At 63.9% G+C, this 56291-nt stretch carries 52 protein-coding genes (2 of these 52 only partly in view); 31 read left to right on the forward strand and 21 right to left on the reverse strand.

Going from position 1 to position 56291, the window contains the following annotated elements; genetic code table 11:
• The 5 genes from AC1DX6_RS26780 to mgrA all read left to right on the forward strand — a co-directional run.
• Window positions 1-67: the 3' portion of a carbohydrate ABC transporter permease gene (locus AC1DX6_RS26780; protein ID WP_477318929.1), read on the forward strand. 869 nt of this gene lie to the left of the window's left edge; only the last 67 of its 936 coding nucleotides appear in the window; its start codon lies beyond the left edge, outside the window; the stop codon is at window positions 65-67.
• 5 nt (window positions 68-72) lie between these two features.
• Window positions 73-1170 (forward strand): ABC transporter ATP-binding protein, encoded by a 1098-nt coding sequence (locus AC1DX6_RS26785; RefSeq protein ID WP_477318931.1) that lies wholly within the window; start codon window positions 73-75, stop codon window positions 1168-1170.
• 38 nt (window positions 1171-1208) lie between these two features.
• A complete protein-coding gene (locus AC1DX6_RS26790) occupies window positions 1209-1955 on the forward strand; it encodes a sugar phosphate isomerase/epimerase family protein (protein WP_477318933.1) in 747 nt (248 codons plus the stop codon).
• A gap of 11 nt (window positions 1956-1966) precedes the next feature.
• Window positions 1967-3103 (forward strand): Gfo/Idh/MocA family protein, encoded by a 1137-nt coding sequence (locus AC1DX6_RS26795; protein WP_477318935.1) that lies wholly within the window; start codon window positions 1967-1969, stop codon window positions 3101-3103.
• Window positions 3104-3240: 137 nt separating this feature from the next.
• Window positions 3241-4287 (forward strand): L-glyceraldehyde 3-phosphate reductase, encoded by a 1047-nt coding sequence (gene mgrA / locus AC1DX6_RS26800; protein WP_477318937.1) that lies wholly within the window; start codon window positions 3241-3243, stop codon window positions 4285-4287.
• A 77-nt stretch (window positions 4288-4364) separates the two neighbouring features.
• Here mgrA and AC1DX6_RS26805 read toward each other — a convergent pair whose 3' ends face one another.
• Window positions 4365-5453: a S1 family serine peptidase gene (locus AC1DX6_RS26805; RefSeq protein WP_477318939.1), complete on the reverse strand. Its 1089-nt coding sequence runs from the start codon at window positions 5451-5453 to the stop codon at window positions 4365-4367.
• A gap of 393 nt (window positions 5454-5846) precedes the next feature.
• Between AC1DX6_RS26805 and AC1DX6_RS26810 the strand changes: the two genes are divergently transcribed.
• Entirely contained in the window at window positions 5847-6929 is a 1083-nt protein-coding gene (locus AC1DX6_RS26810; RefSeq protein ID WP_477318941.1) for a trypsin-like serine peptidase, read from the forward strand.
• 189 nt (window positions 6930-7118) lie between these two features.
• A complete protein-coding gene (locus AC1DX6_RS26815; RefSeq protein WP_477318943.1) occupies window positions 7119-8924 on the forward strand; it encodes an MORN repeat-containing protein in 1806 nt (601 codons plus the stop codon).
• 64 nt (window positions 8925-8988) lie between these two features.
• Here AC1DX6_RS26815 and amrB read toward each other — a convergent pair whose 3' ends face one another.
• The 5 genes from amrB to AC1DX6_RS26840 form a co-directional block, all read right to left on the reverse strand.
• A complete protein-coding gene (amrB, locus tag AC1DX6_RS26820) occupies window positions 8989-10707 on the reverse strand; it encodes an AmmeMemoRadiSam system protein B (RefSeq protein ID WP_477318945.1) in 1719 nt (572 codons plus the stop codon).
• A gap of 155 nt (window positions 10708-10862) precedes the next feature.
• Complete coding sequence (locus AC1DX6_RS26825) at window positions 10863-13829, reverse strand: caspase family protein (RefSeq protein WP_477318947.1); 2967 nt, start codon at window positions 13827-13829, stop codon at window positions 10863-10865.
• Window positions 13830-13901: 72 nt separating this feature from the next.
• Window positions 13902-14612, reverse strand: a complete 711-nt coding sequence (locus tag AC1DX6_RS26830) for a DUF4760 domain-containing protein (RefSeq protein ID WP_477318949.1) — start codon at window positions 14610-14612, stop codon at window positions 13902-13904.
• Window positions 14609-14986 (reverse strand): hypothetical protein, encoded by a 378-nt coding sequence (locus AC1DX6_RS26835; RefSeq protein WP_477318951.1) that lies wholly within the window; start codon window positions 14984-14986, stop codon window positions 14609-14611. The genes AC1DX6_RS26830 and AC1DX6_RS26835 overlap by 4 nt, the downstream gene beginning before the upstream one ends.
• Window positions 14987-15100: 114 nt before the next feature.
• The gene (locus tag AC1DX6_RS26840; protein WP_477318953.1) at window positions 15101-17317 is read right to left on the reverse strand and encodes a caspase family protein; all 2217 of its coding nucleotides are present in this window, start codon (window positions 17315-17317) and stop codon (window positions 15101-15103) included.
• Between the two features lie 247 nt (window positions 17318-17564).
• Between AC1DX6_RS26840 and AC1DX6_RS26845 the strand changes: the two genes are divergently transcribed.
• The gene (locus AC1DX6_RS26845; RefSeq protein ID WP_023675234.1) at window positions 17565-17969 is read left to right on the forward strand and encodes a Fur family transcriptional regulator; all 405 of its coding nucleotides are present in this window, start codon (window positions 17565-17567) and stop codon (window positions 17967-17969) included.
• 7 nt (window positions 17970-17976) lie between these two features.
• Here AC1DX6_RS26845 and polA read toward each other — a convergent pair whose 3' ends face one another.
• A complete protein-coding gene (gene polA, locus AC1DX6_RS26850) occupies window positions 17977-20931 on the reverse strand; it encodes a DNA polymerase I (RefSeq protein WP_477318955.1) in 2955 nt (984 codons plus the stop codon).
• 411 nt (window positions 20932-21342) lie between these two features.
• Here polA and AC1DX6_RS26855 point away from each other — a divergent pair, with 411 nt between their 5' ends.
• From AC1DX6_RS26855 to AC1DX6_RS26890, 8 genes are all read left to right on the forward strand, one after another.
• On the forward strand, window positions 21343-22728 hold the full coding sequence (locus AC1DX6_RS26855; RefSeq protein WP_477318956.1) for a M20/M25/M40 family metallo-hydrolase: 1386 nt from the start codon (window positions 21343-21345) through the stop codon (window positions 22726-22728).
• A gap of 79 nt (window positions 22729-22807) precedes the next feature.
• Window positions 22808-23428, forward strand: a complete 621-nt coding sequence (locus AC1DX6_RS26860) for a ribonuclease D (protein WP_477318958.1) — start codon at window positions 22808-22810, stop codon at window positions 23426-23428.
• A 60-nt stretch (window positions 23429-23488) separates the two neighbouring features.
• On the forward strand, window positions 23489-23692 hold the full coding sequence (locus AC1DX6_RS26865) for a hypothetical protein (RefSeq protein WP_477318960.1): 204 nt from the start codon (window positions 23489-23491) through the stop codon (window positions 23690-23692).
• 107 nt (window positions 23693-23799) lie between these two features.
• Window positions 23800-24054, forward strand: coding sequence for a GlsB/YeaQ/YmgE family stress response membrane protein (locus AC1DX6_RS26870; RefSeq protein ID WP_477318962.1), 255 nt, complete (start codon window positions 23800-23802; stop codon window positions 24052-24054).
• A gap of 81 nt (window positions 24055-24135) precedes the next feature.
• Window positions 24136-24282 (forward strand): hypothetical protein, encoded by a 147-nt coding sequence (locus AC1DX6_RS26875; protein WP_473582237.1) that lies wholly within the window; start codon window positions 24136-24138, stop codon window positions 24280-24282.
• Window positions 24283-24348: 66 nt separating this feature from the next.
• Window positions 24349-25221, forward strand: a complete 873-nt coding sequence (locus AC1DX6_RS26880) for a hypothetical protein (RefSeq protein ID WP_477318964.1) — start codon at window positions 24349-24351, stop codon at window positions 25219-25221.
• A 99-nt stretch (window positions 25222-25320) separates the two neighbouring features.
• A complete protein-coding gene (locus tag AC1DX6_RS26885; protein ID WP_477318966.1) occupies window positions 25321-27600 on the forward strand; it encodes a transglycosylase domain-containing protein in 2280 nt (759 codons plus the stop codon).
• Window positions 27601-27656: 56 nt separating this feature from the next.
• Entirely contained in the window at window positions 27657-28409 is a 753-nt protein-coding gene (locus AC1DX6_RS26890; protein WP_477305150.1) for an SDR family NAD(P)-dependent oxidoreductase, read from the forward strand.
• Window positions 28410-28435: 26 nt separating this feature from the next.
• Here AC1DX6_RS26890 and AC1DX6_RS26895 read toward each other — a convergent pair whose 3' ends face one another.
• Entirely contained in the window at window positions 28436-29356 is a 921-nt protein-coding gene (locus AC1DX6_RS26895; RefSeq protein ID WP_477318968.1) for a zinc-binding dehydrogenase, read from the reverse strand.
• Window positions 29357-29460: 104 nt separating this feature from the next.
• Here AC1DX6_RS26895 and AC1DX6_RS26900 point away from each other — a divergent pair, with 104 nt between their 5' ends.
• Window positions 29461-30270 carry an AraC family transcriptional regulator gene (locus AC1DX6_RS26900; RefSeq protein ID WP_477318970.1) on the forward strand — a complete coding sequence of 270 codons (810 nt, stop codon included), beginning with the start codon at window positions 29461-29463 and terminating at the stop codon, window positions 30268-30270.
• Window positions 30271-30301: 31 nt separating this feature from the next.
• Here the strand turns inward: AC1DX6_RS26900 and ybaL are convergent, their stop codons facing one another.
• Together ybaL and AC1DX6_RS26910 are read right to left on the reverse strand one after the other, a co-directional pair.
• Window positions 30302-32077, reverse strand: coding sequence for a YbaL family putative K(+) efflux transporter (gene ybaL / locus AC1DX6_RS26905; protein ID WP_477318972.1), 1776 nt, complete (start codon window positions 32075-32077; stop codon window positions 30302-30304).
• Between the two features lie 182 nt (window positions 32078-32259).
• Window positions 32260-32709: a baeRF12 domain-containing protein gene (locus tag AC1DX6_RS26910; protein ID WP_477318974.1), complete on the reverse strand. Its 450-nt coding sequence runs from the start codon at window positions 32707-32709 to the stop codon at window positions 32260-32262.
• A gap of 416 nt (window positions 32710-33125) precedes the next feature.
• Between AC1DX6_RS26910 and cysG the strand changes: the two genes are divergently transcribed.
• From cysG to AC1DX6_RS26945, 7 genes are all read left to right on the forward strand, one after another.
• Complete coding sequence (cysG, locus tag AC1DX6_RS26915) at window positions 33126-34577, forward strand: siroheme synthase CysG (RefSeq protein ID WP_477318976.1); 1452 nt, start codon at window positions 33126-33128, stop codon at window positions 34575-34577.
• Window positions 34574-34879 carry a DUF2849 domain-containing protein gene (locus tag AC1DX6_RS26920; RefSeq protein ID WP_477318978.1) on the forward strand — a complete coding sequence of 102 codons (306 nt, stop codon included), beginning with the start codon at window positions 34574-34576 and terminating at the stop codon, window positions 34877-34879. The genes cysG and AC1DX6_RS26920 overlap by 4 nt, the downstream gene beginning before the upstream one ends.
• Before the next feature lie 44 nt (window positions 34880-34923).
• A complete protein-coding gene (locus AC1DX6_RS26925) occupies window positions 34924-36594 on the forward strand; it encodes a nitrite/sulfite reductase (RefSeq protein ID WP_477318980.1) in 1671 nt (556 codons plus the stop codon).
• A complete protein-coding gene (locus AC1DX6_RS26930; protein ID WP_477318982.1) occupies window positions 36569-37333 on the forward strand; it encodes a phosphoadenylyl-sulfate reductase in 765 nt (254 codons plus the stop codon). Before AC1DX6_RS26925 ends, AC1DX6_RS26930 begins: the two co-directional genes overlap by 26 nt.
• Window positions 37334-37343: 10 nt before the next feature.
• Complete coding sequence (locus AC1DX6_RS26935; protein WP_477318984.1) at window positions 37344-37880, forward strand: DUF934 domain-containing protein; 537 nt, start codon at window positions 37344-37346, stop codon at window positions 37878-37880.
• Between the two features lie 94 nt (window positions 37881-37974).
• A complete protein-coding gene (locus AC1DX6_RS26940) occupies window positions 37975-39579 on the forward strand; it encodes a GMC family oxidoreductase (RefSeq protein WP_477318986.1) in 1605 nt (534 codons plus the stop codon).
• Window positions 39580-39767: 188 nt separating this feature from the next.
• Window positions 39768-40385, forward strand: a complete 618-nt coding sequence (locus AC1DX6_RS26945; protein WP_477318988.1) for a DJ-1/PfpI family protein — start codon at window positions 39768-39770, stop codon at window positions 40383-40385.
• Between the two features lie 63 nt (window positions 40386-40448).
• Here the strand turns inward: AC1DX6_RS26945 and AC1DX6_RS26950 are convergent, their stop codons facing one another.
• From AC1DX6_RS26950 to AC1DX6_RS26960, 3 genes are all read right to left on the reverse strand, one after another.
• Window positions 40449-41399 (reverse strand): phosphoribosylaminoimidazolesuccinocarboxamide synthase, encoded by a 951-nt coding sequence (locus tag AC1DX6_RS26950; protein WP_477318990.1) that lies wholly within the window; start codon window positions 41397-41399, stop codon window positions 40449-40451.
• A 73-nt stretch (window positions 41400-41472) separates the two neighbouring features.
• Window positions 41473-42495: a fatty acid desaturase gene (locus AC1DX6_RS26955; RefSeq protein ID WP_477318992.1), complete on the reverse strand. Its 1023-nt coding sequence runs from the start codon at window positions 42493-42495 to the stop codon at window positions 41473-41475.
• 90 nt (window positions 42496-42585) lie between these two features.
• Window positions 42586-42789 (reverse strand): hypothetical protein, encoded by a 204-nt coding sequence (locus AC1DX6_RS26960; protein ID WP_477318994.1) that lies wholly within the window; start codon window positions 42787-42789, stop codon window positions 42586-42588.
• Between the two features lie 237 nt (window positions 42790-43026).
• Between AC1DX6_RS26960 and grpE the strand changes: the two genes are divergently transcribed.
• A complete protein-coding gene (gene grpE / locus AC1DX6_RS26965; protein WP_477318996.1) occupies window positions 43027-43662 on the forward strand; it encodes a nucleotide exchange factor GrpE in 636 nt (211 codons plus the stop codon).
• A gap of 101 nt (window positions 43663-43763) precedes the next feature.
• Window positions 43764-44396 (forward strand): trimeric intracellular cation channel family protein, encoded by a 633-nt coding sequence (locus AC1DX6_RS26970; RefSeq protein WP_477318998.1) that lies wholly within the window; start codon window positions 43764-43766, stop codon window positions 44394-44396.
• Window positions 44397-44399: 3 nt separating this feature from the next.
• Here the strand turns inward: AC1DX6_RS26970 and AC1DX6_RS26975 are convergent, their stop codons facing one another.
• From AC1DX6_RS26975 to AC1DX6_RS27005, 7 genes are all read right to left on the reverse strand, one after another.
• Window positions 44400-44762: an MmcQ/YjbR family DNA-binding protein gene (locus AC1DX6_RS26975; protein WP_477319000.1), complete on the reverse strand. Its 363-nt coding sequence runs from the start codon at window positions 44760-44762 to the stop codon at window positions 44400-44402.
• Window positions 44763-44766: 4 nt separating this feature from the next.
• Complete coding sequence (gene olsB, locus AC1DX6_RS26980; RefSeq protein ID WP_477319146.1) at window positions 44767-45642, reverse strand: l-ornithine N(alpha)-acyltransferase; 876 nt, start codon at window positions 45640-45642, stop codon at window positions 44767-44769.
• Between the two features lie 298 nt (window positions 45643-45940).
• Window positions 45941-48232, reverse strand: coding sequence for a hybrid sensor histidine kinase/response regulator (locus tag AC1DX6_RS26985; RefSeq protein WP_477319002.1), 2292 nt, complete (start codon window positions 48230-48232; stop codon window positions 45941-45943).
• 153 nt (window positions 48233-48385) lie between these two features.
• Complete coding sequence (gene acuI / locus AC1DX6_RS26990; RefSeq protein WP_477319004.1) at window positions 48386-49375, reverse strand: acrylyl-CoA reductase (NADPH); 990 nt, start codon at window positions 49373-49375, stop codon at window positions 48386-48388.
• 96 nt (window positions 49376-49471) lie between these two features.
• Window positions 49472-49960 carry a signal peptidase II gene (gene lspA / locus AC1DX6_RS26995; protein WP_477319006.1) on the reverse strand — a complete coding sequence of 163 codons (489 nt, stop codon included), beginning with the start codon at window positions 49958-49960 and terminating at the stop codon, window positions 49472-49474.
• A complete protein-coding gene (locus AC1DX6_RS27000) occupies window positions 49957-50814 on the reverse strand; it encodes a TrmH family RNA methyltransferase (RefSeq protein ID WP_477319008.1) in 858 nt (285 codons plus the stop codon). Before AC1DX6_RS27000 ends, lspA begins: the two co-directional genes overlap by 4 nt.
• The gene (locus AC1DX6_RS27005) at window positions 50814-51893 is read right to left on the reverse strand and encodes an RsmD family RNA methyltransferase (protein WP_477319010.1); all 1080 of its coding nucleotides are present in this window, start codon (window positions 51891-51893) and stop codon (window positions 50814-50816) included. Before AC1DX6_RS27005 ends, AC1DX6_RS27000 begins: the two co-directional genes overlap by 1 nt.
• A 281-nt stretch (window positions 51894-52174) precedes the next feature.
• On the opposite strand from AC1DX6_RS27005, the gene AC1DX6_RS27010 reads away from it, so the two are divergent.
• From AC1DX6_RS27010 to AC1DX6_RS27030, 5 genes are all read left to right on the forward strand, one after another.
• On the forward strand, window positions 52175-53398 hold the full coding sequence (locus AC1DX6_RS27010; protein ID WP_477319012.1) for an RNA ligase RtcB family protein: 1224 nt from the start codon (window positions 52175-52177) through the stop codon (window positions 53396-53398).
• Window positions 53385-54002, forward strand: coding sequence for a peptide chain release factor H (prfH, locus tag AC1DX6_RS27015; RefSeq protein ID WP_477319014.1), 618 nt, complete (start codon window positions 53385-53387; stop codon window positions 54000-54002). The genes AC1DX6_RS27010 and prfH overlap by 14 nt, the downstream gene beginning before the upstream one ends.
• A 97-nt stretch (window positions 54003-54099) precedes the next feature.
• On the forward strand, window positions 54100-54798 hold the full coding sequence (locus AC1DX6_RS27020; RefSeq protein WP_477319016.1) for a helix-turn-helix transcriptional regulator: 699 nt from the start codon (window positions 54100-54102) through the stop codon (window positions 54796-54798).
• A 92-nt stretch (window positions 54799-54890) separates the two neighbouring features.
• The gene (locus AC1DX6_RS27025; RefSeq protein ID WP_477319018.1) at window positions 54891-55271 is read left to right on the forward strand and encodes a VOC family protein; all 381 of its coding nucleotides are present in this window, start codon (window positions 54891-54893) and stop codon (window positions 55269-55271) included.
• The gene (locus tag AC1DX6_RS27030) at window positions 55268-55702 is read left to right on the forward strand and encodes an EVE domain-containing protein (RefSeq protein ID WP_477319020.1); all 435 of its coding nucleotides are present in this window, start codon (window positions 55268-55270) and stop codon (window positions 55700-55702) included. The genes AC1DX6_RS27025 and AC1DX6_RS27030 overlap by 4 nt, the downstream gene beginning before the upstream one ends.
• On the opposite strand, the gene lhpI is transcribed toward AC1DX6_RS27030, so the two are convergent.
• Window positions 55686-56291, reverse strand: the 3' portion of a protein-coding gene (gene lhpI, locus AC1DX6_RS27035; protein ID WP_477319022.1) for a bifunctional Delta(1)-pyrroline-2-carboxylate/Delta(1)-piperideine-2-carboxylate reductase. The gene runs 366 nt beyond the window's last position; only the last 606 of its 972 coding nucleotides appear in the window; its start codon lies beyond the right edge, outside the window — the gene reads right to left on this strand; it ends in the stop codon at window positions 55686-55688. The two genes, AC1DX6_RS27030 and lhpI, sit on opposite strands and share 17 nt — an antisense overlap.

Genomic DNA, 56291 nt, shown 5'->3' on the forward strand with positions numbered 1-56291 from the left:
GATTATCTACTTCGTCTCCGGACGATGGTTCGTGCGCGGCATCGCCGCTGGCGCGGTGAAAGGCTAGTGGATATGGCGCAGAACGGTACCAGCGTTTCGATTGAGGATCTGTCGCTGAATTTCGGCGCGGTGACGGTGCTGCAGGCGCTCAATCTCGACGTCGCCGAAGGCGAATTCATCGTGCTGCTCGGCCCGTCCGGCTGCGGCAAGTCAACCTTGCTCAACTGCATTGCCGGTCTGCTCGACATTTCGGAAGGCCGCATCTTCATCAAGGGCAAGAACGTCACCTGGGAAGAGCCCAAGGACCGTGGCATCGGCATGGTGTTCCAGTCCTACGCGCTCTATCCGCAGATGACGGTGGAGAAGAACCTGTCCTTCGGGTTGCGGGTCGCCGGCATCCCCAAGGACGAGATTGCCAAGCGCATCGCGCGGGCCGCCGAAATCCTGCAGATCGAGCCGCTGCTGCAGCGCAAGCCGGCCGCGCTTTCGGGCGGCCAGCGGCAGCGCGTGGCGATCGGGCGGGCGCTGGTGCGCGATGTCGACGTCTTCCTGTTCGACGAGCCGCTGTCCAACCTGGACGCCAAACTGCGCGCCGAACTGCGCGTCGAAATAAAGCTGCTGCACCGCAAGCTGCAGAACACCATGATCTACGTCACCCACGACCAGATCGAGGCGATGACGCTGGCCGACCGTATCGCGGTCATGCGCGGCGGCGTCATCCAGCAGCTCGACGCGCCGCAGACGATCTACAACCGTCCGGTCAACCGTTTTGTCGCCGGCTTTCTCGGCTCGCCGGCGATGAATTTTCTCGAGGGCGAGCTGGAGGCAGGCGCCGGCGCAGTGTTCAAGACCGATGGTGTCTCGGTGCCGCTCGACCGCTATGTCTTCGACAGCACGGACCGTCCCGCAGGTGCGTGCGTGCTTGGGATCCGGCCCGAACACATCGCCTTTGGCGAGGCTGCACGGTCGATGCCTTTCAGCGCCGACGGCGCCGTCGAGATCGTCGAGCCGATGGGTTCGGACACCCTGGTATGGACCAAGCTCGGCGGCCATAATTTGTCTTTCCGCGTCGATGCGGAAAGGACGCTCAGCAGCGGCGACCCGATCCGGATCGGTTTCGATCCGGCCCGCGCCTCGCTGTTCGACGCCGCGACCGGCAACCGCATTTAACACCCAAGACCCCATCCCCCAAGAAACGGACAGAGACGATGAACTGGTCATTCCAACTTTACAGTGCCCGCAATTTCCAACCCTGGGAAGGCGTGCTCAAGACGCTGGGCGAGCTCGGCTACAGCCAGGTCGAGGGCTTCGGCGGCGTCTATGACGACCCCAAGGCGTTCCGCGCCGAACTCGACAAGAACGGGCTCGCCATGCCGACCGGACATTTTTCGATCGACGCGCTCGAAAAGGACTTTGACGGCGTGCGAAAAATCGCCGACGCGCTCGGTGTCACCTTGCTCATCTGCCCCTATCTGCTGGCCGAGCAGCGCCCTGCCGATGCTGCCGGCTGGCGCGGTTTTGGCGAACGTCTTGCCAAGGTGGGTGAGACCGCAAAAAAGGCCGGTTACGGCTTTGCCTGGCACAATCATGATTTCGAGTTCAAGAAGCTCGCCGACGGCTCGGTGCCGCAGGACCACATCCTGTCTTCCGCGTCCGACATCGGCTGGGAGATGGACGTCGCCTGGGTGGTGCGCGGCGGCGTCGATCCGCTGCCGTGGATCGAAAAGCACGGCAAGCGCATCAGCGCCGTCCACGTCAAGGATATTGCGAAGCCGGGCGAGGGCCTGGACGAGGATGGCTGGTCGGATGTCGGCCATGGCACGATCGACTGGGCCGGCCTGATCAAGGCGCTGCGCGCCAACAGCGCCGCCAAATACTACGTCATGGAACAGGACAATCCCAACGACATCGAGCGTTTCGCCCGCCGCTCGATCGCAGCCGCCAAGACCTACTAGGAGCAATCAGCATGGCAAAGAAACTTGGTATAGGCGTCATCGGCTGCGGCAACATCTCGAAGGCGTATTTCTCGCTGGCGCCGCTGTTTCGCGGCATCGAGATGCGCGCTTGCGCCGACATCAACATGGATGCGGCGAAGGCACGGGCGAAGGAGTTCAAGCTGCGCGCCGAGACCGTCGAAGGACTGCTCAAGGCCGACGACATCGACATCATCGTCAACCTGACCATTCCGGCGGTCCACTATGAGGTGTCGAAGCAGATCCTCGATGCCGGCAAGCACGTCTATTCGGAAAAGCCGTACGTGCTGTCGGTCAAGGAAGGGCTCGACCTGAAGGCGCGGGCGGAGAAAAAGGCGCTGCGCGTCGGCTCGGCCCCCGATACTTTCCTCGGCGGCGCGCATCAGTTGGTGCGCGACCTGATCGACACCGGCAGGCTCGGCAAGATCACCAGCGGCACCTGCCATGTGATGAGTCATGGCATGGAGCACTGGCATCCCAATCCGGATTTCTTCTTCCAGCCGGGTGCCGGGCCGGTGCTCGATATCGGACCCTACTACATCACCAATCTGATCCAGCTGATCGGGCCGGTGAAGCAGGTGGCGGCGTTCGCAACGACGCCGGCCAAAGAGCGCACCATTTCTTCGAAGCCGCGCGCGGGCGAAAAGATCCCGGTCAACACGCCGACGACGATCCATGGCCTGCTGGAGTTCGAAAACGGTGCGGTCATCACGCTCAACACCAGCTGGGACGTCTGGGCGCACGGCCATGCGCCGATGGAGCTCTATGGCGAGTCGGGCACCGTGTTCGTGCCGGATCCGAATTTCTTCGGCGGCGACGTGCGCTTCACCGAGGCCGCCAAGCCGGTCAAGAAACTGCCGAAATGGAAGCATCCGTTTGGCGTTCCCAATGAGATGCACGGACAAGGCATGATGGCCAACTACCGCACATCAGGTCTCGCCGACATGGCGCTCGCGATCGCCGAGGGCCGGCCGCACCGCTGCTCGATGGAGCTGGCGCTGCATGCCGTCGAGGTGATGACCGGCCTGTTGCAGTCTGGCGAGACCGGCAAGTTCGTTGCCATGCAGACCACCTGCGAGCGGCCGGCCGCTCTCGGCGTCAAGGATGCGAAAGGGCTGCTGAAAAAGTAGCCGTGGCGATTATCGATAATTTTTGACGACACCCTCTCCCCGTTCTGGCGGGGAGAGGGTAAAGGGTGAGGGGCAGGGTCGACTCGCCGCGGCGTCGCGGTGGCCGTTGTCGGCCCGTTCAATTTAGAGGAACCCCCATGTCCTATGTCCCCGCCGAAAATCGCTACGAAAAAATGATCTATCACCGCTGTGGGCGATCCGGGCTAAAGCTGCCGGCGATCTCGCTCGGGCTGTGGCACAATTTCGGCAACGACACGCCGCACAAGACCAAGCAGGCGATCGTTCGCAAGGCCTTCGATCTCGGCATCACCCATTTCGACCTCGCCAACAATTATGGCCCGCCGCCCGGCTCGTCGGAGACGGCATTCGGCGAGATCCTGCGGACAGACTTTGCCGCCTATCGCGACGAGCTGATCATCTCGACCAAGGCCGGCTATGAAATGTGGGCAGGCCCCTATGGCGAATGGGGCGGACGCAAATATGTGCTGGCCAGCCTCGACCAGAGCCTGAAGCGGATGGGTCTCGACTATGTCGATATCTTCTATTCGCACCGCTTCGATCCCGATACGCCGCTGGAAGAAACGATGGGCGCGCTCGACCATGCGGTGCGCTCGGGCAAGGCACTCTACGCCGGCATCTCGTCCTACAATTCGCAGCGTACGCGCGAGGCCGCCGATATCCTGAAGCAGCTCGGCACGCCTTGCGTCATCCATCAGCCAAGCTATTCGATGCTCAACCGCTGGGTCGAGGAAGACGGGTTGCTCGATACGCTGGAAGGGCTTGGTGTCGGCTCGATCGTGTTCTCACCACTGGCGCAAGGCATGCTGACCGACAAATATCTCGGCGGCATTCCGCAGGGCAGCCGGGCATCACAGGGCAAGTCGCTGCGTCCCGCCTTCATCAACGACAAGACCATCGCCAACATCCAGGCGCTGAACGCGATCGCCGGCCGCCGCGGCCAGACGCTGGCGCAGATGGCGCTGGCCTGGGTGCTGCGCAAGGGCCGGGTGACCTCGGCGCTGATCGGCGCCAGCCGGCCGGAACAGGTCGAGGACTGTGTTGGGGCGCTGAAAGTGCTCGAGTTCAGCGATGCCGAGCTCGCCGAGATCGACACTTACGCGCGCGAGTCCGACATCAATCTGTGGGCGGCTTCGGCGGAGCGCAAAGGCCCGCCGAGGAAGTAGGCGGAATAGAAGCCGGCTAATTATCGGTCGATGCGACGGCGGGTTTTCCCGCCGTCGGCGTTTTTCAAGCCTGACTCTCAAGGCTTTTTGGCGGTGCCGAGGCCGGGCTTGGGCGCTGCGGGCGCCGGAGCCTGCGTTTTCATTTTTTCCTCGATCCAGCCGGTGTAGTTGGCCAGCCGCGTGTAGATGCCATAGGCGTTCTTGTGGCCGCAGGCGGCGGTGCCGTCCGACGGGCCTTCACCCCAACTGACGATGCCGACCTGGACCGGGCCGCCGGCGCCGGTGACGAACAACGGTCCGCCGCTGTCGCCGTTGCAAGCGTCGCGCTCGCCGCTGGCGGTGCCGGCGCAGATCATGTTGTTGGTCAACGGATCGGACATGTCTGCGGCAATGGCGTTGGCGGCGGCGTCGACGCCCTTTTCCGAATAGCGCATGCGATGGGAGAGACCGTCGAGTGCCGCCTTCAAGTCACGCGCATAGATGTCCTTGATGCCGCTGTTGCAAACAGCATTCGGCTCGAGATCGAGATCGGCCACCATCAGTGCCGTGGGGAACGTTCCGTCCTGCATCTTGCCCCAGCCGATGACCGTCGTCTTGCCGGTATCGGGCGTGGCCTCATGGGTGATCTTGATGGTCGGCGCGTCGGCCGGTTCGGCGAGCCGCAGCAGACCAAGGTCGTTGTCCAGAGTCTGCTCGCTGTAGCCTTCGTTGACGATGACCTCCACCACCTTGTAGCGCTTGCCCTCGGTGAGATCGGTGGCGCCGGTCAGCACGGTGACCACATCCGGCGAGATCGGCCGGCCCTTGTCGTTGAGGCAGTGCGCCGCCGTCAGCACCCATTGCGGTGCGATCAGGCTGCCGCCGCAGAACTGCGCATTGGGCTGCGAGGCGGGGCTCGGGTCCAGCCTGTCGGTGGTCAACAGCGCCACCTGGAACGGATAGGCGCCTTTCTCGGCCTGATTGCCGCCGTAGACGCGGTCGGCGCCATCGGGGTTCTCAGCCACGGCTTTTGCCCTGGCCTCAGCCACCGCTTTCATCGGTGAGACCGCCGCTTCCGGCCTGACGGCGTCGTCGGCCGCATGGGTTGCGTTGACGACCGGAAAGATGGCAGCGACGCCAAGCAACATTGCTGCCGCGATCGGCCTGGACCGATGGATGATTTTCACCTGAACCTCCTGAGACGAACGTTCCCGAACAAGCCAGCCCGGCACATGATCGGCTGCGGTGAACCGGCGGCCGAACCATGCACCAAAACGGATCGGTGCGCGAACGGTCATAATACCGACTGCCACTTTTGCTAATCGTGCCCGCGAGCAAAACCTGCTCAAAACCCTATAGCCCCCCACGGGCTACGTGGAAGTGATTTGTCATTGCCAATGTTGGATTATTTTAGGCATTATGCTGGCGCGGCGGTTTTTGGCGGGGGCCTTGGGCCGGTCGCGGCGAGCAACAATCCGGTGCTGTTGCGGTTAACCAATATCATTTTCGGCGCCACCACGATCTCGACAATATTTCTGTATTTTGATCCACTCCTTGCTGACTTTTGGGAGAGTCTCACCATGACAAAACTGACAAACACCATCTTGCTATCCGCATTGCTTTCCACTGCAATGTGGGCGATGCCCGCCTTCGCCGCCGATCCAGGCTCCGCGAATGCCGGCAACGGCGAAAGCATGCGCGATGTAACATCGGGCGACTACAAACCTGGGCGGGCGAAACCGATCGCTCCGCCGAAACTGACTGAAGACGAAGCCAGCCGTGCAGCGCCGCTGACCGACGAGGCAACGGCAGTCAAATCCTACGGCATCGTCGGACATTCCGCCGATGGCAAGGACATCAAGGTCGACGCCAGCGACACGCTGAGGGACCTTGTCATCAAGGAACTGAATGCGCCGGCCGACGGAAAGAAGTCCGACAATTCCGGGCTGACGGGCGGCGAAGAAGCCGGCCGGCAGGTCTTCGGGGCGGACGACCGCGAGCAGATCAAGAACACCAAGACCTATCCGTTCACCGCGATCGGCTATCTCGAAGGCAAATCGAAGAGCGGCAGCTATGGCAGCTGCTCGGCGACGCTGATCGGCCCGCGCACGGTGCTCACCGCGGCGCACTGCCTCTACAGCCATGAAGACAAGGCCTGGCTCGACGACATCCTGTTCGTGCCGGCGCTCAATGGCAGCACCGCCGACGACGCACCGTTCGGCGCCTTCACCTATGAAAGCGCCTACATTATCCAGGGCTTCATCGACAACTACCAGGGCTACTACGGCTCGGTTATCCCGTGGGATCTCGGCATCGTCACGCTGAAGCAGGATGTCGGCACCAATCTCGGCTGGCTCGGCTATGCCAACTATGAGGATCTTGGCGACTTCACCGCCAACATCGTCGGCTATCCCGGCGACAAGCCGATGGGCACGATGTGGAAGGCGACTTGCGAAGTGCATGCCGAAAACATCGGTGCCGAGTACTTCCAGTACGACTGCGACACCTATCCGGGATCGAGCGGCAGCTCCGTCTATGCCTATGACAACGGCGCCAAGCAGCGCGTCATCACCGGTGTGAACGTGGCTGAAAGCCCGGATGCCAACACTGCCGTGCGCCTCAGCGCCGTCAATGTGCAGTGGATCAACAGCCTCTACAAATAAACCTGACGGTTGTTCGCGCCGAAAAGGCGCGAAGCAGCAATCCAGAAAACCGGCGGCGGGCCATTCCCGCCGCCGGTTTTTTTGTGCCGGCGCGGCTCTCTTGCGCCGGCTTGCATCGGCGCTTACGCTCTGGCTTCCAAGGGGTTGGAGAGCATGGTGCGGGCAGGGACGATCTCAGCGATCAGGGCGATGGCGGCCGCATCCATGCTGGCAACGCTGACATGTTTTCCAGCCTTGGCCAATCAAGGCGGCGCGCCGCAGGCCGGCGCCTGGGCCGAGCGGGTGCAGATCCTCTACCAGAGCGAGACACGCTCGGTGCTGCGCAGAACCGTGCGGGTGTGGGACTTCCATCCGGAGCTGGACCTCGACTTCGTCTGGGAGCCGGCAGCCGGTCAGTCGCCCGACCGGACGATCGCCGCCGACGGCACCGTCAACGGCAAGGGCAGACTGGTCTGGCGGGTGCGCGGCTCGGCGAGCTACGACCCCAAGACCGTCTACTCCAGCTATTTCGGCGAGATCAAAAACGGCCGGCCCGATGGGCAGGGCCGATTTGAGCTCCGCTCGGGCGAGATTCTCGACGGCCGTTGGGCCGCCGGTGAACTCGATGGCGTCGGCATCCATGTCGATGCAGACGGCAATCGCTATGAAGGCGATTTCGTCGCCGGCGTGCCGAATGGCGCGGGACGCTTGCTGTCGAAGACCGGTGAAATCTTTGCCGGTTCATTTGTCGACGGCCTGAAGAACGGCAAGGGTCGAACCCGGCTGCCCGGCGGCACCGTCTATGAGTCGCAATGGGTGATGGGCAAGGAGATTGGCGGCTCGCGTCCCGATGTGCTGGCCGACGCCAGGGTGGGCGGACTGCTCAAGGCCCAGGCCGGCGGCGGCGATGCCGACAAGGTCGAGATCGGCATTGCCGTCGACCAGCGCATGACCCAGCAGTCGGACATGCAGTATCAGCATCTGGTGCGCGACGAGGACATCGCGATCTACCCGAGCTCGGACGAATACAACAACAGCTGGAACGGCGCCGGGCAGATCACCACCAGCAATGTCTACGAAGGCATGGACTGGGAAAATGCGCCGGCCTTCGCCGAGGTCGACCTCAAGACGACCGACCGGTCGAAGGTCAAGCTCGACAGTCTCGAAATGAAAGTTGCCGCCAGCGACGCCTACCGCAAGCCGATGCTGTCGTTGGTCGAGCATTTCGGCTGCGTCGGCTTCCGGCCGGATTTCTCGATCCTCAACAATGGCTGGGGCGAAGCCAAGGACATGAAGATGTCATTGCAGTTCACCACCGTCGATGAGGAAGACAACCCGACCGGCGAGCCCAGCCGGACGTTCACCAAGGACATCGGCACTGTCGGCGAGGGCGCCGACGTGTCGATCAAGAATGTGCTCGCCGAGGTGGGGGTGGATACGGCGAGCCTCGAGACCGGACGCTTTTCCTGCCAGTCGGCCGATGCGCTCAACGTCTGCCGCAGTCAACTCACCAACAAGATCAAGTTCGGTGAGGTTGCCGACTATCTCGGCAACCGCAACCAGGCAATGACGGTCAACGCCATCGGCAAGTTCGACTATTCCTGGTCGGATGATCAAGGCAACGTCACACAGCAGAGCGAGCCGTTCCGCATATCGATGACCCTGGTCGTGTTCGAGATCCCGGAATCATTGGCCGAATGCGGCGACGGTGGCGGCGGCACGCCGGAAGCGATGCGCTATCAGAACATCGAATTCCCGATCGGCAAGCAGGACTACACCATCCCCATGCCGGTGCGCGGCAACAAGAATGTCAGCGCCTATCCGGCGCGGCTGAAGATGTGGTCGTCGATGTCGTCGATCCATCGCTTCAGCATCGCCGCCCACTTCGCCGACGGCAGCATTCGCGAGAGCAAGCCGGTCACCTTCTTCTATTTTCGGCCGAAGGAGGCGCTGTTCCTGACCAAGACCGAACCGGCAGCCTGCTATCTGCCGCGCGAGATGGCGGGCTGCGGCTAGGGTATGTTGATATTCAGGTGATGCCGGCCTGCAAACGGTAGCTTCCTGCGTTTCCAGGAGGCGCCTATTTGCGCCCCATCTCGAAATAGTTGGGCAGCGGAATGAGCCGGGCAAAGATCGTGCCCTGGTCGAAGACGCGCAATTCCAGCATCGAGCCTGACGAGCGCTCGGCGCTCTGGTCGAAGAGGAAATTGCCGAGCGAATAGACCTCCGCCACGTCGCCGCCGCCGAGCGGCAGGAGCGCCTCACTCGACACATGCGGATGGCCGCCGATGATGGCGGTGACACCGCGCAGCCGCATCTGGTCGGCCAGCATGTCTTCGCGCGCCGATGGCTCGGTCTTGTATTCGCGGCCCCAATGCACGAACGCGATCACCGGCCGTTCGGCATTCTCGTGCAGCAGCCGGTCGAGCAAAGCGGGCGTCAGCAGATCGGTGTTCTTCGAGCCGTTGGTGTCGATATCGGTCAGCCCGACGAGATCGAGATCGGCTAGCGCCAGCGTCTCGCCCTGGCCGAAATGCGCAATGCCCGCCGCGTCGAGCGCGCGCAACGTCTCGGCATAGCCCGATGGGCCAAGATCGAAGGCGTGGTTGTTGGCGAGGCCGACAGCGGCGACATGCAATTTCTTCAGCATGTCGACAGCCAACCCCTCGGGCATCGCCAGCGTCATGTCGTCGATGGCCTCCGGTACATTGGGCAAGACGACGCCTTCGAGGTTGACGATCAACGGCCGCGACCGGGTCAATGCGAGGATGTCGTCGACGATCCGCTCAGTGACGCCGTCACGAACCAGAATCTTGCGCATGGCGCGGCCGAAATTCACGTCGCCGGCAAAGTAATAGATCTTGTCTTTCGGCCGAGCCGGGCTGTTGAAGCCGGGACCGAAGGCGCCGAACAGCGCCACGATGTAGCTGGTGGTTCGCTCGACATAATCGCTCGTGTGCACTTGCGAATTCTCATTGGCGATGACCAGCGGACCGGTGCCGAACAGCGCCCGCTGCAGCTTGGTCTGGATATAGAGCGCGCCGACCGAATCGGCGTGATCCGGCTGGCGCAGCGCCGCGATGCCGTCGAGCGAGCCGGCGGCGAGGATGTTCAGCGTCTGCTGGTCGAAGCGCCGCGCATCGTGCTGCGGCAGATAGTGGGAGAAGTCGGTCGATTCGACGATCAGCGTATCGTCGTCGACGATGGCTTTTAGGGCTTCCGCCAGCCGGTCCCAGTCGTCGCGGTGCGCCTTCACAGACATCGCCACCGGGACGATCTCAGCTTCAGGAAAATAGTGATGCAGGAAGGGCAGCATTGCCAGCACGCCATGCTCCTTGGCGAACAGGCAGGACTCTTCCACCATGTCGCTGTTAGTCTCCAGCCGGCGCACCGCCTCGACATCGGCCGCGACCGGGCCAAGCACGGTGTCGAAGCCGCGCGTCGTGGTGGCGAAAAGTTTCTGCGTCTTGTGGAAATGGTCCGGCGACAGGATGACGATGCGTTTGTAGCGGAAGCCGGACGCTGCGTGGAACCCGAGCGCGACAAGATCGGCGGTCAGAAGGTGGTGCGGCACCGTGATGCCGGTCAGCCGCTGGTTGGAGGGTTCGACATCGGCGACCTTGGCGATGGCGTCGTTGAAGAGTGTGGGGTCGTCGTAGAATTGGGGAAAGTTCTCGTTGCCCGGCGGGCAGGCGACGGGTGCCGCGAAGGCGGGAAGGGAAGACAAGACAAGTAGAGCGAGGATAAACATCAGAATGCAGGCTTGCGCCCAGGCGCCCCCCTCTGTCCTGCCGGACATCTCCCCCTCAAGGGGGGAGATCGCTGGCTTCGACCTCGCGACCACTTTTGCGGCATTGAAAATTGGCGAAAGCGGAAATGACAGCCAATCTCCCCCCTTGAGGGGGAGATGTCCGGCAGGACAGAGGGGGGTGTCTTGGCGCCGGCGCCGGCCCCTCATGGCTCAGCCAGGACGATGTTCTCGACGCCGCCGACATAATAGAACGGCCTCTGCTTCGCCGCGGTCAGCCGCACCACTTCGCGCGAGATGTAGTCGGCGAGGCCGAACAGCGTCACGCCGCCGTCGGAGGTTTTGGCTTTGCCGCGCAGGCCTTCGAGGACCGAATAGGTGAAGACGCCATGGCCGAGCTCGGGCAGTTCGGCGGCGGTGTTGTTGGCGGCGGTGGCCGAGAAGACGACGATGCGCGCGTCTTGCGCATCTTTTTCCAGGCGCGGGTTGAAGGCGTTGGCGGCATGGCAAGTGTCGAGCAGCATGAAGCGCATGCCCTTGGCCCGTTCGACAGACTTCTGGATGTCCGACCAATCGACCAGCGACGACCGCTTCCAGCGCTCGGCGTCCTGTTTGCGGCCATCGGTCGGGATGAAATAATAGTCCTCGTCGATGTTGATGCCGTGGCCGGCGACAAAGATGATGGCGGTGTCGTTCTCGCCGGGCTTGTCGAGGAAATCGGCGAGCTGATCGTCGATCGTGTCCGCGTCGGGCTCCAGAACACTGTCGGCGCTGGCGACCCTGAACACATCCTTGCCGCTGTCGGGCGCCTCGTCCAGGACTTCGCGGTTGACCAGCACCAGCGTCTCCATCGAGGAGAACAAAGGCGCCGATTTCTGCGCGATCACGTTGAGGAATTCTGTGGCGTCGTCGACGGGGTAGCGCAGATCGCAGGCGTGACCCGCACAGGCCTCGGTGAGGAAAGGATATTTGTCGACGCCGATGACGGCGACGAAGAGCTTGCCCTTGTTGGCAAGCTTCTCGGTTTTCTTGGCCAGCGCTGTCACGCTGCGCTCGGTCAGGTAGCCGAATTCGTTGGTGCCGGTGATGCGGATGGTGTTTTCGCCATTTTCGACGGGCACTTCGATGATGGTGTTTTTGCCGCCGTCGAGCGAACGCGCGGTGACGTCGCCAACATTGCGGCTGTTCGACAGGATCGAGAAACCGGCGACATTGGCGCCGGCTTCACTGGCCCCGGTGATCTCGACGGCGACATAGCCGTCGCGGACATTGCTCTGGTCGGCGGCAAGCTTGAGGCCGAATTCGGGCGGCTTGCGCTGCAGCAGCTTCTGCAGTTCCTGATCGACGCCCGGCCGCATCTCCTCGACCGCCTGTTCGGCGCTGCGCAGAATGATCGCCCGGCGCACCATTTCCGGGCTCCACAGATATTTCTTCAGCTGACCGGCACTGATGAAGCGGCCCTCGTGGTCGCGGCCCTGGTTGACCTGCCATCCCACCAGCTTGTCGCCCTCATCCGACGAATAATAATAGCCCTGCGGCATCCAGGCGATCCACTCTGAGCCGGCAAAGAACATCGACACGATCAGTTTGTGGGTCTTCAGGTTCCACAGCCGCAAGGTCTGGTCGGCGCTGCCGGTGACCAGCAGGCCGGCATCCTCCGACACGGCCATGGCGTTGATCTCGCCGCTGTGGCCGGTGAATTCGCCGGAGATCCCGGCGGTCGCGGTTCTGTATTCAAGCAGCGTTCCGTCATTGCCGCCGGTGATCAGGCCAAGCCCGTTTTCGATCAGCGTGTAGGCCGAATGGACGAAGCCGTTGGTGGCGTCGTTTTCGATGCTGCGCGCGACCTTGCCGCCGTTGGCGATTTCCAGCACCGCATTTTCGAGCCCGTCCTTGCCGCCCGGCGCGGCGCGAAGTGACCATTGGCCGTCATCCAGAGCCGCCCGCGCATAGGCGTCCTGTCCGGCCGCCGGTTGCGGGTTGTCGAAGAAACGCTCCGCCGTCGGCAATGCCAGCATCTTGTCGAGCCCGCCCTGCCGTTCCGGGCAGGAGACGCGCTCGGGGCAGGGGTTGGCATTGCCCCAGGCGATGACGCCGTTCGTCGCGTCGATGCCGACCGCGGTCACCGGTTCGCCGGCGCCCTGCAGCAGCACCTTGCGCTCGCCGGTCGCGGGGTACCAGACCTGGATGGCGTTGCGGGTGCCGCCGGCGGTCGCCACCAGCGAGCCGTCGGCATTGGCGGCGCTGGCGAAGACGGTGCCGTCATGGCCGCTATAGTCGCGCTCGACCGCGCCGCTGTCGGTGTTCCAGACGATGGAGCGATGCTTGTCGGCACAGCGATAGCCGCAGGAAGCGACCAGCCGCGATCCCGAAGCAAAGGTCAGCGAGCCGATGAGGAAATCCTGCTTCGGCATGGCGCGGACGAGCGTGCCGTCGGCGGCGCGCCAGAGCTGCACCAGCCCGTCCTTGTCGCCGGTGGCGAACAGGCTGCCGTCCTGCGACACCGCGAGCGCGGCGACGCTGATGTCCCGCAACGCTTCGGCCTCGGCGGGCAAGGTGATCTCCTCGCCCTTGGCGACATCCCAGAGCCGGATGCCGTTGTCGGTGGTTGTCGCCGCCAGACGGGTTCCCGAGGCGGCGAAGGCCAGCTTGTCGATATGCCAGGAATCGGCATCGAGTTTGCTGCCCAGCGTCCAGCCGGTCGCCGATGTCCCATCTGCCCGCCACAGATAGACGAAGCCGTCGGCGCCGCCGGCTGCCAGGGTGTTTCCATCTGGGGAGAAGGCGAGGTCATAGATCGCATAGTCGGCGGCCTTCAGAACCGCCTTGATCTTGCCGGTGGCGAAATCGAACAGCCTGATATCGCCATAGGGCGGCTTGTCGCCGAGGCTGGCGCCGAAATAGCCGCCGGCGGCGATGGACTTGCCGTCCGGCGACACAGCGACCGCAAAGATCTTGCCGTCGCTGCCTTGCCCGAGATAGCCGCGAATGGTGCGCAGGCTCACCCCGCTTTGCCAGTCCCAGATGCGAATCGTCTTGTCGTTCGACGCCGAGACCAGTTCCTGGCCATCCGGCGTGAAGGCAAGGTCGTTGACCTGCGCGCTGTGGCCGCCGGTGTTGAGATCGAGATGGAAATCCGGCGCGTCTTCGGCGTGGGCGGCCGGCGCCACCATAAGGGTGCCTGCTACGGCCAGCCAGCAGAGAGCACGCATAAGGGTTGAGCGGCCCGGCATGATGTGCGGCCGCTATTTGGACTGAGCCGGAGGCGGCCCCTGGCGCACATAGGTCTCGATCGCCGCGGCAAAGTTGGAAGAACCGGCCTTGCGTTCCTTCTCTATATAGCCGGCAAAATAGCTCCAGAAGGAAACCGCATAGTCGCGGAAATAAGCGTCAGCCACTTCGCGCGAGCACAGTTTGCCATCGACGCAGATGGAGAGGCGGTTGAGGAAATAGACGACGCGATCAAAATTGTCGCTGAAATCGGCCAGTGGCATGGTGCCGCCAGTTTCCGTCATCGCCTCGATGCCGATGCGCTGCCTGAACACCTGTTCCTCGGTCGGCGTCGGATTGGCGCCCAGCAGATTGTCGTATTTGGCATTGAGTGCCGCCAGCCGCTCCTTGAGCGCCCGTTGCGCCTCATGGAAGTCCTTGCTTTCCCAAAGCTCGACCAACGACATCGTCTGCTCGACACGCTTCTGGTCCTGGTTGGCGAGAAACTGAAAGACCGAAAAGGCCAGGGTGAAGATGATCGCCAGGCGCACGGCCAACCCCGCCCAGGCATAGACCAGCATGCGCCAGTCGCGATCGGTGAAGGGGTTCGATTCCTTCTTGATCTCATGGGCGCTCATCCACGGAAAGCCTTCGGTGGTTTCCGGCAAGGTCTCCGGCTTCTTGTTCGCTGCCGGCGCTTGCGCCGTCAGCGCCTGCTGTGTTGCGTTGCCCCCCGGCTTTTTCATCCGCAGCTGTCCAGTTCGATGGTGGCGGTCGGGTCCAGCACGACGCCGGGCGCTTCCAGTTTTTTCTTCAGGCAATCGAGCTGCGTGCGTGAAATCATGAACTGCACGTCCGGCTCTGCCGGCGCCTTGTTTGGCGACGGCAAGGCCTCGACCACGCCGCGCGAGGCGCAGTTGCTCAAATCGACCACGACGGCGCCGTTGCCGGTCTTGGCGATCTGGTCGTACTGGTCGAGAAAGCAGGTTGCCAGCTCGGAATTGGTGATGATCTGCTTGGCGCACAGGCCGCAGGCCTCATCCGCCGAAGCACTGGTGACGAACAACCCGGCAATGAGGCCGATGGCTGTTCCGCGCCAGGAAAACACTGGGATACTCACGAATGTCCTCGTTCTGTTTCGTCCGGCCCGTCGCGCCGGGGCCGCGAATGTTCACATATCATGCCCGCGCAAGGGCCGTCACGGCAATGCCAGTCAGGGCCCGTCTGGTCCGGTTCAGCTGCGCGGCACCGTCTCCATCGGGAAAATCATCACCGCGCCCTTCGGGCCGCTCTTGTCGGCAAGCTTCATCACCGAGCGCGTCGCCGGCGCCATGCCGATGTCGGTCAGCATGGCGGAGAAGCCTTGCCCGCCGACCGCGCGGGTCGCCGACGGCACGCCGTCCTGCGCGAGGAAGCTCAGATCCTCCTTCTCGCTCTGCGGCGGCGCCTCGGTCAGCACGGCGATCATCCGCTCCATGCCGAAGCTGGTGTCGGTGAAGGCTAGCAGGCCTTCCTTCAAGCCGGCGTCCGGCGACCCGTTGGCGGGAGCCAACCGCTCGGCGACGATATGGGTGATCGAATAGTCGCTGCCGACATAGAGCACATTGATGTCGACATAGGCGTCCGATTCGTTGCGAGCCAGGACATGCACCTGGTCGCCGGGGGAGACGCGCGGCACGGTCGAAGCCTGCAGCGGCTCCAGCGCGTCGCTGTCCTTGCGTTTGATCTGGAATTCGACGCTGACCTCTTCCGGCCGATAGTCGGACGCAGCGGCGAGCCGCGACAGGCCGGTGGCGCGGAAGATCGTCGTCAGGTTCTTGGCGGTTGCGTCGACCAGCTTCTCGCGATCGTCCGGATGGATGATGATCAGCGGCGGCTTGCTGCCGTCCTTTAGCGACACGTCTCCCGAAGGCGTGAGGAACCACAGCGCCGGCTTGTCGGTGGCGTCGTTGGCGGCGCCGGCAATGGCATTTTCGCGCAGCACCGCGAGCCGCAGGTCGGCGCTCTTGCCGGGCTCGACCGGCGCGATGCGGAAGCCTGAATTCTCCTTTGCCGCCAGCTCATCGAGAACCGCATTGACGAGCGCGGTTTCCTTGGCGAGCCCGTCGGTCGCTGCCGGCCGCGCCACCACGAGCTTGTAGTCGACGGCGAGTTCGGCCAGCCGCGCGTAGGCGTTGGCAGGAATGTCCGCCAGCTTCAGCGCCGGCTTGTTGTCGAACTCGACCGGCTTGACGCGGCTTTCCAGGTTTTTCGCCGACTGTACTTCCATATAGCCGAGCGCATCGGAGAGCTGCGACAGCGCCGAGGGTAGGAGGGCGAGTTTGCTGCCGGGGGTGAGTCGGTGCAGCAGTCCGGCGCCGATCGTCGCCTCGTCATCCTTGATCACGACAGGCCACTGCATGACCGCATCGGTCTTGTCGGTGCCGAAGACGCGCGCGTCGAGTTCGCCTTCGAACAGCGGCGTCGGCCGCGTGCGGCTGTCGGCCGAGTATTGCTGCAGCACGGCCTGGCCGAGCTGGCGGTAGGTGACATCAGGGTTCTCGGCCAGTTTCGACAGGATGGTGAAGGTGAACAGGCCGAAGCGCGGCGCATCGGCGGTGCCCTTGGGCAACGGCATCTCAGGCGTCGTCTCGACCGTCTGCGCCGCATAGAAGGCCACCAGCTTGCCCTTGGTGATCGGCTCGCCGCCGGTCGGGGTCAGGTTGAAGGCAGGCTTGCGGGCGCCGTTCTCGTCGAAGCCGCGCGATGCGCCTGCGGTTATGTCGTCATAGCTCTTCACCGCCGCGGCCTTCGCCGCCGCGTCGCCACCGACCAGATCGGCGAACTCGACCTTGCGCTCCATCTCGTCGTCGACCTCGGCGGCGCGCGTCGCCGTGCCGGAGTGGCAACAGTCGAACACGACCCAGACGAAAGCGCCCTTGTCGCGGATGGCGTCGAGTGCTGTGCCAACCTCGTTGTCGACCAGCGCATTCGGCACGCCCTCTTCGCGCTTGACCCATTTGTCGATGTCGACCGGCAGGAAAATCTCGTCGAGGCCGTCGGTCTCGTCGCCCTTCTTCGCCTCGGGTTGCTGGGCGCCATGGCCGGACAGATGCAGATAGACGAAATCGTCGCGCTGTACCTTGGTGGCGAGATCGGCAAGTGCGGCCTTGATTGCCGCGTGCGTCGGCAAGCCGTTGGCGCCCTCGACATCCTTGGCGAGCAACGTTACGTTTTCGGCGGCAAATTTCACCCCGCCGGGTGTGTTCTTCAAGAGATAGTCACGCACCAGACCGGCATCGTTCTTGGGTCCGATCAGCCAGTTCTTCTGCGGCAGGTTCGGGTAGTCGGTGCAAGCGACCAGCAGCGCATGGTAGGTGCGCGAGGCGGCCAAGGCGCGGAACGATAGCGTGCCGGCAACCGTCAGCGCGGACGCGCCGACAAGCAGCGTCCGTCGTGTCAATTTGATCATCATTGCTTCCCCAAGCCCGATCGAATTTCCAAGCGCCGCGACCCTCGTCGAGGATTTTGTCAGCATTTTGAATGTTGTGCGGCGAACCGTCTCGTAATTGGGACTTTCCAGCCGAGAAGGCGCCGATATCGTCTTTGTCAGCCAGAAACAGTAGCAAAAATGACGGTTCGTCGCTATCTGAATGGCACAGGACCATTCGTACACAGAAATAGACTGCCAACGGCGCAGACGGGTTGGAAACAGGATCATGGCCGCAAGGGATGTGCTGACGAAGAACCAGCTGTGCGTGCTCGAAAAGCTCGAGGCTGCCAGCGGGCCGCTCAGCGCCTATACATTGCTCGACCAGCTGCGCGAACGCGGCTTTCGCGCGCCGCTGCAGGTCTACCGCGCGCTCGACACGCTGGTGAAGTCCGGCTTTGTGCACAGGCTCGAAAGCCTCAACTCCTTCGTCGCCTGTGCCGAGCCGCACGATCACAGCCATTCGATGACCGCCTTCGCCATTTGCGACACCTGCGGGCAGGTGACCGAATTCTCCGACCATGATGTCGGACACCGGCTGGACGAATGGGTACGGTCCACGGGCTTCGCCGCCAAGAAAGCGGTGATCGAGTTCCGCGGCACCTGCGCCAAGTGCCTGGCCGAAGCCGCCTGAAACCTGGTTAGTGGGCCTCGTCCCAGTTGTTGGCGGCGCGCGCATCGACATGCAGCGGCACCGACATCGAAACCGCCGGCATCGGTGCATTCTCCATCACACGGCGCACGACCGGGATCGTCGCCTCGACTTCCGCTTCCACCGTCTCAAAAATCAGCTCGTCATGCACCTGCAGCAGCATGCGGGCCGAGAGCCCGGCCTTGTCCAGCGCATCCTCCATGTGGACCATGGCGCGACGGATGATGTCGGCAGCAGTGCCTTGCAGGCGCGCGTTGATCGAGGCGCGTTCGTTGAAGGCGCGGATCGAGGGGTTTGACGATCTGATCTCCGGATAATGGATGCGGCGGCCGAAGATGGTTTCGACGAAGCCGTGTTCGCGGGCATAGGCCTTGGTCGCCTCGATGTAATCGCGAATGCCCGGGAAGCGCTCGAAATATTTCTTGATGTAGGCGCCGGCCTCATCGCGCGGGATCGACAGCTGGTTGGCGAGACCGAAGGCGGAAATGCCGTAGATGATGCCGAAATTGATCGCCTTGGCGCGGCGGCGTATCTCGCCGGGCATGCCTTCGACCGGCACGTTGAACATTTCCGACGCGGTGATGGCATGGATGTCGGCGCCATCGGCGAAGGCCTGCTTGAGCTGCGGGATCTCGGCGACATGGGCGAGCACGCGCAATTCGATCTGGCTGTAGTCGGCCGAGACCAGCTTGTTGCCCTTGTCGGCGATGAAGGCCGTCCTGATCTTGCGCCCTTCGGCCGTTCGCACGGGGATGTTCTGCAAATTGGGATCGGAGGACGACAGCCGGCCCGTCGTCGTCGCGGCAAGCGCGTAGGAGGTGTGGACGCGTTTGCTGTCGGGATGGATGAAGCCGGGCAGCGCGTCGGTGTAGGTCGATTTCAGTTTGGTGAGCTGGCGCCAGTCGACGATCTTGCGCGGCAGTTCGTGGCCTTCGGCGGCGAGGTCTTCCAGAAGCTGCGCCGAGGTCGACCATTGCCCGGTCTTGGTCTTCGATCCGCCGGGCAGGCCCATGCGTCCGAACAATATGTCGCCGAGCTGCTTGGGCGAACCGATGTTGATGCGCTCGCCGACGAGCTGGTAGATTTCCTCCTCCAGCCGGGCGGCACCTTGCGCAAGTTCGCCGGACAGCCGCGACAGGATCTGCCGGTCAACAGAAATGCCGCGCTGCTCCATCCTGGCCAGCACCGGCACCAGCGGCCGCTCCAGCCGCTCATAGACCGAGACCAGCCCCTTGGCGGCGAGCCGCGGCTTCAGCACCTGCCAGAGCCTGAGCGTCACGTCAGCGTGGCCGGCGGCGTAGGCGGTTGCCCTGTCGATATCGACCTGCTCGAAACCGACCGAGCTTCTGCCGGAGCCTGCGAGGTCCTTGAGTGGTGTGGTCGCGTGGCCAAGCCATTTGTCGGCAAGAGACGACAAAGTGTGGTGGCCGGTGCCGGCGTCGAGCACATAGGAAATCAGCATGGTGTCGTCGAAGGGCGCGATATCGATGCCGTGGCGGCTCATGACGACAAGGCCGGATTTCAGCTCCTGCGCGATCTTGAGAACCGATCTGTCTTCCAGCAGAGGCTTCAACAGGGCGAGCGCCTCGCGGATCGGGACCTGATTGTCGAGCGCACCGCCGCCGAGCAGATCACCGTTGCCGCTCTTGTGGGTCAGCGGCACATAGGCAGCGCGGCCGGGCGCGGTGGCGATCGCCAGGCCGATGAGCTCGGCCTGCATCGGATCGGGCGAGGTGGTCTCGGTCTCGAAGGCGAGGATGCCGGCGGCCATCGCCTCTGATATCCAGGCCTTCAGCGTGGCGGTGTCGCGGATGGCGACGTAGGCGCCGGTGTCGATCTTGCCCGCGGAGACTGCTTCTAGGCGAAGTGCCGAGAGCAGGGAAGGGGTGTCGCCTTGTTTTGCCGCTTCCGCCCTGGGCGTGCCCGCCGCCGCTTTGCCTGTCCGGGTGTCCGCCGTGCTTTCGGCGACAGGCACTCCCGCCCCGACATCGGGGCCATGCGCGGTATCGGCGCGCTCGACCGTCACAGCGACAGCCTGGACGTCGCCGGCCTCGGTTGCGGTGGCTTCCGCGACGCGGCGGGTCAGCGAGGTGAACTCCATGGTCTTGAGGAAGCCGATGAGCTTGGGTCCGTCGGGTTCATGCAGCACGAAATCGTCGAGCCCGTCGGTCACCGGAACGTCGTTCTTCAGCGTCACCAGCTGGCGCGAAATGCGCGCCTTGTCGGCATTGGCGATGATCGATTCGCGTCTTTTGTCCTGCTTGATCTCGCCGGCGCGGGCGAGCAGCGCGTCGAGGTCGCCGAACTGTTCGAGCAATTGCGCTGCCGTTTTCGGCCCGATGCCCGGCACGCCCGGCACATTGTCGACGGAATCGCCGGTCAGCGCCTGCAGGTCGATCATCTTTTCCGGCGGCACGCCCCATTTCTCCACGACTTCGGGAACGCCGATCTGGCGGTCCTTCATCGGGTCGTACATGCCGACCGTGGGGCCGACCAACTGCATCAGATCCTTGTCGGAGGAGATGATGGTGGCGTCGCCGCCGGCTTCGCTGGCGAGGCGGCAATAGGTGGCGATGAGATCGTCGGCCTCGAAGCCTTCCATCTCGATGCAGGGCAGGTTGAAGGCCTTGGTCGCCTGGCGGATAAGGCCGAATTGCGGGATCAGGTCTTCGGGCGGCGCCGAGCGGTTGGCCTTGTATTCGGGGTAGAGCTCGTTGCGGAAGGTTTTCGACGAATAGTCGAAAATGACCGCAAAATGCGTCGGCACCACACCGACATCGGTGTTGCGGGCATCCAGCATCAGCTTCCACAGCATGTTGCAGAAGCCGGAAACGGCCCCGACCGGCAGACCGTCGGATTTGCGGGTCAGCGGCGGCAGCGCGTGATAGGCACGGAAAATGTAGCCGGAGCCGTCGATAAGGAAGAGATGATCGCCTTTTTTCATGCCGGCAGGGATAGCGCGGCATGATGCTGCGGTCCATGGCAAAGGCGGCTTCAACCAGTGGTTCCAGCAACACCCTGACAGAGTGGTTGGCTCACGCACATGTTACAAAAGTGTAATTTTGGCGCCCTTGAAACGCCACGTTCGAAGACACAAATAAAGCGCATCGGCAGTTTTCGCCGAGTCCGGAGCAAGGCCCGTCCCCCGCCTATCCCGGACACTTGCGGCAGCCTATCCCCCTCTCCGGGCTGCCGCATCGTTTCGAGTAAAACGCCGCCGTGGTTCCCCCTCCACCACGGCGGCATTTTTTTGCCTTGCGACAGCTGTTTGTGGCCCGTGGTCCAATGATCGCGGGCTTTTCGTTCTGGAGACGCGCCGTTAGGGTTGCCGCTCAGAATCGAAAGGCTTGACCCGATGTCCGCAGTTTCCCCCGTCCTCGACCGTCTCGACACCAATTTCGACCAGAGCCTGGAGCGGCTGTTTGGCCTGCTCAGGATCAAGTCGATCTCAACCGATCCGGCCTATGCCGCCGACTGTCGCAAGGCCGCGGAATGGCTGGTGGCGGAGCTCAAGCTGATCGGGTTCGACGCCAGCGTGCGCGACACACCCGGGCATCCGATGGTGGTTGCGCATCATGACGGGCCTGCCGGCTCGCCGCATGTGCTGTTCTATGGCCATTACGACGTGCAGCCGGTCGACCCGATTGAGCTCTGGGAAAACGACCCGTTCGCACCCGCGGTGAAAGAGATCGCGCCCGGCCACAAGGTGATCACCGGTCGTGGTTCGGCCGACGACAAGGGGCAGCTGATGACCTTTGTCGAGGCCTGCCGCGCCTGGAAGCAGGTGCATGGCAATCTGCCGTGCCGCGTCACCATCCTGTTCGAGGGCGAAGAGGAGTCCGGCTCGCCGTCGCTGAAGCCTTTCCTCGATGCCAACAAGGCCGAGCTCAAGACTGATTTCGCGCTGGTCTGCGACACCGGCATGTGGGACCGCGAGACACCGTCGATCTGCGTCTCGCTGCGCGGCATGGTCGGCGAGGAGATCACCGTCAAGGCCGCCGATCGCGACCTGCATTCCGGGCTCTACGGTGGTGCCGCCGCCAATCCGATCCGCATCCTGGCGAAAATCCTGGCCGACATCCATGACAAGGATGGCCACATCACCATTCCCGGCTTCTATGACGGCGTCGAGGAGACGCCGTCGCAGATCCTGAAATCCTGGGAGACGCTTGGCGAGACGGCCGAAACCTTCCTTGGGCCTGTTGGCCTGTCGATCCCATCCGGCGAAAAGGGCCGCTCGGTGCTCGAACTGACCTGGGCACGGCCGACCGCCGAGTTCAACGGCATCATCGGCGGCTACACCGGCAAGGGCTTCAAGACGGTGATCGCCGCGGAAGCCTCGGCGAAGGTGTCGTTCCGCCTCGTCCACAAGCAGAATCCCGAGAAGATCCGCGCTGCTTTCGAAGCCTTCGTCAGGGAGCGCATTCCGGCCGACTGCTCGGTCGAATTCCACCCGCATGGCGGCTCGCCGGCGATCCAGCTTTCCTACGACTCGCCGTTCCTGGCCAAGGCCAAGGACGCGCTCTCCGACGAATGGGCGAAACAGGCGGTCACCACCGGTGGTGGCGGCTCGATCCCGGTGGTCGGCGATTTCCAGACCTATCTCGGCATCGAATCCCTGCTGGTCGGCTTCGGCCTCGACGACGACCGCATCCATTCGCCCAACGAGAAATACGAGCTGACCTCCTTCCACAAGGGACAGCGCTCCTGGGCGCGCATTCTCGATGCGTTGACGCGCTGAGAGGGGCCAAAAGACAAGTTTCTGTTGATTTTTCATCACATCGCGGCGAGGACGGAGCACGCCGCGACCGGAGAAGACAATGGCCGACATCCGTTTCCACAAAAATGACCTGCCCGACCTCTCGCACTACAATGTCGGGGCGGTGGCCATCGACACCGAGACGCTGGGGCTGAACCCGCATCGCGACCGGCTTTGCGTGGTGCAGATTTCGCCGGGCGACGGCACGGCCGACGTCATCCAGATCGCGCCCGGCCAGAAGAAGGCGCCGAACCTCGTCAGCCTGCTCAGGAATCGCGGCATCACCAAGCTGTTCCATTTCGGCCGTTTCGACATCGCCGTGCTCTACAACGCTTTCGGTGTCATGGCCGAACCGGTGTTCTGCACCAAGATCGCCTCGCGGCTGACGCGCACCTACACCGACCGGCACGGGCTGAAGGACATCTGCAACGAACTTCTGGGCGTCAGCCTGTCGAAGGTCCAGCAATCGTCGGATTGGGCGGCCGAGACACTGTCGCCCGAACAGCTCGAATATGCCGCGTCCGACGTGCTCTATCTGCACCGGCTGCGCGACGTGCTGGCCGGGCGGCTGGCGCGCGAGAACCGGACCAGGGAAGCCGACGCCTGCTTCCGCTTCCTGCCGACGCGTGCCAAGCTCGACCTGATGGGCTGGGGCGAGGAAGATATTTTCGCCCACAGCTGATGGCTTTAGCGGGAACCAGGACGCTAACCGCTGCGTTCTGTCGGCTCAAAGAGGGATGACATGACAGACCGCAAGCCGATCTCCACCGCGCCAATGGACGGCTCCAAGATCACTGTCCAATGGAAAGACAGCGACGGCGTGATCAACGAATCTCCCGCGCAATATCGCGACGATGGCTGGTGGGTCTATGTCGACAGCAACACACAGAAGAAGGTCGAGCCGACCAGCTGGCGGCCTGCTTCTAGCGACGATGACGACGAGTGACGCCGCCGCTGGCGGGACCAGCTGCTTTCGAATAGCCTGAAGCCGTTGAAATCGAGGCCGATTCGGAGCCTTCGCTCCGTCGCCTCATCCTTGCGGAGGAACTCGCTATGGGTATCGAAAGCCTGCTCGTCTTCATAATCATCGGTGCTATTGCCGGCTGGCTCGCCGGCCTCATCGTCTCAGGCTTCGGTTTCGGCCTGATCGGCAACATCATCGTCGGCATCGTCGGTGCGTTCATCGCCGGCTGGCTTTTCCCGAGGCTCGGCTTCGCCATCGGCGGCGGCATTCTCGGCTCCATCATCAACGCCACGATCGGCGCCGTCATCCTGTTGCTGCTGGTCAAGGTCTTGAAGCGAGCGTGAGGCTCGAACTTTTTATTGAACGCAATTCCTGAGGAAAACCGCCTCACACTTTTCCTGGAATTGCTCCAAAAAGGGCGCGCCATGAAACAGAATACGCTCTATCTCATCATTGGCGCGCTCATTGTCGTGGTCATTGCACTCGGCATCTACGTCTATCGCGAACAAACCAGGCCGAAAGGCGTGGAACTCAAGATCGACGACAAGGGCATTTCGATCCAGCAGAACTGAGCGCATGCTGCGGAGCGTGATCTGATCCTCGACGACGCGACAGGGCCGGACGACGACGAGATCAAGATGTCCGTCGAGGATTGGCTGAGGTTCAACCCTCAGCCCAAGTTCACCACCGGCATTCGCGACCGGCTGCGGGTGTTTCGATTCCTAAGAAAGCCGCCGGCGTCAAGCGCATTGCATGTCCGGCAGGCGGCGTTCTCGGATACCATGGTCGCCACGGTGGCGTTCAACCGGCCAGACGTGATCGAATGGCAGATCTATCTGGTGCGCCGGCACCTGGCCGAGCACGACGGTTATATCGTCTTCGACAACAGCAGCAATGACGAGGCCAGGCTGGCCATCGCCGATCTATGCCAGCGACAGCGTGTCCCCTATGTCGGCCTGCCCAGAAACAAACTGTATGTCAGCGCCTCTCATGGTCTCGCGCTGAACTGGATCATCCGCAATTTCGTCAGAAAGGTCCGGCCGCTGCGGTTCGGCTTCATCGACCACGATATCTTTCCCACCGAGACGTTTTCCATTCGCGAGCGGATGCAGGGCAAAATTCTCTACGGCTATCCGCGCCGCGATACGCCGACACCGGGCGGCTGGTTCCTGTGGCCGGGTTTCTGTTTCTATGACGGAAGTGTGCTGCGGCGGCGCCTGGATTTTGCGCCGAGCGGCAAATTCCACATGGATGCCGGCGGCGGCAACTGGCCGCGACTTTACCGCTCGGCCGATCCGCGCCAGATCCGGTTCGCCGAAAAGAAATGGCACCGCTTCGGAGCCGGCCGCAGCCTCTATGACGGCTTCTTCAAGGAGATCGACGGCTGGCTGCATGTCGGCAACGCTTCGCAGTGGAAGCAGCCGCAGGTCGACCGGCGCGAACCACTCGGCGCCTTGCTGCGGCAAGCGGCTGGCGCCGATGCGCCGGATGTGGCGTTCGCGCCGATCTGACCCTGTTTGGCCAGGCTGAGCCAACTTAACGCGCCTTTAAACTGCCGCATCTACTCTTCAACCCGAACGCCATAGTCATCGGGACAGACAGCGCAGCGCATGGCGAACCGCAAAGACAGCCGCATCGAACCCAGCTTCGAGGGAACGCCACGGGCGAAATCCCCGGCCGGTTTTTCGGTGAGCGAGGAGGATCGCGTCGTGCCGAGCAGCCGCAAATCCTCTGCAGGACGTAAATCCGCCAAGGCGAAATCGTCGCGCCGGGGTCGCGGCCGAAGCCGGCGCGGCCTGTTCGGGGTGCTTGCCCGGTTGTTCTACTGGTGCTTCGTGATGGCCATCTGGGGCGGCATCGCTGTGGCCGGCATCGTCGTCTATTACGGCGCCAAAATGCCGGCGGCCACCACCTGGTCGATCCCTGACCGCGCCCCCAACATCAAGATCGTTTCCGTCGACGGCCAATTGCTGGCCAATCGCGGCATGAGCGGCGGCGAGGCTGTCGGCCTGCACGAAATGTCGCCCTACATCCCCGAAGCCGTCATCGCCATCGAGGACCGCCGCTTCTATTCGCATTTCGGCATCGACCCGATCGGTCTTTCGCGCGCCATGGTGACCAATGTTCTCGGCGGCCATTTCTCACAGGGCGGCTCGACGCTGACCCAGCAGCTGGCCAAGAACCTGTTCCTGACGCCGGACCGCACGCTCGAACGCAAGGTGCAGGAGGTGCTGCTGTCGCTGTGGCTGGAGCACAAGCATACCAAGGACCAGATCCTCGAAATGTACCTCAACCGGGTCTATTTCGGCTCGGGCGCCTATGGCGTCGAAGCGGCCTCGCGCCGCTATTTCGGCAAGAGCGCGCGCGATGTCACGCTCTCGGAAGCAGCCCTTCTCGCCGGCCTGTTGAAGGCGCCGTCGCGGCTGTCGCCGGCGCGAGACCCGAAAGCGGCCGAGGAGCGCTCGCAGCTGGTGCTCGCCGCCATGCGCGACGAGGGCAAGATCAGCGCCAAGGAGCTGGCGTTTGCGATGAGCGCGCCGGCGACGCGCTCGCCCTCCTACTGGACCGGTTCGGAAAACTACGTCGCCGACACCATCATGGAAGAACTGCCCGACCTGATCGGCGCCGTGCGCGGCGACATCGTCGTCAACACCACGGTCGACCTGAACCTGCAGAAGCTCGCCGAACAATCGATCCGCCGGCTGATCGACGAGAGCGGCAAAAAACTCAATGTCAGCCAGGGCGCGCTGGTGTCGATCGACAATTCCGGCGCGGTGCGCGCCATGGTCGGCGGCTATGATTATTCGACCAGCCAGTTCGACCGCGCCTCGGAAGCCCGCCGCCAGCCAGGCTCGGCGTTCAAGCCTTTCGTCTACATGGCGGCGCTGGAAGCCGGCCGCACGCCCGATAGCGTGCGCAATGACGCGCCGATCAAGATCGGCAAATGGACGCCGGACAATTACGGCGGCAAGTATTTCGGCAAGGTGACGCTGGCGACCGCACTGGCGAAATCGCTGAACTCGGTCGCCGCACAGCTGACCATGGAAGTCGGGCCCGACGCGGTGGTCGAGGCGGCGCACCGCATGGGCATCCAGTCCGACCTGATCGCCAACACCTCGATCGCGCTCGGCACCTCCGAGGTGACGCCGCTGGAATTGACCTCGGCCTATGTGCCTTTCGCCAATGGCGGCTACAAGCCGGACATCCATTTCATCCGTCGGGTGACGACCACCGAGGGTAAGGTGCTGTTTGACGACAATGGCGGCAGTGCACCGCGCGTCGTCAAGACGGAGATCGTCGGCATGATGAACTCGATGATGACCGGCACGGTCGAGACGGGCACGGCGAAGAAGGCGGCTTTCGCCTGGCCGGCTGCCGGCAAGACCGGCACCAGCCAGAATTCGCGCGACGCCTGGTTTGTCGGCTACACCGCCAATCTCACCACCGGCGTGTGGTTCGGCAATGATGACGGCAGTCCGATGAAGAAGGTCACCGGCGGCGCGCTGCCGGCTCAGGCCTGGCATGAGTTCATGGTCGCAGCACATGAGGGCGTGCCGGTGCGGCCATTGCCCGGAACCTGGAAGTCAACGCCGGCCGATACGATCGTACAGGACGAAATGCCGTCATCCGGTCCAGCACAGCCGGCACCGGTGCCGCCGGCGTCCGTCGGCCAATCCGCGCCGGCGCCACGGGCGGCTGTGCCGGTCGCCCAGGCGCCTGCGCCGACGCGCGCGCCGCGGCCGGCCGAAACGGTCGATGCCGATGGGCTGGCGATGCCGGGCGACGAGGGCACTACCGCTTCGATCAAGCACCCGGTGCCGCCCGGCAATGTCGGCGGCCCAACCAAGAAACGGCAGACGTCGATCCTCGACATTCTCAGCGGTGGCTAAGCGACCCCTCGCCACCGCAATCGCCTTCCGCTACATGTCCGGCTGGAGACAGCGACATGGCCGAGACCGACACCAGAAAAACCATCGTGCTGACCGGCGCCAGCCGCGGCATCGGCCATGCCACGGTCAAGCGCTTTTCGCGCGAGGGCTGGCGGGTCATCACCTGCTCGCGCCAGGCCTTTGCCGAGGATTGTCCGTGGCCGGCCGGTCCGGAAGACCATATCAAGGTCGATCTCGCCGATCAGGAGGATGTCGGCATCGCCGTCTCGGAAATCCGCCATCGGCTGGAAGCGCATGGCGGCCAGTTGCACGCGCTGGTCAACAATGCCGGCATTTCGCCGAAGCTCAAGGACGGCAACAGCCGCATGAATTCGATCGACACGCCGATGCATGTCTGGCGCGACGTGTTCCAGGTCAATTTCTTCGCGCCGATCATGCTCGCGCGTGGCCTCTTCAAGGAGCTTGCCGCAGCGAAAGGCTCGATCGTCAATGTCACCTCGATCGCCGGTACCCGCGTGCATCCTTTCGCCGGTACGGCCTATGCGACCTCGAAGGCCGCACTCGGCTCGCTGACGCGCGAAATGGCGCATGATTTCGGCCCGCACGGCATCCGCGTCAACGCCATAGCGCCCGGCGAAATCGACACCGCGATCCTGTCGCCGGGCACCGACAAGATCGTCGAGACCATACCGCTGCGGCGGCTGGGCACCACGGCCGAAGTCGCCGACATCATCTTCTTCCTGTGCTCGCAGCAGGCGTCCTATGTGACGGGCTCGGAAATCCACATCAATGGCGGCCAGCACGTGTGAGCGGCTGACTTCAGGCTGGAGGCAGCTCAGCCGGCTATGGTGAGGACAGCCTTGCCGCTGAAGCTGCGCTGTCGCAGGGCGTCCAGGGCTTCGGCGATGTCCGTCCACGGCACGGTCAGGGCCACGCGGGTTTCCAGCCAGCCAGCCGCGACCAAAGCGAGTAGCGAGGCGATGTCGGCCCCTATGGCTGGACCGGACGTATAGTAGGCGAAGGTCTGAAGCCTCGCCCCCTCGTGACCGGGAACGAACTGGCGGAATCCAACAGGCGTGAGTTCGCCACTGCTCGAACCGAACATAACGATGGTCCCGCCGGGTGCGACACGTTCGATTGCGTGTGCGAGGCTTTCGCCGCCGACCGACTCGGTAATCAGCGAGAACGGCCCCTCAGCCCGCTCGATCGACTCGACGACCTGCCCGGCTCCCAGGCCGCGGAGATCCTCGGCATGCCGGGCGGCGGCGACCGCGGTCACCGAAGCGCCTTGCTTGCGGGCGATCTGGATCTGGAAACGGCCGACCGCGCCGCTTGCGCCGGTGATCAGGACGCGCTGTCCCGCGAGGTCACCGCCATGGCGCAAAGTCCTCAGCGCCGTCGTGCCAGCGACAGGAAGCGTGGCGGCGGAACCGAAGCTGACCTCATCCGGAAGGACGGCGAGACGGTCGATCGAGACGGCGACACGTTCGGCCCAGCCGGCCTCATCGACCAAAGCCACAACTCGGGCGCCGACGGCTGGCCCGGAGCCATCTTCTGCCGCGCGGTCGACAATTCCAACGATGTCCTGGCCTGGTATCCAGCCGTTCGGACGTATGGTGAGCAGGCGCAACTCGCCGCGGTTCAGCGAGGTTGCGTGGACCGAAACAAGCGCTTCGTTCGCGACCGGCTGGGGTTCGTCGACCTCGGCGAGCCTCAGCCCGGTGGCGCTATCGGAAGCGATGACGAGGGCGAGCATGGGGTCGTACCTTCCTGCCGGTTCGTGGATGCGCCGGACCCTATCGGCTTCCCCGATCAAAGAATTTAGCTATCATGGCAAATAGTCGCTAAAAGTCGTCAACCATGAGACAACCGCTCCGCTATCCCTGGGTCAATTTCGATGTGGATGACTTTTCCGCGCCTGCGATTGCCGTGCGCGTCGACGTCCCCGAGACCAGAGCGGAGGTACCCGCCCATTGGCACCGCAAAGGCCAACTCGTCTTCGCGCTAGGCGGCGGCGTCACTTGTCGCGTTCCCAGTGGCTTGTGGATGGTGCCGCCGCATTGCGGCGTGTGGATTCCCGGCGGCATGGAGCACAGCAATATCGCGACCGCCAATGCCCGTATATTCTTCGTCTACATCGAACCTGGAGCCACCGATCTGCCGGACCGGTGCTGCACGCTTTCGATCTCGCCACTGCTGCGCGAACTGATCATCGAGCTGTCCGATAGCCTGGACGATGATGAGGCGAGGGACGAGCTGTTGACCCGTATCCTGCTCTCAGAACTGCCGCGCATGTCGGTCCAGCAGCTGCATCTGCCGATCTCCGCCGAGCCGCGCTTGCGGCGGATCGCCGACGCGTTGGCGCAAGACCCTGCCGACCGCAGCACACTGGCGGAGTGGGCCAGTCGCGTCGCGCTCAGCGAGAGCAGTCTCGCCCGTCTCGTGCTGAAGGAAACAGGGTTGAGCTTCGGCCGTTGGCGCCAGCAACTGCACTTGATCGTCGCCATACGGGAGCTGGCCTCAGGCGCGAGCGTGCAGCAGGTTTCGGGCGATCTCGGCTACGGCTCCGTCACGGCCTTCATCACCATGTTCAAGAAGGCGCTTGGCAAGCCGCCGGCAAAGTATCTCAACAGCGTCTCGCAGAACGGCGGCTCGGCATTCGTCGCTTGATCGACCGCGCTTGCGACAGACTTGGGCGCAGTCAGGCCGCGGACGGCTCAGCCGCCTCCGGCTTTTGCCCAAGGATTTCCTCGACAATGCCGCGGGCGATCTCGCGCTCGCCCATGATCACCGTGTCGGCGCCGAGCCCCTTGAGATGTTCGACTTCGGCATCGGAATGGGCGCGGGCGATGACGTTGATCCCAGGGTTGGCGGCCCGTGCCCTGAGCACGATCTGCCCGGCTTCGAAGGCGTTGGGGATGGCCAGGATCAGCCGGTTGGCGCCCTCGGGATTGGCGGCGGCGAACACTTCGGCATTGGCCGCATTGCCGGACACGGTTTCGATGCCGTCTGCCCTGAGCCTGGCCAACGTCTTGTCGGCATCCTCGACGACGAGGAAGGGCAGGGCGGCCTGTTTCAGAGCGGCACCAACCAGGCTGCCGACACGGCCATAGCCGATGAGGATGGCGTGGCCGGTGAGTTTTGTTTTGGACGGCGCGTCCTCGTTGACCGCTGCCGCAACCGAAGCCAACTGGCCCGGCTCGGTTGCCGGACCGAGCGGCCCGGCCTCTTCCGGAGCTGTTGTCCTGGCGCTACGCGCGTCAAGCCATGGCTTCATCCAGTCGAGGGCGAGGAACATCAGCGGATTGAGCAGGATCGACAGGATGGCGCCGGCCAGGATCAGGTCGCGGCCTTGTTCAGGCAGCAGCTTCAGCCCGACGCCGAGCTCGGCCAGGATGAAGGAGAATTCGCCGATCTGGGCAAGGCTGGCCGAAATCATCAGCGCCGTGGCGAGCGGATAGCGGAAGGCGATGACGATGACGAAGGCCGCCAGCGACTTGCCGATGACGATGATGGCCAGCGTCGCCAGGATCGGCCAGCCATTGCTCATCAGGCTGAACGGATCGAACAGCATGCCGACCGAGACGAAGAACAGCACGGAAAAGGCGTCGCGCAGCGGCAGCGATTCCTCGGCGGCGCGGTGGCTGAGCTCGGATTCGCTCATGATCATGCCGGCAAAGAAGGCGCCAAGCGCCAGCGAGACGCCGAACAGTTTGGCCGCACCGAAGGCGACGCCGAGCGCGATGGCCAGCACCGCCAGCCGAAACAGTTCGCGCGACCCGGTATGGGCGACATAGTGCAGGATCCATGGAATGACCCGGCGGCCGACCACCAGCATGACGACGACGAAAGCAGCAACCTTGGCCAGCGTGATGCCGACGACGCCCCATATGCCGAAGCTGGCAGGCAGCGAGAAGAGGCTCGCATGGTCATCTACTTGCGGCTGGCCACCGAGTACACCGGCCAGTGCCGGCAAAAGCACCAGCGCCAGCACCATGGCCAGGTCCTCGACGATCAGCCAGCCGACGGCGATGCGGCCGCGTTCGGTCTCGATCAGCCGCCGTTCCTGCAAGGCGCGCAGCAGCACCACGGTCGATGCGACGGACAGCGCTAGGCCGAAGACCAGCCCGGCGCCCATCGACCAGCCGAGCAGCCAGGCGAGGCCAGCGCCGAGTGCGGTGGCAAAACCGATCTGCACGATGGCGCCGGGCACGGCGATGGCGCGGACGGAGAGCAGGTCCTTCAGCGAAAAATGCAGGCCGACGCCGAACATCAGAAGGATGACGCCGATCTCGGCCAGTTCGTTGGCGAGGCCGGCATCGGCGACGAAGCCGGGCGTGTTCGGCCCGACCAGCACGCCGGCGACGAGATAGCCGACCAGCGGCGGGATGCGGAAACGGTTGGCAAGTGCGCCGAAGATGAAAGCCAGCCCCAGACCGGCAACGATGGTGGCGATGAGGGGCGTGTCATGCGGCATTGTTTATGGAGCGCCTTTCAGAGATCGTGATGTCGGATGTGCACCGCGCGAGGCCGCTGCCTTTATGGGGGAGAGGGTGTCGGCGACGCAACCCGCAGGGCCGAATTTGGTGGCAAACAGCGCTGAAAACGAAAGGCGCGCAGCACAATCGCTGCACGCGCCGAACGGTGAGTGCCGGATCGTCAAGCCGCTTGCAGCATGGTCTCGATGTCGATCACGGCATGGTTGGTCAATGTCTTGGAAATTTCGGCCTGCACCTTGTCGCTGACTTCCTTGTGCAGCTTCTTGCGCATGCTGCCGAGCATCAGGGGCGGCGCGATCAAGACGATCTCGTCGAAGATGCCGTGGTGGGCGAGCTTGTAGAGCCGGTCGGCGATTTCGTCGGCGAAGCGTTCCTTGCCAAGTCGCTGCCAGTCGGTGTCCTCGCCGGCGCGGCGCTGCGCCGAAGGGCCATCATTGTGGCTGACGGGGCTGTCACTGCCTTCCTCTCGTGTCACCGGATTGTCTTGCTTCATCTCCTGCACGAGCCGCAGGTTCGGATAGAGGCCATCGCCCTCGTTCTTGAGGAACAGCGCTTTTTCGCCATCGGCCACCATGACCCAGAGGCCATGTTTCAGGTTGATTTTGCTCATCGCGCGCTCCTTGTCGAAGGTTCAAATGCCGCCGAAGATTATTTGTTGCGGTAAGGCCCAACGCGTGGCGAAGCGGGAATGTTCCACTGGCCCGGCTGAAGGAGCAGCAGCCCTTCTCAGAGCGATTGGACTGCTTCCGTGGGCAGCGGCAAAGCCGGCGGCTTTAATCTACCAAATTGGTAGAATTTAGAAAAATCTGTTTTGTGACAAGGCTCGTTTGCCCCTAGAAGCACCGCAGAACAAGGCCTGCAACAGCAGCTTGAATCCGCCCCCTGCGCGGATGTGGAATATTTTTCTCTTGGCTGTGACGCTTGCAGAAAAGCGATTGCTTCCCGCGAAGCGATGCGCGAGTGCGTTCCTTCTGGTTTTTCACGCCCGCGCGTAAAACTGCCAAACTGTTCAGGAATCTGCTCGTCATGCCGCAGGAAACGTCCAAGCTCAATGCCTTCCCCGTCTTCGTGCGGGTCGAAGGCGAAGCCGTGGCCATTGTCGGCGGCGGCGAGGAGGCGCTGGCCAAGGCGCGGCTGCTCGGCCAGTCGAGCGCGGTGCTGCGCATCATCGCGGAAAACGCCGAGCCGGAGCTGCTGACCTTGATCGCACACAGCGGCGCGATCCACATTGCCGCCGCCTACGATGCCGAGCATCTCGAAGGCGCGGTCATGGTGTTCGCCGCCAGCGGCGATGAGGGGCTCGACCGCCGCGTCGCCGAAGACGCACGCCGGCTGGGTATCCCGGTCAATGCCGTCGACCGGCCGGAGCTTTGCGATTTCTTCACCCCGGCATTGGTCAACCGCGCACCGGTTGCGATTGCCATTGGTACCGAAGGTGCAGGCCCGGTGCTGGCGCAGATGCTGCGCAGCCGCATCGACCAGATGCTGTCGCCCACGCTCGGGCCGCTGGCAACGCTGGCCGCCTCGTTCCGCGGTGCCGCCGAAAAGCTGCTGCCGAGAGGCAATGCCCGCCGCCGCTTCTGGAGCGATTTTTTCGCTGGCGCGCCAGCGCGTGCAGTGGAGGCCGGAGAGCTTTCGCAGGCGCATGATGCCGCCGTCAACCTGTTGCTTTCGAACGCGCCTGTATCGGGCCACATCGCTCTGGTTGGCGCCGGTCCCGGGGCCGAGGATCTGTTGACGCTGCGCGCCCACCGCCTGCTGATGGAAGCCGACGTCATCGTCTATGACGCGCTGGTGCCGGAGGCGATCGTCGCCATGGGCCGCCGCGACGCCGAGCGCCTGCCTGTCGGCAAGCGCAAGGGTTGCCATTCCAAGAGCCAGGCCGAGATCAATGCGCTGCTGGTCGAACTCGGCCGCGACGGCAAGCGCGTCGTGCGCCTGAAGTCGGGCGATCCGCTGGTGTTCGGCCGCGCCGGCGAGGAAATGGCGGCATTGCGCGATGCCGGCATTGCCTACGATGTGGTCCCCGGCGTCACCGCGGCCTTCGCCGCCGCCGCCGATTTCGAACTGCCGCTGACGCTGCGCGGCGTGTCGTCGTCGATGGTGTTCACCACCGGCCACGACCTCAAGGGCAATTCGCTGCCCGACTGGGCCAAGCTTGCCATCTCGGGTGCTACCGTCGCCGTCTATATGGGCCGCTCGGTCGCGGCCGAGGTAGCGGAACGGCTGATCGAAGCCGGCCTGTCGCCGGATACGGCGGTCGCCGTGGTCGAGAATGCCAGCCTGCAAAATCGCCGCCGCTTCCACGGCACGCTCGCCGACCTGCCGTCGTTGGAGGCGCGCGCCGACCTGACCGGACCGGTAATGACCATCATCGGCGATGCGGTCGCCGGCGCTAACTTTGAACGTTCCGAGCCGCTCGCGGCACACAGGCATGAGCGCGCGGATGCCGTGCCGCGCGAAGGAGTTGAACAATGAAGGTTTTGACCGCAAACCGCCTCACCGACGGCATTGCCGTCTGGTACGCCAATGGCGGCTGGGCGGAGACGATCGACAGTGCCGATCTCGCCCATGACAAGGCGGCCGAGGACCGGCTGGAAGCGATCGGTGCTGCGGCCTATGCCAACAATGAAGTGGTCGACGTCAATCTGATCGACGTGACCGTCGCCGACGGCATCGTCGAGGCGGTACGGCTGCGTGAAAAGATCCGCGCCGCCGGCCCGACCAACCGCAACGACCTTGGCAAGCAGGCCCGTCCGGAAGCCGTCCGGGCAGCATAAAACGATAGTGATGAAGCGGGCGGACGCGCCCGGAAAGACGAAGCATGTACCGTTACGATGAGTTCGACCACGATTTTGTCCAGGCCCGCGTCGCCGAGTTCAGCGACCAGGTGACGCGCCGGCTTGCCGGCGAGATCACCGAGGACCAGTTCCGGCCGCTGCGGCTGATGAACGGCGTCTATCTGCAGCTGCACGCCTACATGCTGCGCATCGCGGTGCCCTACGGCACGCTGAGCGGCAAGCAATTGCGCATGCTTGGCCACATCGCCCGCAAATATGACAAGGGCTACGGCCACTTCACCACGCGGCAGAACATCCAGTTCAACTGGCCGGCGCTGTCGGACATTCCGGCGATCCTGGCCGATCTCGCCAGCGTCGAAATGCACGCCATCCAGACCAGCGGCAACTGCATCCGCAATGTCACCGCCGATCATTTCGCCGGTGCTGCCGCCGACGAGGTCGCCGATCCGCGCCCCTATGCGGAGATACTGCGGCAGTGGTCGTCGGTGCATCCGGAATTCTCGTTCCTGCCGCGCAAGTTCAAGATCGCGGTGACGGGTGCGGAACGCGACCGCGCCGCCATCCAGACGCATGATATCGGCCTGCATTTGAAGAAGAGTGCCGAGGGCGAGCTCGGCTTTGCCGTCTATGTCGGCGGTGGCCAGGGTCGCACGCCGATGGTGGCCAAGAAGATCCGCGACTTCCTGCCGGAGGCCGACCTTCTGTCCTACTGCACGGCGATCCTGCGCGTTTACAACCTCTATGGCCGCCGCGACAACAAGTACAAGGCGCGCATCAAGATCCTGGTCCACGAGACCGGCGTCGAGGAAATCACCCGTCAGGTCGAGGCCGAGTGGCTGGAGCTGAAGGACGCCGAATTGAGGCTGCCGGAAGCCGACATCCGCGCCATCGACGCCTATTTCGCGCCACCGGCACTGAGCGACCGGCCGGAAGGCGACGCGTCGGTCAGGCTGGCCCGTCTCGATTCCAAAAGCTTTTCGGAATGGCTCGACCAGAACGTGGTGACGCACCGCCATCCCGACTATGCGGCGGTGACCATCTCGCTCAAGGGCATCGGCGAAGCGCCGGGTGACGCCTCCGACAGCCAGATGGAAGCGGTCGCCGACATCGCCGAAAAATATTCCTTCGACGAGCTGCGTGTCAGCCATGAGCAGAATCTGATCCTGCCGCATGTGGCGCGCGCCGACCTCAAGGCGGTCTATGACGCGCTGGTCGATATCGGGCTGGCGACCGCCAACTCCAACCTGATCACCGATATCATCTCGTGCCCGGGCCTCGATTATTGCGCGCTGGCAACGGCGCGCTCGATCCCGATCGCGCAGGAAATTTCGCTGCGTTTCGCCTCGCTGGAGCGGCAGCGGGACATCGGCGAACTGAAGCTGAAGATTTCCGGCTGCATCAATGCCTGCGGCCATCACCATGTCGGTCACATCGGTATTCTGGGCGTCGAGAAGAAGGGCGCCGAGCTCTATCAGGTGACGCTTGGCGGCTCGGCTGACGAGAATACTTCGGTCGGCGAGATCATCGGCCGCGGCTTCAGTTCGGAAGAAATCACCGACGCCATCGAGCAGATCGTCGAAACCTATCTCGGCCTTCGGCTCGATCGCACAGAAAAATTCATCGACGCCTACCGCCGTGTCGGTCCCGCGCCGTTCAAGGAGGCGCTCTATGCTGGCGAAACCAAGGCCGCTTGACCGTATCGTCGACGTTGAGGCCGGCATCGCTGCGCAGGCAGCGGGGCTCGACGCGCTCTATGGTCATCTGACGCCGCTCGAGATCATCGAGCGCTCGGCCAGAGAGCTTTTTCATGGCGAGATCGCCGCCGTTTCATCGTTCGGCGCCGATTCAGCCGTGCTGCTGCACATGATCTCCGAGATCGACCGCACGCTGCCGGTGATCTTCCTCGACACCGGCAAGCATTTCGAGGAGACGCTCGGCTATCGCGATGCGCTTGTCGCCGATTTCGGGCTGACCGACATCCGCGTGATCACCCCCGACGAGGCGGCGCTTTCGCGTATCGACCCGACCGGCAATCTGAACCAAACCGACACCGACGCCTGCTGCGATGTGCGCAAGGTCGAGCCGCTGGCGCGCGGCGTTGAGCCATTCCGCGCCTGGTTCACCGGCCGCAAGCGCTTCCAGGCGGCGACGCGGGCATCGCTGCCGATCTTCGAAGCGGTCGGTTCGCGCATCCGCATCAACCCGCTGGCGCGCTGGACGACGTCCGACCAGGCCGACTACATGCGCGCGCATGCGCTGCGCGAAAATCCGCTGGTCGCCTATGGCTATCTGTCGATCGGCTGCTTCCCGTGCACGCAGCCGGTGCAGCCGGGCGATGATGCGCGCAGCGGCCGCTGGGCGGGTCATGCCAAGACCGAGTGCGGCATCCATTTGTCGGGGCTGGAGAAGTCGCTGACCGACGCCTCCCTTTAGGAATTTCTTGATGACTGAACAGACACCGGAGATCGTCACCCGCCTCTGGACCCCGACCGGTTTCCGCGAGGACGAGTGGGCGCATGCCGAAAATGCCGAGGCGCTGTCGGGCAACGGTCGCTTCATCCTGCCGCTGCAGGCGTTTCTCGGCCTCGATCCGGAGGTGCGCCGGTCGGCCAAGGAGCGCATCGGGGTTCTGCTTCAGCCCGGCGACCAGCTCGAAAAGATCGCAGACCTGCTCGACCAGCTGTCGCTGGTGGCGCTGGCCTTCCCGGCGTTCAGCGATGGCCGCTCCTTCTCCAAGGGCGAGTTGCTGCGCAGCCGCTACCATTTCGAGGGCGCGGTCCGCGCGTCCGGCCAGGTTCTCGTCGATCAGCTGCCGCACATGCTGCGGCTCGGCTTCGACGAGTTCGAGGTGTCGCATCCCGTGCTTTTGAAGCGGCTCGAGGAAGGCCGCACCGGCGGCTTGCCGCTGTATTATCAGCCGACGGCCGAGCCGGAGCCCAAGGGGCCAAAGTACTCATGGCGGCGCGAACGCGCGAGCTGACGCAGCGGTAATTCCGTACGCCTTTACAACAGCTCCCATCAGGCCTTCTCTGACTGTCCGGACGGAAATATCCGCCGGAAGCCGGGAGGAGACCATGCGTTACGACTACGTCATCGCCGGTGGCGGCTCGGCCGGCTGCACGCTGGCCGCAAGGCTCTCCGAGGATCCATCGAAAACGGTCTGCCTGATCGAAGCTGGTGGTGCCGGCAAGGATCTGTTCATCCGCGCGCCGGCGGGCGTGATTGCGCTGTTGCCAGGACGGCCGAAGATCAACAACTGGGCCTTCCAGACGGTGCCACAGCAAGGCTTCGGCGGACGCAAGGGCTACCAGCCGCGCGGCAAGGCGCTCGGCGGCTCCAGCGCCATCAATGCCATGCTGTACACGCGCGGCCATCGCGGCGACTACGACGAATGGGCCGATCGCGGCTGCGACGGCTGGTCGTGGGACGAGGTGCTGCCCTATTTCCGGCGCGCCGAAGGCAATCAGCGCGGCGCCGACGCGCTGCATGGCGGCGACGGGCCGTTGCGGGTGGCCGAGCAGCAGGAGCCGCGCCCGATCGCCAAGGCCTTTGTCGAGGCCTGCGGCGAAAACCAGATCCGCCTCAACGATGATTTCAACGGGCCGGAGCAGGAGGGGGCAGGGCTCTATCAGGTCACGCAGTTCTGGGGCGAGGCCCGCAACGGCGAGCGCTGCTCGGCCGCTGCCGCCTACCTGCATCCGGCGATGAGCCGGCCGAACCTGACCGTCATCACCGGCGCGCATGCCACCGGCATCGTGCTTGACGGCAAGCGCGCCACCGGCGTGCGCTACCGCACGGGCAAAAGCGAAGCCGTGGCGCAAGCCAGGCGCGAGGTCATCCTGTGCGGCGGCGCCTTCGGATCGCCGCAGCTTTTGCTGTTGTCCGGCATCGGTCCGGCGGCCGAACTTGCGGTGCACGGTATTCCGCTCGTCCACGAACTGGCAGGGGTCGGACAGAACCTGCAGGACCATCTCGATTTCATCCTGGCTTGGAAGTCGAGGGAGACCGACCTGATGGGCATCGGCCTGCGCGGCACGCCTGGTCTGCTCAGGCATATGCTGCGCTGGCGCAAGGACGGCAGCGGCATGATCGCCACGCCCTATGCGGAAGGTGGCGCCTTCCTCAAATCCGATCCGGCGATCGAGCGGCCCGACCTGCAGCTGCATTTCTGCATCGCCATCGTCGACGATCACGGCCGCAAGCTGCATATGGGCTATGGCTTTTCCTGCCATGTCTGCGTGCTCAGGCCGCATTCGCGCGGTGCGGTCGGGCTGTCGACGCCAGACCCGCTGGCGCCGCCCCGCATCGACCCGCGCTTTCTCTCCGACGACCGCGATGCCGCCCTTTTGCTCAAGGGGGTCAAGATGATGCGCGGCATATTGGAGGCGCCGGCGCTGGCAAAATATCGCCACAAGGAAATCTACACCGCCGGTGCCTCCAGCGATGCCGAATTGATGACGCACATAAAGGCGCGTGCCGACACGATCTATCACCCGGTGGGCACCTGCAAGATGGGCGTCGATGCGATGGCGGTGGTCGATCCGCAGCTCAGGGTGCACGGGCTAAAAGGGCTGCGTGTCGTCGACGCCTCGGTGATGCCGACGCTGATCGGCGGCAACACCAATGCGCCGACGATCATGATTGCCGAAAAGGCGGCGGACATGATCAAGGCCGCCTGATCGTCATCTGTCCCCGGTCAAACCAATCATGCCGCTTTCGTCGGCAGCAAATAATTCTGGCGCGCCCTGCCTACACAAGATCTGGTCAGACCAATTGTGCGATTCACGCTTTTCCTTTTGCCGTCTTGCTCGTAGGATAGGGCCATTATTTCGGGACCCGAAATAAATAGCCAAGGGGAGGAACGGGAATGGCAGGCAAGAAGATATTGATGCTCGTTGGCGATTTCAGCGAGGAATACGAGATTTTCGTCTTCGAACAGGCCATGCATGCCGTTGGCCACACCGTCCATGTCGTCTGCCCCGACAAGAAGGCGGGCGACATCCTCAAGACGTCGTTGCACGATTTCGAGGGTCACCAGACCTATACGGAAAAGCTCGGCCACGATTACATCCTCAACAAGACGTTTTCCGAGGTGAAACCGGCCGAATATGACGCCGTCTATGCGGCTGGCGGGCGCGGGCCGGAATATATCCGCATCGACAAGCGCGTGCAGGCGCTGGTGCGGCATTTCCACGAAACCGGCAAGCCGATCTTCACCATCTGCCACGGCGTGCAGATCCTGATCGCGGTCGATGGCGTGGTGCGCGGCCGCGAAGTCGCAGCACTGCAGTATTGCGAGCCGGAGGTCACACTGGCCGGTGGCATCTACATCGATGTCGCGCCGAACGGCGCTCATGTCGACGGCAATCTGGTGTCGGCCAAGGGCTGGCCTGGGCTGGCCGCCTTCATGCGCGAATGCCTGAAGGTGCTGGGCACCGAAATCCGCCATGGCGAGATCCTGCGCGACGAGCGCAAGGCGGCCTGATCCCGGATTTTGCCAATGCCGCCGCGCCGCATGGGTGCGGCGGCGGCCTGGAAATTGGATCGGTCAGAAGTAACGCTTGAGATTGCCGCGGATGCGATCCAGCACGGTGTCGCCGGTGAGATCAGGCACGAATTCCTTGCCGGTGATCGCTTCAAAGGCCTGCACATAGACCCGTGAGGTCTGGTTGACGATCTCGTCGGGTATCCTCGGGATCGGCTCCTTGTATGGATCGCAGCGGGCCGAGACCCAGGACCGGATGAAATCCTTGTCGAAACTGTCCGGCCGCGTGCCGTTCTCGAGCGCCTGCTCGTAGGTCTTGGCGATCCAGTAGCGGCTGCTGTCGGGCGTGTGGATTTCGTCGGCAAGCACGATGGTCCCGTCCTTGTCGGTGCCGAACTCGTATTTCGTGTCGGCGAGGATCAGGCCCCGTTCGGCAGCGCGCGCCTGGCCGCGCGCGAACAGTTGCAAGGCGTAACTTGAGACCGTCTGCCATTGCGTCGGCGTGAGGAGCCCTTGCTCGATTATTTCGGCTTCGGACAGCGGCTCATCATGGCCGCCATCGAAAGCCTTGCTCGTTGGGGTGATGATGGCTTGGCGCAGCTTTTCATGGGCGCGCAACCCGTCCGGCAGCACGGTGCCATACATGTGCCGCTCGCCATTCTTGTATTTGGTCAGAATCGACGTGCTGGTGGTTCCCGCGAGATAGCCGCGCACGACGATTTCGACCGGCAGGATTTCGAGCCTGACACCCACGACAACGTTCGGGTCGGGATATTCAAGCACATGGTTCGGGCAGATATCGGCGGTCTCTTCGAACCAGTAGCGGGCAATCTGCGTCAGGATCTCTCCCTTGAACGGGATCGAGGTCAGGATGGTGTCGAAGGCGCTGATGCGGTCGGTGGCGATGATGATGCGTCGCCAGTCCGGCAGGTCGTAATTGTCCCGCACCTTGCCGTTGTAGCGGTTCGGCAGTTCGGGAATGAAGGCGTCAGTGAGAACGCGGAGATCGCTCATGGAAGGATATCGTTTGTCGGTGGGTTACTAAATCCGGCTCGCGTTGCGCCCGATCCAAACATGTCGATTAGAGCTAAATCGCCATCCGCGCTTCGCGGAATGACACCAGCTTGCGGCGGTTCTCGTCCCACAGCGCCAGCTTGACGCAACGCAGGCTGTCGAGAAGTGTGACGCGGCCGATGTCGCGCAGTTCCGGATAATCGCGCAGCACTTCCGGGAGCCGGTAGCACGGCACCTTGGCGGAGAGGTGGTGGACGTGGTGGACGCCGATGTTGCCGGTGAACCAGTTCAGCACCGGCGGCAGGTCGTAGTAGGACGATCCATGCAGCGCCGCATGCTGGAATTCCCATTCGGAATCCTTCGCCCACTCCGTCTCCTCGAACTGGTGCTGGACATAGAACAGCCAGACGCCGGCCGAACCGGCGAGGATGACGATAGGCAGATGGACGACCAGGAAGGCGCCGGGGCCGACGAACCAGATCAGGATCGCGGCAGCCAGCGCGATGGCGAGATTGGTGGCCATGGACGACACCCAGGGCGTCAGCCCGCCCCGCATCATGCCGACCGGCAGCCGCTGCTCAAAAATGAAAAGCCATATCGGCCCGAGACCGAACATGACCAGCGGATGGCGATAGAGACGATAGCCAAGACGGCCCCGCCACGACATTTGCCGGTACTCGGCGACGGTCAGCGTCTTGATGTCGCCCATGCCGCGCTCGTCGAGATTGCCGGCGCTGGCGTGATGGGTGGCGTGGGCGCGGCGCCAGCAATCATAGGGCGTCAGCGTCAGCACGCCGAGGGCGCGGCCGATCCAGTCGTCGGCATAGCGATTGGCGAAGAAGGAGCCGTGGCCGCAATCGTGCTGGATCATGAAGATCCGCACCAGAAAGCCGGCCGCCGGGAGGATGAGGATCAAACCCCACCAATGGCCATAGGAATAGGCGGCCGAAGAGAGCGCCCATAAGGTGACGAAAGGGATGAGGGTGATGGCAAGTTCGACGGTGCTGCGCCGCCTGTCAGGCTTCTTGTAGCGCGCCAGAATCTTTAACCAGGCGCGCCTGCTGTTGGCGGCGGCCTCGGGGGAAATCATGTTCATCAGGAAGCATAGACGGAGCCCGCCGCTGCCGCAAGGCGCGGATCACGCCAAATAACTGTGCGTAATTGTCGCGCGATGCGAGCCCGGGCGCTATTGCCGGCGGTCATTGCCGGCAAGGCTGCCTTCCACACCGTCGAGACGGTCGAGCAGTTCCCTGAAATGGTCGGGAATGTCGGCCTCGGTGCGGAACGCCGGCAGTGTGCGCAGGAAGCGCGTCGTGGCCTCGGTGCTAAACTGGCGCCTGATATCGGCAGCAAGACTTTCGCGCCTGTCGCCATTGTTGCGGGTCGTCATTTCAAAATCCTTTGTCGGGTTCGAAACTCCTCCGGCAGCGGAATGGTTCCCCTATCGCGCCATGCAGGCAAGCAAAGCCGGTGATTACAGTAAAATTTGAATTAAAGTCGAACGTCTTTGCGATGCGCGGGCAAAGCGCGACCAGTGGCCCTCAGTACGGCTTGCCCCTTGATTTTTGACCGCCAAACCTCGATATCGGGCACAAATCCAAACCATTCGAACTGACGGGAAACGGCGATGAGCGACCAGACGAAAGACGAACGCGCGCCCGAGGACATTGAAACGGCCGAGACCCTCGGCGAGCGCGCCGAAGGCAGCATCGACGGCGACTATGAAGCGCTGGTGCGGCTTCTGAAGGAAAACGAAGAGCTGAAGGACCGCGCGCTGCGCGTCGCGGCCGAGATGGAGAACCTGCGCCGCCGCACCGCGCGCGACGTGCATGACGCGCGCACCTATGCGGTGGCCAATTTCGCGCGTGACATGCTGTCGGTATCGGACAATCTGCGCCGCGCGCTCGACGCCATTCCGGCCGAGGCCAAGGCCTCGGGCGATGCCGGGTTCAAGGCGCTGATCGACGGCGTCGAAATCACCGAGCGCGCCATGCTGTCGGCGCTGGAGCGGCACGGGGTGAAGAAGCTTGAGCCGCAAGGCGAGAAATTCGACCCGAATTTCCATCAGGCGATGTTCGAGGTGCCCAATCCGGACGTGCCGGCCAACACCGTCGTCCAGATCGTACAGCCGGGCTATTCGATCGGCGAGCGCGTGCTGCGGCCGGCCATGGTTGGCGTCGCCAAGGGCGGTCCCAAATATGTGGCGAGCGAAACGCCTGTCGAGCCGGGGCCGGTCAATGACGAGGCCGAGAGGGATGCGTGATAGCGAGTAGCGAATAGGGAGTAGCGAGTAGGGCTGATACTAATCTGCGGCTTCGTGCTATTGCCCTACTCACTATTCGCTACTCACTACTCGCTCGGTTCATGAACCCCATCGACCTCCTCGACTATGCCGGAGTCGCCGTCTTCGCGGCGACGGGTGCGCTTGCCGCCTCGCGCAAGCAGCTCGACATTATCGGTTTTCTGTTCCTGGCCAGCGTCACCGGCATCGGCGGCGGCACGTTTCGCGACGTCATCCTCAATTTGCCGGTGTTCTGGGTCGCCAACCGCGATTATGTGCTGATCTGCGCAGTGGTTGCCGTGCTGGTCTTCTTTAGCGCCCACCGTGTCGAATCCCGCTACAAATTGCTGCTCTGGCTCGATGCCGTCGGCCTCGCCGCGTTCTCGGTGATGGGCGCCGCCAAGGGCTTGGCCATCACCGGTTCGCCTGTTGTGTCGGTCATCACCGGCATGCTCACAGCCACCTTCGGCGGCATTCTTAGGGATATCCTGGCCGGCGAGCCATCGGTGCTGCTGAGACCCGAGATCTATGTCAGTGCGGCGCTTGCCGGTGCTGCGCTGTTTACGCTTGGCGATCTCGCCGGGCTGCCACCACTCGCCTCAGGCCTCGCCGGCTTTGCCGCGGCTTTCCTGGTGCGCGGCGGCGCGCTCAAGTTCGGCTGGTCGTTTCCGTCCTACAAGAGCCGGCCCGGCCGGCGGCCGGAAGACATTCCTTGAACATCATTGTCCTGCGCGAGCAGCCTGCCAGGCTTTGAGCAGGGTCTTGGGCGCCTGCGTCATGAAGGTGCGTTCGAGCCGGTGGCGCAATTCGTCGGGCGCGATCAGATGTACCCTGACGAGGATCGCCGGCCAGCCCTTGTAGTGATCCGTCTCGAAATAGAGGTCGGGGGCTGCCGCAAGCAGCATCTCCTTCTCGTCCAGTGGGCACATCAGGACGATGGTTTCGGCATCCTTGACCCTAGCCAGCAGCTTCTTGCCGACCTTCAGCGCCGGCGTGCCATAGGATGTGGTTTCGATAACGTTCGGCAGACCGCGCGTCGCAAGCTGCAGTTTCTGGAAGGCGCCGGAAAGATCGTTGCTCAAGGCGTCAGGCGGCGAAGCGCTGGGCTTCCCCGCCATAGTAGTTGACGTAGCGCGCGCCGATCTCCTTGACCGGCATGACGACGAACACGTCGACGGTCGAGAATTCGCGGTCGATGACGCAGCCGTCGCCGATGCGGGCGCCGACGCGCAGATAGCCCTTGACCAGCGGCGGCATCGCCGCGATGGCTGCCTTGGCGTTGACCGCCTCGATCGGCATCAGATCCATCGAGCAATAGCGCCCGGTGACCGCGCGTACGTCCCAGGCCGAATTGGTCCGGCAGTGATGGGCAAGGTAGGTGAGCGCCTCGGCATGCGCCGCCGGCACGGTGCCGTGGAACGAGGCGCAACCGGTCATCACGCCGATCTCATAGTGCTTGATATAGGCCCATATGCCTTGCCACAGCGCCTCGATGGTGCGCTTCGAGCGATATTCCGGCAAAACGCAGGAGCGGCCGAGTTCGAGGAAACGCTGGCCGGGATGGCGGGCGATGAGCTTGGTCAGCTCGAATTCACCCTCGGAATAGAACCCGCCTGCGGTTGCCGCGATTTCCTGCCGCAGCAGGCGGTAGGTGCCGACGATGCGGCGATGCTCGGGGCCGGAGAGCGTGGTGTCGAAGACGAGCAGATGGTCGCAGAGCGGATCGAACCGGTCGGCGTCGCGGCGGTCCTGCGCCTTGAACAGGTCCTTCCTGGCGCCAAGCTCGTCATAAAATACCCGGTAGCGCACTTCCTGGGCAGCAGCGATCTCGGCCTCGTTGCGGGCGAGCCGCACTTCGAGGTTGCCGATCCGGCCAAGCGAGGCGCCTTTTATGACGGAATCGGCGCTACGCCCCGCGAGCAGTGCGCCGCTGGCGTTCGGCCGAGTGTCACATTCCGGCATAACTGTATGCACGAGTGATTCTCCTTCGAGCCATCCCTCTTGGCACGGGGATACGGTGTAGGTGCAACAGGATTGTGACAGTACCGTGATACGGCCCGCTGGGCAATACTTCGTCGGCTGGCCGGCGCGTGACTTCGGCAGCCGGAATCTGTTTTGCCGCGCCCGCCTTCGGTTCCGCGAGGGATCGTGCGTCAAGCCAAAGGCGCTGTAACGTCGGTGCGCGTGCCATGAGACGCGCCGCGCTCCAGGGCCGTCAGCCGGCTACATTATCCGGGGAGCGTAGTTGCAAGACGCCATTTCAGGCGGCCACCTGGCCCTCGACGGCATGAACCAAAGCGTCGGGATCGAGCGGCTTGGTAACGAAGCCGCTGGCGCCATGGGCGAGCACGGCGTGGCGGGTCTTTTCCTGGCTGTCGGCGGAAAGCACCATGATCGGCACCGGCGGCACCGCCATTTCCTCCTCGTGGCGGCGGATGGCGGCGATCGCATCCAGCCCGTCCATGACCGGCATGTGCAGGTCCATCAGCACCACGTCAAAACGGTGTTTGAGCCCGGCCTCGGTGACGGCCTCGACCGCGGCCTTGCCGTTGCCGACCACTTTCACGCGATGCCCGGCCTTCACCAGCGTCGCGCGGGCGAGCATGGCGTTGATGTCGTTGTCTTCGGCGATCAGCACCGACAGGCCTTGCCGGCGGCCGCCGAGGGCACGAATGAAAGGGGCCGCCCCGCGTTTTTCCGGCTGCGGCTGGGGCAGCGTCGGGGCATGGCTGGTCAAAAGCACGCGCAACAGCGTCTCGCCGCGCACCGGCCTTGCCAGGAAGGTGGCATAGCCACTGGCGCGGAATTCGCCAAGCATGCCGCGGTCGGTCGGCGCGATCAGCGTGATGGCCTCGCAATCGGCAAAGCCGCTTTGGCGCAGGCGCTTGAGCAGTCGGCCATCGCTGTCTTCCATGGCTGCATCGATCAGAAGCACGTCGCAGTCCGTGGCAAAAGGTGCGGCCTGGGCCGGGGTTGCAGCCAGATTGACGACACCGCCATGGGCGCGGATGGTGTGGGCGATGGCATCGGCCTCGATGGCGTTCTTCGATACGATCACCGCGTGCCGGCCCGATAGAATGCTCTGGCGGTTTTGCGGTGCCTCGGTGGCTGCTATGGCCGGGATTTCGAAGACGAATTCAGATCCTTCGCCGAGCCGGCTCGACACCGAAATGGTGCCGCCCATGGCTGCCACCAGGCGCCTGGAGATGGCAAGACCGAGGCCGGCGCCGCCATGCGCACGGGTCGACGTGCCGTCGGATTGTTCGAATTCCTCGAAGATGCGCTCCATGTCGTCCTCGCGCAGCCCGGGACCGGTGTCGGCAACGATGAAGCAAATGCGGTCGGTCGTCTCGGTGCGCGCCCGTGCGACGCTCACCAGCACGCCGCCGCTGTCGGTGAATTTGACGGCATTGCCGATGAGGTTGAGCAGCACCTGCCTCACCCTGCCTGGGTCGGCGGTGATCATCAGCGGTACGTCGGGTTCGACATGACAGCCGAGACCGATGTTCTTGGCGAAGGCTTTCGCCGCCATCAGTTCGATGATGTTGTCGGCGATTTCGCGCAGCGATGTCGGCTGCGGTTCCGGGTCGAACCGGCCCGCCTCGATCTTGGAATAGTCGAGCAGATCCTCGATCAAAGCGAGCAGCGCGCTGGCCGAGGTCGAGACGGCGCTGACATAGGTCCGCTGCTCGGGCGACAGATTGGTGTCGGCCAGAAGCTTGGCCATGCCCATGATGCCGTTCATCGGCGTGCGGATTTCGTGGCTGACCGTGGCGAGGAAGCGCGATTTGGCCTGGCTTGCATATTCGGCCCGTTCGCGGGCGGTGATCAGTGACGATTCGGCGCGCTTGCGCGCGGTGATGTCGCGGGCGATCGCCCGATGCGAGACGGCGCCAGAGTCCTTGTCGCGCACCGACAGCTCGATCCACGAGAACCAGCGCGGCCCGGCCGGCGTGCGGATGGCGACGTCGGTGGAACTCAGGCATTCATGATCCGAAAAGGCGGCATCAGGGACGATGCCGACCTCGATGCCGAGTTCGGTCAGGGTCTTGCCGGCAAGGTCGCGCTGATCGATTTCGACAAGGCCGGCGAAAACCTTGTTGGCATAGACGATGTGGCCGTCACGGTCGCGATGCACGACGAGGTCGCCGAGTGCGTCGATCAGGCCGCGGAAGCGCTCCTCGCTCTCCTGCATCTCCCACATGCGGTCGGCCAGCGTCTCGATCTCGGCGCGGCTGCGGGCCGTGGCTTCGTCGAGCAGGGCCACTGTCCGGCGCTCGGTGCGGCTGGCGCGCAGGTGCATGAGCAGGCCGGCCATGCCGGTCGCCAGCAGGCAGATGGTGATGTAGAGCGGCGCTCCGGTCAGATGCGACAGTCCCGCCAGAACGGCGATGGCAACAACCGTCAGGAAGGGCAGGCCCTCACGGTTGGCGGGCGGCAGTTCGGGCGCCAGCGGCGGCGCGACGAGAATCCGCCGCTTCGGCAGCTCGGGGCCCAGCCCGTCGATGCCTTCGGCACTGTCCGCCTCCCTGATGCCGGATTCCGCGATCATGCGAAATCCCTATCAAACAGAGATTATGGAAGACTGCGGCGGATCGTTCGAATTTTAGCGGTCGTGCGGTTTTGCCCGCTCCAACTGTTTGTCCTTGCGCAATTCAGGACGGAAAGTCGTTTCACACTTTTCCCGGAATTGCTCCTGTAAGCCCTACATATCCACCACGACGCGGCCCCTGATCTTGCCGTCGACGATATCGTGCGCGGCATCGATGATGCCGTCGAAGCCGATGGTTGTGGACAGGCTGGCGAGTTTCTCAAGGTCGAGATCGGTGCCGATGCGGCGCCACGCCTCGACGCGAACCGGCTTTGGCGCCATCACCGAATCGATGCCGAGCAGCGAAACACCGCGCAGGATGAACGGGGCGACGCTCGACGGCAGATCCATGCCGCCGGCCAGGCCGCAGGCGGCGACCGCGCCGCCATAGGAGGTCATCGACAGCACGTTGGCCAGCGTGTGGCTGCCGACCGCATCGATGCCGCCGGCCCAGCGCTCCTTGGCCAGCGGCTTTGCCGGCTGGGCGAGTTCGTCGCGCGAGATTACTTCCGCCGCGCCAAGGTCGATCAGATAGGGGCTTTCGGCGTTGCGGCCGGTCGAGGCGATGACATGATAGCCGAGGCTGGACAGGATCGAGACCGCGACCGAGCCGACGCCGCCGGCGGCGCCCGTCACCACCACCGGGCCGCGATCGGGCACGATGCCGTGCCGCTCCAGCGCGATGACGCAAAGCATGGCGGTGTAGCCGGCGGTGCCGACCGCCATGGCGTCATGCGCACTCATGCCATCCGGCAGCGGCACCAGCCAGTCGCCCTTGACGCGGGCGCGTCCAGCATAGGCGCCGAAATGCGTCTCGCCGACGCCCCAGCCATTCAAGATCACCTTGTCGTCCTTGCGCCAATCGGCATGGGAAGACGAGATGACGGTGCCGGCGAAATCGATGCCCGGCACCAGCGGCCAGCGGCGGATCACCGGCGCCTTGCCCGTTATGGCGAGGCCATCCTTGTAGTTGACCGTCGTAGCCTCGACCGCAACGGTGACATCGCCTTCCATCAGATCGGCTTCAGTGAGGTCGGTCACTGTCACCGACTGCTTCTTCTCGGCGTCGCGCGAAACGAGGATGGCTTTGAAGGTCTCGGTCACTTTTGTCTCCTCGGTCTGGCAGTGCGTGGACTGTGCGGCGACAGCCCGGCGCGGTCAATCTTTCAAGAGAGCCGGGCGTTCAAGAGAGGCGAGCGTTCAAGCGTCCGGACCTTGCGGCTTCGCCTCTCGCCGCCAGCCGATGAGTTCGTCGAAGACGACCAGCGCGGCGCCGACCGAAATGAAGGCGTCGGCGAGGTTGAAGATGGCGAAGGACCAGACCGGCGTGTGGAACAGGATGTAATCGATGACGTGGCCATAGACGGCACGGTCGATGAGATTGCCGAGCGCGCCGCCGACGATCAGCGCAAAACCGGTGCGGGCAAGCACATGGCCGGACGGCGTACGCGTCGCGAGATAGAGCACGAAAGCGACAACGAGAACTGCAATCACCACCAGGCCGGTGTCACCGAAAGATGAAAACATCGAGAAGGCAATGCCGGTGTTGTAGGTGCGGTATAGCGCCAGGAACGGCACCACATCGATTTTTTCCTGGAAGGCGAGACCGGTCTCGACCAGGTGTTTTACCCACTGGTCGAGCGCGATTGCTGCCACAGTCAGCAGGAAATAGGGGGACCATGATTTCACGGTTTGGTATCCTCAGGAGCAAGCTTCAGCGCGCCGCGCCGGATCTCGAACAGCATGATGCCGGTTGCGACCGCAAGGTTGAGCGAATCGGCGCGGCCAGCCTGGGGAATGCGCAGCAGCCTGTCGCAGCTTTCGGCCAGATTGTCGGGCAGGCCCTGTTGCTCGTTGCCCATCATCAGCAGCACCGGGCCCCTGGAGAAATCGACCGAGCGATAATCGACCGCGCCTTTCAGATGCGTGCCGGCAACGAGGCCTGAAAAGCTGTTTCGCCAGGCGAGAAACGCTTCCGGCGTCGCCTTGGTTACCGGCACGGCGAAGATCGAGCCCATGGTGGCGCGCACGGTTTCAACGGAGAAAGGGTCGGTGGTTTCGCCGACCAGGATGACGCCCTTGGCGCCGACGGCATCGACGGTGCGGATGACGGTGCCGAGATTGCCGGGGTCGCGCACCCGGTCGAGCGCCACCCAGACGTCGCCATCGCGAGCGCGTATGTCCCTCAGCGGCAGCAGCTTTTGCGAGAAGACGCCGACCACCATCTGCGGATTGTCGCGACGGGTAATGGCGACCAGCACCTTTTCCGACACTTCGAGCACGGTGCCGCCGGCAGCAACCGCGCGCGCCGCCACTTTTTCGACCGCCGCATTGCCGCGCCCGGCCTTGGCGAATACCAGCGTCTTGATCGACCAGCCGAGGTCGAGCGCGTCGATGACCAGTTTCAGCCCTTCGGCCATGAAGGCGTTCTGCTGATCGCGGTATTTCTTCTGCGCCAGCGCCTTGATGTCCTTGATCAGCGGGTTGGCGAGGCTGGTGACTTCCTTGACCTGTCCCGGTGCGCCTGCGTGCCGCTCGTTCATCAGGCCACCCAGCGCGAAAACAGCGAGGTCGACAGCGCGCGGCCGGCCGACTTCTCGCGGATGATCAGTTCGCCTGACTCAACCGTGCCGCCCATGCCGGCAAAGGTATCGCGCAGCAAGGCATGGATGGCGAAGAAGGAGGCGCGGATCGAATAGGCGGTCAGCACCACGGCGAGCGGTTTCGGCGTCAGGATCGCTCGGCAGAGGTCGGTCAGATCAGGCAGGTTCTCGAACAATTGCCAGACCTCGCCCTTGGGGCCGCGGCCATAGGCGGGCGGGTCGAACAGGATGATGTCGTAGCGGCTGCCGCGGCGCTCCTCGCGCTCGACGAATTTCATGGCGTCGTCGACGATCCAGCGGATCGGTTTGCTGCCGAGGCCCGCCATCTCCTGGTTTTCGCGGGCCCAGCCGATCGCCTTCTTGGAGGCATCGACATGGGTGACCTCAGCGCCGGCGCGGGCAGCTACGAGAGAGGCAAGGCCGGTATAGCCGAACAGATTCAATACCTTGACCGGCCGCTTGGCCGCCGTGATGAGTCCTGCCATGTGGTCCCAGTGCGAGGCCTGTTCGGGGAAGACGCCGACATGGCGAAACGAGGTGAAGCGGCCGAGATAGTCGATGCCGTCATGCTTCATCGGCCAGGTCTCGCCGAGCGGCGTTCCGGGGAAGCGCCAGCGGCCGATGCCTTCTTCGTCGGTGTCGCCGGTGAAAATGGCGTCGGCGCGGTCCCAGTCCCTGGCCGGCAAGGCCTTTTGCCAGATCGCCTGGCCTTCGGGCCGCACGATGCGATAGGGCCCGTATTGTTCGAGCTTTTGCCCGGCGCCGCTGTCGAGCAGCGCATAATCCTGATTGGGCGCCACTTCGAGGATCAGCGGCAGCCGCTCGGAGGGCAGGGCGCCCGCGCGGCGCGACAGGATGCGCGGCGCGGGTTTGGAATCAGACCGGTCGTCCGGTTTTGTCTCGTGTCGCTGCCTGGTTTCCGGTCGGACGGCGTCGGCGCCCGGCCGCAGCCGTGCCTGTTCCGCCCCGCCCTTTGCGGGCGGACGGTTGTCGCGGCGTTTGTCGCGAAAAGACTTCAAGCAGGAGCGTCTCCGGGGCCGAGTGGCCGCTTTTGGCATGAGGGCCGCGGCGGCGCAACAAGCGATGACGCTCGCGCTGTTGCAGCCACGCACTTGTGTTTCTGCCCGCTTCGTCTATGAGGGCCGCCTGTTGTTTCTGGAATGGGAGCGAAAGATGACGACCATCTTCACAGCGCACCCCGCAAGGGTTCCGGCGTAAGCCAGCGTTTTGCTGACTGCCGCCGGTCGAACGGCTGCCTGACGGCGTCCGATTTCCGACCTGTATCCAGAAGTGTTCCATCATGGGCAATCTTATCGGGGCCCTCGGCCCCTCGTCGTCGTGCGCCGCCCCGGCTGCGCATATCCAGCACTGTTTTTCGCCGCAGACATGGATCGAGGGCGCGGCGCTCGAGCAACTGACAACCGTCGCGGCGCTGCCCGGCGTCACCTCTGTTGCGGCTTTTCCGGATCTGCATCCCGGCAAATACGGCCCGACCGGCATTGCCGTGCTGTCGCAGCGTCTGCACCCGCAGCTGATCGGCAATGATATCGGCTGCGGCATGTCGCTGTTCGAACTCGACCTGCCGCTGCGCAAGCTCAGGATCGACAAGGCGGCCGAGCGTCTGCGCCAGCTCGAGGCGGAGGACGTCTTCGATCCGACCCAGGTTCTGGCGGCCTCGAACCTGCCGTCGGACCTCTATCCGCACGCGCTGGGTACGATCGGCGGCGGCAACCATTTCTGCGAGTTGCAGGCAGTCGACCAGATAATCGATGCAGCAGGCGAAGACCTGTTCGATCGCCAGAAGCTCTATCTGCTGGTGCATTCCGGCTCACGTGGCCTTGGCGCTTTTGTCTTCGGACAGATGCTTGATCTGCAGTCCGCGATCACCGCAGGACTTGATCCTGAGTCTGCTGATGGAATGCACTGGCGCCGCCAGCACGATCTCTGCGTCGCATGGGCATCGCTCAACCGCAGGCTGATCGCGGAGCGTGCGGCAAGCGCGCTGCGCAGCGAGGTCCGGCTGGTCACCGATGTCCCGCACAACCTTGTTCGCGCAAGGGGCGACGGTTTTGTGCACCACAAGGGATCGGCCGCGGTTTCCCGCGGAGACATCGCGCCCATCGCCGGGTCGCGTGCCAGCCTGAGCTATGTCGTGCACGCCTTGGACGGAACCGGTTCGTCGCTGGGCGGGATTTCGCATGGCGCCGGCCGCAAATATGACCGCGCCACCATGCATGGCCGGGTCGGCCGCAACAGGTCGGAGCGCGACGCCCTGCTGCGAAACGCCTGGGGCGGACAGCTGATCTGCGACGATCGCAATCTGGTCATCGAGGAGGCGGCAACCGCCTACAAGGATGCCGGCCAGGTGGTGCGGGATCTCACCGAGGCCGGCCTGGTGGTGGCGCTGGCGGCGATGAAGCCGCTGGTGACCTACAAGAAGGCCATCGAAGGCCCACCTGACCGCACGCGCGGCAAACCGACCCGCGACCGTCAGGGAAGGAGGGATCGCCATGCCCGCGATTGATCTTCTTGTGACGTCCGGCAGCGGTCCGGTGGAATGTCACGTCGCGCTGATGGCGCTGGTTGGCATCATCGAGGCCGAGGCCGGCCGGCTCGGCTGCACCATCGAGGTCACCTTCGGCCACCGGCCGGACCGGCATGGCGTCAAATCCGCTCTGCTTTCCATCGAAGGCGCAACCGCCACCGCACTGGCGGCGGAGTATTGCGGCACCGTCAAATTCGTCTTCAAGAGCCCGGTGCGTCCGGGCCACAAACGCCAGAACTGGTTTGTTGGCGTGAGGGCGGTGGATCTGGCTGCCGCAGCGCCTGTCGAGGCTTCGATCGCGGCTGCCGACGTTCGGTTTGAGACGCTGCGCGCGGGCGGTCCCGGCGGGCAGCATCAGAACACCACCGACAGCGCGGTGCGCGCCGTGCATCTGCCGACAGGCATTGTGGTGACGGCACGCAACGAGCGCTCGCAGCACCGCAACAAGGCGATCGCGTTGCGGCGGTTGGAAGCAATGCTGCGGGTTCTCGCCGACCGCGAGGCCGAACAGACCAAGGCGGACATCTTCATCGCCAACAAGGCGCTGGAACGCGGCAACGAGGTCAAGGTGTTTCGGCTTTGATCTCTGGGTGGCGCGGCGGCATTGCCGGACGGGAAACCGTGCTTCCTGCCGCGCCCGTGCGGTTCTATCGTGGATCTGGTCCCAAGTATCGAGAATCATGTCCCGCTCCGAACGCCTGCTCGACCTGATCCAGATCCTGCGCCGGCATCGCCGGCCGGTTAGCGGCCGCACGCTTGCCGGCGAGATGGGGATCTCGATCCGCACGCTCTACCGCGACATTGCCACGCTGCAGGGACAGGGCGCGCCGATCGAGGGCGAGGCTGGGCTTGGCTATGTGCTCAGGCCCGGCTTCATGCTGCCGCCGCTGATGTTCACCGATGAGGAGATCGAGGCCATCGTGCTTGGTTCGCGCTGGGTCGCCAAGCAGCCGGATTCGCGGCTTTCGGCGGCTGCCACCGACGCGCTGGCCAAGATCGCCGCCGTGCTGCCGGACGATCTGCGCGAGGATCTGGATGCGACGACGCTGCTCGTCGGCCCGCGCATCGAGGCCGTCGAAGGCATCGATCTCGGCCTGGTGCGGCAAGCCATCCGCAACGAGCGCAAGCTCGGCTTTCTCTATCGCGACGCCGGCGGTGCTGCTTCGCAGCGCATGGTCTGGCCGTTTGCGCTCGGCTTCTTCGACAAGGTGCGGGTGGTGGTGGCCTGGTGCGAGACGCGGCAGGATTTCAGGCACTTTCGCGCCGATCGCATCTCGGGGCTCAACGTCACCGAGACGCGCTATCCGCGCCGCCGCCAGGTGTTGTTGAAGGAATGGCGCGTGACGTTGGATGCGCCAAAGCGCCAGCCTGACGCGTGACGCTTCTTTCTACGCGTTGGCAAATCACTGCTGCCAGAATCTGGCAGTATGGCCGCCTATGCTCCTCCAATCGAAACCCCAGGAGAGCAGTCATGGCCACCCCCAACTTCATCATCCTCTATGTCGACAAGCCCGAGCAGAGCGGCGCCTTCTACAGCGCGCTGCTCGGCCGCGAGCCAGTCGAAAGCGCGCCGACCTTCGTGCTGTTCGTGCTCGACAACGGCTTCAAGCTCGGCCTCTGGTCGTGCCATACGGTGGAGCCGGCGGCCGCGGCCGCGGGCGGCGGAGCGGAGATCGTCTTTGCGCTGGAAACGCCCGACGCGGTCGATGCCACCCATGCCGATTGGGCCGGGCGTGGGCTGAACATCCTGCAGACGCCGACCGACTTGGATTTCGGCCGCACTTTCGTCGCGCTCGATCCCGACAACCATCGGCTGCGGGTTTATTGGCTGAACGATGGAGAACAGAAATGAGCGGGCATTGGATCGCGGTTGCTTCGGCCGAGCATGTGCGGCGCGGCCGGCAAGACGGCTTCATGCAGGTCAATCACGGCAAGGCTGCACCGCTTCGCCGCATCAAGCCGGGCGACGGCATCGTCTATTATTCGCCGACCACCATTTTAGGCCAGAAGGACGGCTTGCAGGCCTTCACCGCCATCGGCACGGTGCGGGATGGCGAACCCTATCAGGGCCACATGGGCGGTGACTTCACGCCCTACCGGCGTGATGTCGCCTGGGCAAAGTCGCAAGAGGCGCCGATCAAGCCGCTGCTCGACAGGCTCGAATTCACCGCCGGCAAGTCGAACTGGGGTTATCAGCTGCGCTTCGGCCTGTTTGCGGTCAGCGAGCATGATTTTTCGCTGATCGCCGAGGCGATGGGGGTCGAAATCAAGCAGACGGCTTGAGCGCCTTGTAGACGGCAATGCCGGCGGCGAGGTCCTCGAGGGCCGCGCCGACCGACTTGAACAGGGTGATCTCGTCAGGGCTCTGCCGGCCTTCTTTCTGGCCGCGGGTCAGCTCATGCAGATCGGCGACGATGGCGTCCGCTTTCAGCACGCCGGAGGCCAGCGGCTGGACGATGTCGCCCGCCTCCTTGGTGGCGCCGGCACGTGTGTCGACATAGACGCGGGCCCGCACGATGGCATCGTCGTCGCTTTCGCGCATCGTCGGCGTGAAGCCGCCGACCAGATCGACATGGGTTCCAGGCCGCAACAGCGCGCCCCGGATCAGCGGCGTCGTGGTGATGGTTGCCGAGGAGATGATATCGGCCTGGCCGAGTTCGGCGTCGAGATCGCCTGCGGCTTCGGCCGCAAAACCTTCGGCACGCAAGCCGGCGGCAATCTTTTCGGCATTAGCTGGCGTGCGGTTCCAGATGCGGATGGATTTGATCGGCCGCACCGCCGAATGCGCCTTGGCCAGGAACGGCGACAGCGCGCCGGCGCCGACCACCAGCAGCCGCGAAGCGTCCTTGCGGGCGAGATAGGAAGCAGCCAG

The sequence above is a fragment of the Mesorhizobium sp. P2_C4 genome, assembly GCF_056404575.1.

What these genes read in the sequence shown, in the direction of transcription:
- AC1DX6_RS26785 (WP_477318931.1), top strand. Translation starts at nt 73, where the DNA reads ATGGCGCAGAACGGTACCAGCGTTTCGATTGAGGATCTGTCGCTGAAT.
- AC1DX6_RS26790 (WP_477318933.1), top strand. Translation starts at nt 1,209, where the DNA reads ATGAACTGGTCATTCCAACTTTACAGTGCCCGCAATTTCCAACCCTGG.
- AC1DX6_RS26795 (WP_477318935.1), top strand. Translation starts at nt 1,967, where the DNA reads ATGGCAAAGAAACTTGGTATAGGCGTCATCGGCTGCGGCAACATCTCG.
- mgrA (WP_477318937.1), top strand. Translation starts at nt 3,241, where the DNA reads ATGTCCTATGTCCCCGCCGAAAATCGCTACGAAAAAATGATCTATCAC.
- AC1DX6_RS26810 (WP_477318941.1), top strand. Translation starts at nt 5,847, where the DNA reads ATGACAAAACTGACAAACACCATCTTGCTATCCGCATTGCTTTCCACT.
- AC1DX6_RS26815 (WP_477318943.1), top strand. Translation starts at nt 7,119, where the DNA reads ATGGCGGCCGCATCCATGCTGGCAACGCTGACATGTTTTCCAGCCTTG.
- amrB (WP_477318945.1), bottom strand. Translation starts at nt 10,707, where the DNA reads ATGTCCGGCAGGACAGAGGGGGGCGCCTGGGCGCAAGCCTGCATTCTG.
- AC1DX6_RS26825 (WP_477318947.1), bottom strand. Translation starts at nt 13,829, where the DNA reads ATGGTGGCGCCGGCCGCCCACGCCGAAGACGCGCCGGATTTCCATCTC.
- AC1DX6_RS26830 (WP_477318949.1), bottom strand. Translation starts at nt 14,612, where the DNA reads ATGAAAAAGCCGGGGGGCAACGCAACACAGCAGGCGCTGACGGCGCAA.
- AC1DX6_RS26840 (WP_477318953.1), bottom strand. Translation starts at nt 17,317, where the DNA reads ATGATCAAATTGACACGACGGACGCTGCTTGTCGGCGCGTCCGCGCTG.
- AC1DX6_RS26845 (WP_023675234.1), top strand. Translation starts at nt 17,565, where the DNA reads ATGGCCGCAAGGGATGTGCTGACGAAGAACCAGCTGTGCGTGCTCGAA.
- polA (WP_477318955.1), bottom strand. Translation starts at nt 20,931, where the DNA reads ATGAAAAAAGGCGATCATCTCTTCCTTATCGACGGCTCCGGCTACATT.
- AC1DX6_RS26855 (WP_477318956.1), top strand. Translation starts at nt 21,343, where the DNA reads ATGTCCGCAGTTTCCCCCGTCCTCGACCGTCTCGACACCAATTTCGAC.
- AC1DX6_RS26860 (WP_477318958.1), top strand. Translation starts at nt 22,808, where the DNA reads ATGGCCGACATCCGTTTCCACAAAAATGACCTGCCCGACCTCTCGCAC.
- AC1DX6_RS26865 (WP_477318960.1), top strand. Translation starts at nt 23,489, where the DNA reads ATGACAGACCGCAAGCCGATCTCCACCGCGCCAATGGACGGCTCCAAG.
- AC1DX6_RS26870 (WP_477318962.1), top strand. Translation starts at nt 23,800, where the DNA reads ATGGGTATCGAAAGCCTGCTCGTCTTCATAATCATCGGTGCTATTGCC.
- AC1DX6_RS26875 (WP_473582237.1), top strand. Translation starts at nt 24,136, where the DNA reads ATGAAACAGAATACGCTCTATCTCATCATTGGCGCGCTCATTGTCGTG.
- AC1DX6_RS26880 (WP_477318964.1), top strand. Translation starts at nt 24,349, where the DNA reads ATGTCCGTCGAGGATTGGCTGAGGTTCAACCCTCAGCCCAAGTTCACC.
- AC1DX6_RS26885 (WP_477318966.1), top strand. Translation starts at nt 25,321, where the DNA reads ATGGCGAACCGCAAAGACAGCCGCATCGAACCCAGCTTCGAGGGAACG.
- AC1DX6_RS26890 (WP_477305150.1), top strand. Translation starts at nt 27,657, where the DNA reads ATGGCCGAGACCGACACCAGAAAAACCATCGTGCTGACCGGCGCCAGC.
- AC1DX6_RS26895 (WP_477318968.1), bottom strand. Translation starts at nt 29,356, where the DNA reads ATGCTCGCCCTCGTCATCGCTTCCGATAGCGCCACCGGGCTGAGGCTC.
- AC1DX6_RS26900 (WP_477318970.1), top strand. Translation starts at nt 29,461, where the DNA reads ATGAGACAACCGCTCCGCTATCCCTGGGTCAATTTCGATGTGGATGAC.
- ybaL (WP_477318972.1), bottom strand. Translation starts at nt 32,077, where the DNA reads ATGCCGCATGACACGCCCCTCATCGCCACCATCGTTGCCGGTCTGGGG.
- AC1DX6_RS26910 (WP_477318974.1), bottom strand. Translation starts at nt 32,709, where the DNA reads ATGAGCAAAATCAACCTGAAACATGGCCTCTGGGTCATGGTGGCCGAT.
- cysG (WP_477318976.1), top strand. Translation starts at nt 33,126, where the DNA reads ATGCCGCAGGAAACGTCCAAGCTCAATGCCTTCCCCGTCTTCGTGCGG.
- AC1DX6_RS26920 (WP_477318978.1), top strand. Translation starts at nt 34,574, where the DNA reads ATGAAGGTTTTGACCGCAAACCGCCTCACCGACGGCATTGCCGTCTGG.
- AC1DX6_RS26925 (WP_477318980.1), top strand. Translation starts at nt 34,924, where the DNA reads ATGTACCGTTACGATGAGTTCGACCACGATTTTGTCCAGGCCCGCGTC.
- AC1DX6_RS26930 (WP_477318982.1), top strand. Translation starts at nt 36,569, where the DNA reads ATGCTGGCGAAACCAAGGCCGCTTGACCGTATCGTCGACGTTGAGGCC.
- AC1DX6_RS26935 (WP_477318984.1), top strand. Translation starts at nt 37,344, where the DNA reads ATGACTGAACAGACACCGGAGATCGTCACCCGCCTCTGGACCCCGACC.
- AC1DX6_RS26940 (WP_477318986.1), top strand. Translation starts at nt 37,975, where the DNA reads ATGCGTTACGACTACGTCATCGCCGGTGGCGGCTCGGCCGGCTGCACG.
- AC1DX6_RS26945 (WP_477318988.1), top strand. Translation starts at nt 39,768, where the DNA reads ATGGCAGGCAAGAAGATATTGATGCTCGTTGGCGATTTCAGCGAGGAA.
- AC1DX6_RS26950 (WP_477318990.1), bottom strand. Translation starts at nt 41,399, where the DNA reads ATGAGCGATCTCCGCGTTCTCACTGACGCCTTCATTCCCGAACTGCCG.
- AC1DX6_RS26955 (WP_477318992.1), bottom strand. Translation starts at nt 42,495, where the DNA reads ATGAACATGATTTCCCCCGAGGCCGCCGCCAACAGCAGGCGCGCCTGG.
- AC1DX6_RS26960 (WP_477318994.1), bottom strand. Translation starts at nt 42,789, where the DNA reads ATGACGACCCGCAACAATGGCGACAGGCGCGAAAGTCTTGCTGCCGAT.
- grpE (WP_477318996.1), top strand. Translation starts at nt 43,027, where the DNA reads ATGAGCGACCAGACGAAAGACGAACGCGCGCCCGAGGACATTGAAACG.
- AC1DX6_RS26970 (WP_477318998.1), top strand. Translation starts at nt 43,764, where the DNA reads ATGAACCCCATCGACCTCCTCGACTATGCCGGAGTCGCCGTCTTCGCG.
- olsB (WP_477319146.1), bottom strand. Translation starts at nt 45,642, where the DNA reads ATGCCGGAATGTGACACTCGGCCGAACGCCAGCGGCGCACTGCTCGCG.
- AC1DX6_RS26985 (WP_477319002.1), bottom strand. Translation starts at nt 48,232, where the DNA reads ATGATCGCGGAATCCGGCATCAGGGAGGCGGACAGTGCCGAAGGCATC.
- AC1DX6_RS27000 (WP_477319008.1), bottom strand. Translation starts at nt 50,814, where the DNA reads ATGAACGAGCGGCACGCAGGCGCACCGGGACAGGTCAAGGAAGTCACC.
- AC1DX6_RS27010 (WP_477319012.1), top strand. Translation starts at nt 52,175, where the DNA reads ATGGGCAATCTTATCGGGGCCCTCGGCCCCTCGTCGTCGTGCGCCGCC.
- prfH (WP_477319014.1), top strand. Translation starts at nt 53,385, where the DNA reads ATGCCCGCGATTGATCTTCTTGTGACGTCCGGCAGCGGTCCGGTGGAA.
- AC1DX6_RS27020 (WP_477319016.1), top strand. Translation starts at nt 54,100, where the DNA reads ATGTCCCGCTCCGAACGCCTGCTCGACCTGATCCAGATCCTGCGCCGG.
- AC1DX6_RS27025 (WP_477319018.1), top strand. Translation starts at nt 54,891, where the DNA reads ATGGCCACCCCCAACTTCATCATCCTCTATGTCGACAAGCCCGAGCAG.
- AC1DX6_RS27030 (WP_477319020.1), top strand. Translation starts at nt 55,268, where the DNA reads ATGAGCGGGCATTGGATCGCGGTTGCTTCGGCCGAGCATGTGCGGCGC.